Origin of the sequence: Pseudomonas sp. 1 R 17, from assembly GCF_900067035.1 — a bacterium.
Lineage (GTDB): Bacteria > Pseudomonadota > Gammaproteobacteria > Pseudomonadales > Pseudomonadaceae > Aquipseudomonas > Aquipseudomonas marginalis.
Map to the genome: position 1 here is coordinate 56,848 of NZ_FKLB01000019.1, position 57,671 is coordinate 114,518.

Below are 57,671 nucleotides of genomic sequence, written 5' to 3' on the forward strand. Positions count from 1 at the left end.
CAACAGCCAACACGCCGCGCCGGGCTACAGCGTGTTCAACTGGCGCGCACGGTTCGAGCAGAAGGTCGAACACTGGACCTTCCATCAGACCCTGCGCCTGGATAACCTGCTGGACCGCCAGTACGTCGGTTCGGTGATCGTCGGCGACGGCAATGGCCGCTACTACGAAGCGGCGCCTGGGCGCTCCTGGTATGCCGGGGCGGGTGCCGAGTATCAATTCTGAACGCACCACACCTTCAATGTGGGAGGCCCCGCGCTGTCGCGCAGCAAACCGGAACCCCTGTGGCAAGCCCGCTCACCACCGGAATGCGGTCGCCTGAAATTGTTTATGCCCTAAGGGGAGTTTGCTCATGCCCCCAAGCGTCGGATGGAGTCCAGCTTTGGGGTGCAACACTAGACGCGCTCCAGCATCCGCCGACTGGCGAAACTGAAGCTCAGCACGATAAAGATCAGCACCCCGGTCGCCACCTGCTGCCAGTAGAAATTCCAGCCGATCAGCAGCAGCCCGTTGGCGATCACGTTGATAAACAACACGCCCAGCAGGGTCCCCGGAACATTCGCCCGTCCCTGTCGACTCAAGGTGGTGCCGATAAACACCGCGCCAATCGCATTGAGCAAAAACGCGTTACCGGACAGCGGCACATAGGCGCTGACTGTCGAGCTGAGCAACACGCCGGCCACCCCACAGGCCAGGGCGGTTGCCAGGGCCACGATGGTGACGATGCGCCGCACCGATAACCCCGAGTAATACGCCAGCAGCGGCTGGGTGCCCTGGGCCAGCAACTCACGGCCCAGGCGTCCGCGCGCCAGGGCCTGGCCGTAGAACAGCGCCAGCCCCACTACCACCAGCAGCGGTGTCAGCCCCATGAGTTCAGGCTTCAAGCCTTGGCTGATATAGATCGGCTGGCCGCCGTCCGAGAGCAGTTGCTGGGCGCTGGTGCCGATAAACAACGTGCCAAGGGTGGCCAGGAACGGACTGATGCGCAGCCCGGCAATCAGGCCGGCATTGACCAGCCCCACCAGCAGCGCCGCCGCCAGCGCGCCCGTGGCCGCCACCGCCCAGCCATGGCCGCCATTGAGCAGCACCACAAAGCTGAAACTGGCAAAGTCCAGCGCCGTGCCCACCGACAGGTCGATGCCACCGGCCGCCACCGCGTAGGTCATGCCGATGGCGACAATCGCCAGCAGCACGAAGTTGTTCAGCACCAGGCTTTGCAGGTTGCCAGCACTGAGGAAGCCCGGCGCTTGCAGCGCAAACACCACGACAATCAGGGTGAACACCAATGGCAATGTCAGCGGCAATACTGCGCGTGCGTTCATGCCGTCGCCCCTTGGTTCACTGCACTGGAGGCTGCGACGACCAGCAGGATCAACACGCCCTGCACACCATTGACCCAGAAGCTGGAGAGGTTAAGCAGTTGAAAGCCATTGATCAGAAAACCGATCACCAGCGCTGCCAGCAAAGTCCCCGGAATGCTCGCCACCAACCGGCGGGAAAACACCACACCGAGAAAGGCGATCGCCACCACCGACAGCAGCATGTCGCCGGAGCCGGTGGTGCTGCCGCTGAAGAATGCCGCCGAACACAGCGCAGCCACCGCGGCACATAGACCGGACAGCAGATAGCTCGACAACACGTAGACGGGCACTCCAATGCCCGCCGCTTCGGCCGCCTGGGGGTATTCGCCCACCGCATGCAGGCGCAGCCCATAGGCCGAGTGCTGAATCAGCAGCGTCAGCACGCCCGCCGTCACCAGCAGCACCCAGGCCAGGGCCGGTACGCCCAACCAGGCGCCGCCACTGAGCAGGTCCAACAGCGGCGAGTCCGTGGAGACCACCGTGTTCTCCGTCAGCACCAACTCCAGCCCGGCCAGTACATTCATGCTCGCCAGGGTCGCCAGCAACGGCGGCAAACGCAGCACCACCACGGCCAGCCCATTCAGCAAGCCGACCGCCAAACCGCAGCCCAGGGTCAGCAGCAACGTCAACCCGAGATCCAGGCCGGCATTATTGAGGCGGCTGAATACCGCCGCGCACAAGCCCAGGTTGGCCGCCAGCGACAGGTCCAGCCCTCCAGCCACCACGTTCGAACCGCCGCCGATAATCACGCAGGTGAGCCCGAAGGCCAGCACGCCGAGGATCGCCGACTGGCTGAACACATTGGCCAGATTACCCACCGACAGAAAATTCGGCGCAGCCACGGCAAACCCCATCAGGATCGCCACAAAAACCCCCACCGACCCACGGCGCAGCACCAGCACCCACAATCGCTGCGATAACCCAGGCGTCGCCGCTTCAAGCATGTTCCACCTCTCGAGCGCTTAAAGCCGCAGCAGCCACGGCTCCCGTCGCACAGGCCAGCAACTGATCGCTGTCCGCCTCCCCGGCACGGAATTCACCGGCGATCTCACCCCGATGCAGCACCAGGATTCGGTCACTGATCCCCAACAACTCCAGCAAATCCGACGACAACACCAGCACCGCCGCGCCCTCTTCCACCAAGCGTCCGATCAAGCGATATATCTCCACCTTGGCACCCACATCCACGCCCACACAGGGCTCATCCAACAGGTACACCGCCGAGCGGCGGCTCAGCCATTTCCCCAGGGCGACCTTCTGCTGGTTGCCACCACTGAGCTGGCTGACCGCCACTTGGGGCCCAGGCGCCTTGATCGCCAATTCGTCGATCAGCCGCAGGCTTTCCGCCTGCTCCTTGCGGCGGCTCAACAAGCCCCAGCGGCTGAACCGCCCGAGCCCCGCCAGCGTCAGGTTTTCCAGCACCGAAAGCACTGGCGAAATCCCCTGGCTGCGCCGCTCTTCCGGCACCAGCGCAATGCCCTCGGCAATCGCCTGGGCCGGCGAACGCAGGCGCAGCAAACGCCCGTCCAGATGCACACTGCCGCTGTCGGCGCGCTCGACACCGAAGAGTGTCTTGAACAACTCCTTGGCTCCCGAGCCGACCAGCCCGGTCAGGCCGACGATTTCTCCGCGCCGCACGTCCAGATCGATCTGCCGATAGCGCCGCGCCAGGCTCAACCCGCGTACCTGCAACAGCGGCGCCCCCAGTGCGACCTTGGCCTTGGGGTACATTTCCTGCACCTCGCGATTGACCATCAGCCGCGCAATCTCGGCGCTGGACGTATGCCGGGGCTGCACCACCGCCACGTCCCGACCATTGCGCAGCACCGTGACTTCATCGCACAGACTGTCGATTTCCTGCAGGTAATGGGAGATGTACAGGATGGATAAACCCTGGTCGCGCAGGCGCTTGACGATGCGCAGCAACTGGTCGACCTCGCGCTTGACCAACGCCACGCTGGGCTCGTCGAACACCAGGATCTTCGGCTGGCGAATCAACGCCCGGGTGATTTGCAGCACCTGGCGTTCGGCGCTGTTCAGCTCGCTCACCAGTGCACCGGCGGGCAATTGCAGATCAAAATATTCCGCCAGCAAGCGCTCGGCTTCACGTTGCTGCCGACGTCGATCCACAAAGGGCCCGCGCCGCAATTCATGCCCGAAAAACAGCGCCTCGCCCACGGTAAAACTGGCGGGCAACAGACGCTCCTGATGGATGAACTGCACGCCCAGCGCATCCACCTGACGCGGTGACAAGGCGGCGTACGACTGGCCATCGATACTCACCTGCCCCGCGTCCGCCTTGTGGATGCCGGCCAGGATCTTGATCAAGGTCGACTTGCCCGCACCGTTCTCCCCCACCAGGCCGTGGATGCTGCCGCGTTCGACTTTAAGGCTTGCGTCATCCAGCGCCAGGGTGGCGCCAAAGCGTTTATGCAAGTGTTGCAGGACCAATGCCGGCATCAGTCACCCCGCAGTTGCTGAACCTGGTCCAGGTTGGCCGCGGTGGTCAGCAGCGTGGCCACATGGGTTTCCTTGGGCAGGTCTCGTTGCCCGGCAAGGTAGCGCGCCACGTTCTGCACAGCGGTCTTGCCGATCAACGCCGGTTGCTGCGCCACCACCGCCCCCACCGGCGAATTTGCCTGGCCGAGCAGCGCCAGCACTTCCGGCGTACCGTCGACGCCGTAAGTCTTGATCTCGGTGCGCCTGGCATCGATCAGCGCCTTGCTCGCGCCCAACTGCGGAATGTCCCACGCCGACCAGATCGCCGAGACGCTGCCCGCCGGGTACTTGTTGAGCAGCGCCGAGACTTGGGAATAAGCATCCTGCACGGTGTTGGGGATCACGTCGCGAAGCTCCGGCTGGATGATTTCCAGCTGGGGGTAATCCTTGAGCGCCAGCTTCAACTGGTCATAACGGATCGCACACACCGGCACGCCGTAGAAACCGTTGAACACCAGGATCTTGCCTTTGCCGCCGGCGTCCTTGATCAATTGTTCGGCCAACGCCTTGCCGGTGGCGACGTTGTCGGAGGTGGTGTTGTTGAGGCTGTACTGGGACGGTGCATCGATGGTGAAGAGCGGGATGCCAGCCTTGCTGATGCGCTTGAGCCAGGGATCGATCACGCTGAGGGTGCCGAGGGTCTGGATCACGGCGTCGGGCTTCTGGGTGACCACGGTTTGCAGCTGGGTCACCAGGTTCTTGTCGTTACGCCCGGCATCGAGGGTGATCGGCGTGCCGCCCAGGCGCTTGATCTCATCGACCTGGGCCTGGAACGCCTTGATATCGAAATAGTGACTGGTGCCGGTCATGCTCACGGCAATGCGCTTGCCGGCCAGGGACGGCACAGCCTCATCGCCCTCGGCGGCCTGGACACTGACGACATGGCCCAGCAACAGCACGGCGCCAAGGCAGATCAAACGGGAAAGCGAGGAAAGGCTGGAAGGCATACAGGGCTCCGCTGCGACCGGTGAAAGGGTTCACCAGGAGGCATTGCAGAGCCCGTGCCAGGTTTTTTATTACATCAAATCAAGGGGATAACGTTTGCGGGTTAAGGCGGGCTGTCGTTCTGGGCCAACAACTGTCTGATAACTGTTGCTCAGGCAACAGCTCTTGATCGGTCACCCTGCGCGGGAACGGTCAGGTCGGTTGCTTCGGCAAACGCTGATCAATCAGCTGATACAACGCACTACTCTCAGGCCAGTTCCGCATAAACCGCGCACGGTCCCTGGCATACGCCGGGGCGAAGCTGGCGGCAGAGCTGTGTTGGCACATCGCGTCGAGGTCGATCAGCGACCAGCGATCCTTATCCCAGAACAGGTTATGGCCCTTGAAGTCGCCATGGCTGATGCGCTCGCGAATCAGCTCGGCGAACAACTGGTCCAGCGCCAACAGTTCGTTTTCCGGCGCGTCACCGTGTTCGATATAGGGCGCGAACCGCTCGATGATGTCCGGGCCCGGCAGGTATTCGGTGACCAGGTAAGCGCGGCTGCGCAGCCAGAAAAAACGCTTTTCCAGGACGGCCAGCGGCTTGGGCGTGGCGATGCCGAGGAAGGCCAGGCGATTGCCTTCGCGCCAGGAATGCCAGGCGCGGCTCGGGCGCCAGAAGCGCTTGAGCCAATGGGCAACGCCCTTGATGTTGTAGCGCTTGATCACCAAGGGCCGGCCGGCTACGTCGACCTTGGCCACGCTGGCCGCACCACCGGTCTTGTACAGGTGGCCCTGGTCGAGCAACGCATCCGCCTGCTCCAGCACCGGCAGCATCGCCGGTTCTTCCTCGCGACGGATCGCACGCAAGGCAAAGGCGCCACGCACCACACTGAACAGCGTGCAGTCGCGGCCCACCTTGTTCAACAAGTCCTTCAGGCGCCAGGCGCTGACCTTGCGCACCTGTTTTTCCAAGGCTTGCAGGGGCAAGGCGTGCTCGCCGTTGCCCAGCAGGTAGTACACCAGCAGTTCTTCGGTAAACGGCTCGAGGTTTTTCGGCAACTGGGCGAAAAACACCCCGAGGTTTTCCAGCACGCGGTTGCGCGACAGTGGCTTGCCCGCCTCCTCCACACGAATGCCGGCGCCATCGATCAAGTACAGCTTGCCGTCCTGGCGCAGCAGGTTGTCCAGGTGCAGGTCTTCCTGCCACAGGCCCTTGGCATGCATCTGGCCGATCGCACCCAGGGCCTCGGCCAGCACGGCGGTTTGCTCCTCGGCCAGTGGCGGTAGCGCTTCAACGGCGTGCCAGGCATCGGCCAGGCTCTCGGCACCTTCGATAAACTCGAACAGCAGCCAGCCGCCCTCGCCGTCCTGCAAGCCATCGGCGAGCAACAGCGGGGTGGTCAGGCCTTGCTCGGCCAGCAGGCGTACGCCGCTGAGTTCACGCTGGAAATGCCGCGCGGCCTTGCTGCCCACCAATAACTTGGCCAGCACCGGACGCCCGCGCCATACCGCCGCGCCCACGTAACGCTCACCCGGCAATACCCGCAACAGGCTCAGCAGTTGCAGTTGCCCCGGGCCGGCGGCATCCGCCAGGTCGACAGTGAGGGGCAGGCTCGGCCTGCGGCCGGCGTTCTTCAACTCGGACAAACGCATCAGCGGTTCTCCTTGTGGCTACGCCGCTTCGTCAGGCGTTGCAGCCAGGTGGTGACGAGCGCGCTGCCCTCGGGCTGATCGAGGTAAGCCGCCAGCAATTGACGCACCTGAGCGTCCGACCACTGCGGTGCCCGGCGCAACAACGGCTCCAGGTCCTTGACCCGGTCACGCCAGCCGAACAGCAGCGGGCGGGTTTTCTCCAGGTCGATCAACTGCGCGGCGTAGCCGTCACCGGTGGCCTGCAGGAAAATATGCTTGGGGTAGAAACAGCCATGCACCTGGCCGACGCTGTGCAGGCGGCGCGCCAGTTGACCGCAGGCCAGCAGGATCGCGCAGTGCTGGGCATCGCTGAGTTGCGCCCATTGCTCCAGCAATGAATCCAGGTCATTCCAGCCGTCCAGGGCACGGGTCAGCAGCATCGCGCGGTGCTCACCGGCGACTTTGCGCTCGCCGTAGAACGCCGCCTGCAGCGCCGGGATCCCGAGCTTGCGGTAACGGCTGATATTGCGGAACTCGCGGGAGAAACTGGGCTCGCCCAACGGCCGGTGCAAGCTGCGCGTGAGGTAGTTGCTCTGGCGCTTGAGGTAATAGCCGTGGCCGTCGAGCTCCAGGCGAAACACGCTGCTCCAGCCGCCACGGCTGGTGTTCGGCTCGTCCACCGCGTCCAGTTGCCGGGCCCACAGGGCGTCGAATGTCGCGAGGCCGTGGCGCTCCAGCAGGGCGCGATCTTCAGCCGCCAGGAAATCACTCATTCACGTCCCTCGAAAAACTTCACTACGTGGCGAATCCGCCGTTTGTCCGACTCACTCAGGTGCCGACACCCACGGTACTGCATGTAGAAGCGCAGGCGCTGAGTGGCCGACAAGTGATACTTGGCCACCTTGTCCAGGCAGGCCAGGTCCTTGGTGATGCGGTACTTGAGCCAGAAACCGCGCCAGAAATCACCGTTGGGGCAATCGATCAGGTACAGGGTGGCCTGGTCGTCGATCAGCAGGTTGCGCCACTTCAAGTCGTTATGGGTAAAGCGATGATCGTGCATGGTGCGCGTGTATTCGGCGAGCTGGCGACTGACCGCGCTGACCCACTTGGGGTCGCGCAGGCGCGCATCCTTACGTTCGGCCAGGACCGAGAGGTCTTCGGTCCTCGGCAACTCGCGGGTGATCATTGCGCCACGATCATAGGCCAGGCCGCTGCGCTCCAGGCCCCAGGCGACCACATCGGCGGTGGGAATGCCCCACTTGGCGAAGCGCTTGAGGTTCTGCCATTCGGACTTGACCCGCGGCTTGCCCAGGTAGCGCCGCAGGCCCTTGCCGGCACCGGTATAGCGCTTGACGTAGTAATTGACCCCGCCACGCTCCACCCGGATCACTTCCGACAGCGGGTCGCGGGTCAGCCGCTCGCCTTGCAGGGCAAATACCGCTTCGAGGCTTCCAAAATCATCCGCCAGGGCGGCGTAGGCAGGCTCCAGGTTCCAACCCGCCATCAGATCGCATCCCCATAACGTTGCTTGCGCGCGTAGAGCTTGTCGGCCTTGCGCTGCATCAGGCCCAGGGACGCCGACTGCTCGGCCAGGACCTGGCGCAACGGCTGGCGGAAGTAGCCCTTGAGGAAGCGCAGTTTATCGCGCCGGGTCAGGCCGATGTCCAACGCCGAGTAATACAGCGCGGAGAGGTCCTTGTCGCGCCAGCGCAGCGGCAGATGGGCGCGCATTTGCGCCCGGTGCAGGTCGATCACCGAGAGCTTGATGTTGCGTGGATCGATCGGCTTGGACGTGTCCAGCAGGAAGTGGCACAGGTAGCAGTCGCGGTGATTCACGCCGCCCCGGTGCATGTCGCCGACCATGCGCGCCAGTTCGGCCGTGAGCGCATGGCGCAGTGCAGGTGTGGGCGGTTCGGCGACCCAGTTGACGGTCAGGTCTTCAAGGCTGATGGTCGGCGCCAGCTCTTCGGTGATGATGAACGAGTGCTGGTCCGCCGGGTTGCTGCCCTTTTCGCCGAAGGCCACGCCGGTCATGGTCGGTACGCCGATCGCCTGCAAGCGGTGAATGGCATCCCATTCCAGGCCTGCGCCGAGCACCGGCAGCTTGGCGGTGATCAGGTTCTTGAAGATTTCCGCCCAGCCGATGCCGCGGTGGATTTTGACGAAATACGGGCGGCCATCCACCTCGGTGCGCAGCGTGCGACGCGCCGCCAGTTCACGGAATACCTGGCCTTGCAGTTTCTCGACTTCGGCGAAGGCATCACGCCCGGCCCATAACGTCTTGAACGGTTCGGCAAGAATCAACTTCATCGTTTTGGCTCCGCCAGAATCACATCCGCAGCGTGCTGCGGCATGCTGTAGAGGTCGGCCGTCTCGGCGAAGGCCAACCCATTGCGGCCCCAGGCCGCGCGCTGTGCAGAATCGGTCAACATCTGCGCCAGGTACTGGTTCAACTGAGCCTGTTCAAACGGCTCGTCCAGCACCAGGCCGCTGTCGGCTTCGGCGATGTAATGGGCATAACCACACACGGCCGAGACCAGCACCGGCAACCCGGCCACCAGGGCTTCGAGCAACACGGTGCCGGTGTTTTCGTTGTACGCCGGGTGGATCAACAGGTCGGCGCCCAGCAGGAAGCGCGGAATATCGCTGCGCCCCTTGAGGAACTGCACGTTATCGCCCAGCCCGAGGGTGGCGCTTTGCAGTTGGAATACCTTGGGGTCGTCCTGGCCAATTACAAACAGGCGCGTGCGTTTTTTCAGCTCGGCCGGCAACGCGGCGACGGCCTTGAGGCTGCGGTCGACGCCCTTGGTCTTGAAGCCGGAACCGATTTGCACCAGCAGCAGGTCGTCATCGCCCAGGCTGAACTCCTTGCGGAAGCCTTCACGAATCTCGGCCGCATTCGGCGGCGCGCGGCGGTCCTGGGCAATGCCCGGTGGCAGCAGGTGGAAGCGCTCCAGCGGCGTGTCGTAATGCTTGATGAACAGCGGCTGCTGCACTTCGGAAATCATCAAGACTTCGGTCTTGGCGTCCTTGGCAAACACCGCGCGCTCGTACTCGGCAAAGTGGCGATAGCGGCCAAAACTGCGGTACAGCGAATGACGCAGGTTTTGTGCCTTGTCTTCGAAGCAGCCGTCGGCGGCGTAGTACACGTCCAGGCCGGGCATCTTGTTGAAGCCGATCAGGCGGTCCACCGGGCGCTTGGCCAGGTCGGCCTCCATCCAGGCGCTGAGCTTCTCGTTGCGCCGATGGTTGAAGAACGCCTTGACCGGCGCCACCAGCACTTCGAAGCCGGGCGGAATGTCGCCCTCCCAGATCAGCGTGTAGACACGAATCTGATGGCCGCGCCGCTGGCACTCCAGGGCGATGCGCATGAAGTCGCGCTGCAGGCCGCCGAAGGGGAAATATTTGTACAGAACAAAAGCCAGTTGCATCAGTGCAGCTCCTCAGCCAGTAACAACGTGCTCAGCCGGGTTGCCACACGCTCAGGGTTCAAGCGCGTGAAACACAGGGGCGACTCGCGCTTGATGTCGAACCGACGCAGGTCGTCGGCCGTCGGTTGATAGGTACATTGTTTTTGCAGGCACGGCGCACAGGCAAAGTCGCTGGCCAGGTGAATCTGGCCCTTGCCGTAGGCGCCGGTCAGGCCGGGGTTGGTGGGGCCGAACAGGGAAATGGTCGGCACATCCAGCGCCGCCGCCAAATGCCCCAGCCCGGTGTCCACCGCCACACAGGCGCGGGCGCCGGCCAATACCCGGGCCACGCCGGCCAGGTTCAGCTTGGGCAGCACTTCGGCGTTGTTCAGGCCTTGGGCCAGGCGCTCCGCACGGGCCTTTTCGGCGGCGTTGCCCCAGGGCAACTTCACGTCCACGCCCAGGCGGCCCATACGTTCAGCCAACTCGCGCCAGTAGGCCTCGGGCCAATGCTTGGTGTCCCAGGTAGTACCGTGCAGCAGCAGGACGAAGGGCTTTTTCGGCGGCAGGCCGAGCAGTTTTTCGGTGCTGAGGCCGTAGTCGCCCAGGCCTTTGGGCAAGTCATAGCCGAGGGCCACGGCGAACAGTTGGCGCAAACGCTCCACCGCATGCTGCCCACGGGCCACGGCCAGGCGCCGCGAGTAGAAGCGCGCCGCAATCGGCTCACGGGCCGAGTGTTTGTCGAATCCGGCCACCGGAGCCCGCACGTAGCGGGTCAGCCAGGCGCTTTTGAACAGGCCCTGGGCATCGATCACCAGATCGTACTTGGTCGACTGGACTTGCTGCTTGAAGCGCCGCCACTCGCCGCTCTTGAAGGTTTGCCAGAGGTTCTTGCGCCAGCGGCGGATCGCCACCGGGATGACCTTGTCCACCGCCGGGTGCCAGGTGGGGATTTCAGCAAAGCCTTCTTCCACCACCCAGTCGAAGCGAATGCCGGGGATCGCCCGTGCCGCGTCAGTCAGTGCCGGCAAGGCATGGATCACGTCGCCCAGGGATGAGGTCTTGATTACCAGTACCCGCAACTCAGTGAACCTCGACCACGTCGCCCTGCAATCGCTGCAAGGCATCGGTTACCGGCTGCGGCAGCAATTGGCGCAGGCAGTTGTAATGGCCGAAGCGGCAGGTGCGATCAAAGCACGGGCTGCACTCCAGCCCCAGGCGCACCACTTCGACCTGGTCGGCCAGCGGCGGGGTAAAGCCCGGCGAGGTGGAGCCGTACACCGCCACCAACGGGCGGTTCAGCGCAGCGGCCACATGCATCAGGCCGGAGTCGTTGGACACCACGGCGTCAGCACAGGAGAGCAAGTCGATGGCCTCGGCCAGGGACGTGTCGCCACTGAGGTTGACGGCCTCTTCGCGCAGGCCCGGGATCAGGCGCTGGCGAATGTCTTCACCCACCGAGTGATCGTTTTTCGAACCGAACAACCACACCTGCCAGCCTTCGCGAATCTTCATCTCGGCGACTTTGGCGTAGTGGTCCGACGGCCAGCGCTTGGACTCGCCAAACTCCGCACCGGGGCACAGGGCCAACACCGGACGATCCAGGACCAGGCCGAACTTGGCGAGTGCCGCATCGCGGGTGACCGGGTCGATCTGCAGGCTGGGCCGCGGGTACGGCTTGGGCAACTCGACGCCCGGCGCATAGGCCAGGGCCATGAAGCGTTCGATCATCAGCGGGTAACGCGCCTTGTCCAGCGTGCGTACATCATTAAGCAGCACATAACGAAACTCGCCGCGCCAGCCGGTGCGCTTGGGGATACCGGCAAAATACGGCACCAGCGCCGACTTCAGCGAGTTGGGCAGCAGGATCGCCTGGTCGTACTGGCCCGCCAGGGATTTGCCGATGCGGCGGCGGGTCGCCAGTTCCAGGGCACCGTGGCCGAGCGGAAAGCTCAAGGCCTTGCGCACTTCGGGCATGCGCTCAAGGATCGGCCGGCTCCACTCGGGGGCAAGCACGTCGATCTGGCAGTCCGGGTAGCGCATACGCAGGCTCTGGAACAGAGTCTGCGCCATCACCATGTCACCGACCCAACTGGGCCCAACGATCAGAATATTCATGTAGTTTCCACAAACGATGCGGGGAGGCTTATGCCTCCCCGCCCTAATAGTGTTTCAACCCAACCCCAGCGCCTGCCAGATTCGCATCACCTGGCGCCGTTCGTCAGCGAACTGATCACCGGGTACCGTACCGGCCTCGTTCTGCAAGGCCTGGCGATGCGCGGCGGAACGGTAGGCCTTATACACCTCGCGCAGCAGATGGGCATCGGCGGCGGGCATCAAACCCACCTGCTCCAGGCCTTCCAGAATGCGGATATTGTCGGTATAGCGCAGCAACGATGGATGTTGCGCAGACCACGCCAAAGCCGCGTATTGCACCATAAATTCAATATCGACGATACCTCCGGCGTCCTGCTTGAGGTCGAACAGCACCGTGGCGTCGAAGGCATTGGCGCCGGTGCCGGCCGCCGTGGCCTTGGTACCCAGGTTGTCACGCATCTTGGCGCGCATCTCGCTGACCTCCTGGCGCAACTTCGCCAAGTCGCGCTCACGCCCCAGCACCTTAGCCCGTACCCGCTCGAATGCCTGGCCCACATCCTGGCTGCCCACCAGCACCCGCGCGCGGATCAGGGCCTGATGTTCCCAGGTCCATGCTTCATTTTGTTGATAGCGGTCAAACGCCCCGAGGGAACTGACCAGCAACCCGGATGCGCCGGATGGGCGCAGACGCATGTCCACTTCATACAACTGGCCGGAGTTGGTCTGGGTGGTCAGTAGATGAATGATCCGCTGGCCCAGGCGCGTGAAGAACTGCGCGCCGTCGATCGGCTTGGCGCCGTCGGTCTCGGCCTGCGGGTCGCCATCGTGGATAAACACCAGGTCCAGGTCCGAACCATGCCCCAGTTCGATGCCGCCGACTTTCCCATAACCGACAATGATGAACCCAGGATCGCACAAGGTACCATCCAAGCGCTGCGGCGAGCCGTGGCGGGCCACCGTCTGGCGCCAGGCCAGGGCCAGCACTTGTTCGAGGATGGCTTCGGCGAGCCAGGTCAGGTAGTCGCTGACTTTCATCAACGGCAGGCTGCCGGCGATTTCCGAAGCGGCCACGCGCAGGCGGTGGGCCAGCTTGAAGTGCCGCAGGGCTTCCATCTGCTGCTCCAAGTCATCCTCGGGGATGCGCGTAAGGCGCTCGCGCAACTCGGCGGCAAGTTCCGGCGCCAGCGGTGGCTTGAACAGACGGCCTTCGTTGAGCAACTCATCCAGCAGCAGCGGGAAGCGCGTGATCTGCTCGGCGATCCACGGGCTGGCGGCGCACAGGGTCAGCAGGCGGCGCAGGGCGTCGGGATTTTCCGTCAGCAGCACCAGATAGGCGGAACGCCGGGCGACGGCCTCCACCAGCGGCAGTACACGCTCCAGCACCAGGTCCGGGTTGGCGTGCTCGACGGCCTGGGCCAGCAAGCGCGGGATAAAGGCATCCAGGCGTTCACGTCCCAGGCGCTGCATGGCCCGCAGTTGCGGGCTGTTGCGCAGGCTGGCCAAGGCTTTAAGGGCCTTGGTGGCGTCGGTGAAGCCGCCTTCAGCCAATTGACGGCAGGCGGCCTCTTCATCCTGGGACTCTTCCCACAGCGGCAGCCATTCTCCGCCCACGACCAACTCGCTTTCCGCCCCTTCTTCTTCATCAGGATCCGCAATCACCTGGCGGAAGTGCCAGTCCACACGGCCACGCCAATGCATCAGGCGCTCATGAAAGGCCGCCCAGTCGGCAAACCCGAGCATAAAGGCAATGCGCGCCTGGTCTTCAGGGCTGTCCGGAAGCATTTGGGTCTGGCGGTCGGCAATCGCCTGGATCGCATGTTCGGTGTAACGCAGGAATTCATAGCCATTACGCAACTCGGCGATCACCGCCGGCGGCAGGTAGCCCTGGCCTTCCAGGGTGCCGAGCACCTTGAGCAGCGGCCGCTGCTGCAGGCTGAGGTCGCGGCCGCCATGGATCAGCTGGAACGCCTGGGCGATAAATTCCACTTCGCGGATGCCGCCCGAGCCCAGCTTGATATTGTCGGCCATGCCTTTACGTCGGACTTCCTGCTGGATCAGCTGCTTCATGGTGCGCAGCGCCTCGATGGCGGAAAAGTCCAGGTAACGGCGGTACACGAACGGCCGCAGCATATCGAGCAGCTGCGCACCGGCCATTTGGTCACCGGCGACCACGCGCGCCTTGATCATGGCATAGCGTTCCCAGTCGCGACCCTGGTCCTGGTAGTACTGCTCCAGCGCGTTGAAGCTGAGCACCAGGGCGCCGGCCGAACCGTAGGGACGCAGGCGCATGTCGACACGGAACACAAAGCCGTCGACGGTCATCGGGTCGAGGGCCTTGATCAATTTTTGACCAAGACGAATAAAGAACTCCTGGTTATCCAGGGAGCGCTTCACGCCCACGGTTTCGCCGCCCTCGGGGTAGGCGAAGATCAGGTCTATATCCGACGACAGGTTCAGCTCCACCGCACCGAGCTTGCCCATGCCGAGGATGACCATATGCTGCGGCTCGCCGCTGCGCCGCCCGGTCGGTGTGCCGAACTGCACGCAGTGGCGCTGGTACAGCCATTGGTAGGCCTGGTCGATGCTGGCGTCGGCCATGTCGGAGAGGTCACGACAGGTTTGCACCAGGTCGGCCTGACGGGTCAGGTCGCGCCAGATGATGCGCACTTGCTGGCGCGTACGCTGACGACGCAGTACGCGGCCCAGCTCATCTTCTGTTTCGGCCTGTTGCACGGCACCGGCAATCTGCCCGCACAGCTCGCCCGGCGCAAAGCCGCGGTCCAGCTCGCCCCAGGCCGCCAGCTCGAGCAACATCAAAGGGTCACGAACACTCTGTTCAATGACGAAATCACTGGCGGCGCACACCCGGGCGAAGTCGGCCCACCGTTGCGGCGTCCACGAAGAAAGGCCATGATCGTCGTCCAGCGCGGCCACGGCGTCACGAAATGACTGCTCGGCCCGCTGGGCCTTTGGCAACAGAATGGCCGGCAGTTCGGCCAGCGTTGGAAGGCTCATGGTCTATCCTTGGTCGGCGTGTAAATGGCTTGCTGCTGTGAAGGCAAGCACCGCGCTCGATGAAGGACTGTCGAACAAAGGTGATAAATAGCTGAAAATATGTAATTTTTGGCAGGCAACATTAAACTTCCACCTTTTCTTGTTCGCAAAAGATCAACAATAACGATTATGCTCACCAGCCAGACCGAGCAATCCGCTCGGTCTTGTGTAGTTTTACTACTCGTATATACATTCGAAAGGCTGAAATGGCCGACGATTTGTAGTAAAACTACAGGACGCCGAAGCAACCTTCGGCCATCCAAGAATTTATGTCGTCTGCCCACAAGGCCAGTCGCAAACTTCAGGCAACCGATTCTGGTAGCCTTTCCGCCCTGGAGCAAGCCATGCAAGACCTCGATCCCGTCGAAACCCAGGAATGGCTGGACGCCCTGGAATCGGTTCTCGACAAAGAAGGCGAAGACCGTGCTCACTACCTGATGACCCGTATGGGCGAACTCGCGACCCGCAGCGGCTCGCAACTGCCCTACGCCATCACCACGCCATACCGCAACACCATCCCCGTCACCCACGAAGCACGCATGCCTGGCGACCTGTTCATGGAACGCCGCATTCGCTCGCTGGTACGTTGGAACGCCATGGCGATGGTAATGCGCACGAACTTGAAAGATTCTGACCTGGGCGGTCACATCTCCAGCTTCGCTTCCAGCGCAACCCTGTATGACATCGGCTTCAACTACTTCTTCCAGGCCCCGACCGAAGAACACGGCGGCGACCTGATCTACTTCCAGGGCCACACCTCGCCAGGCGTCTACGCCCGTGCGTTCATGGAAGGTCGCATCAGCGAAGAGCAAATGAACAACTTCCGCCAGGAAGTCGACGGCCAGGGCCTGTCGTCCTACCCGCACCCTTGGCTGATGCCTGATTTCTGGCAGTTCCCGACGGTATCCATGGGTTTGGGCCCGATCCAGGCGATCTACCAGGCACGCTTCATGAAGTACCTGGAAGCCCGTGGCTTCATCCCGGAAGGCAAGCAGAAAGTCTGGTGCTTCCTGGGCGACGGCGAGTGCGACGAGCCGGAATCCCTGGGTGCCATCTCCCTGGCCGGCCGCGAGAAGCTGGACAACCTGATCTTCGTCATCAACTGCAACCTGCAGCGCCTCGACGGCCCGGTTCGCGGCAACGGCAAGATCATCCAGGAACTCGAAGGCGTGTTCCGCGGTGCCCAGTGGAACGTGACCAAGGTCATCTGGGGCCGTTTCTGGGACCCACTGCTGGCCAAGGACGTCGACGGTATCCTGCAACGTCGCATGGACGAAGTCATCGACGGCGAGTACCAGAACTACAAGGCCAAAGACGGCGCGTTCGTACGTGAACATTTCTTCAACACGCCTGAACTCAAGGCGATGGTTGCCGACCTGTCCGACGACGAGATCTGGAAACTCAACCGTGGCGGCCACGACCCGTACAAGGTCTATGCGGCGTACCACGAAGCGGTCAACCACAAAGAACAACCGACCGTCATCCTGGCCAAGACCATCAAGGGTTATGGCACCGGTGCCGGCGAAGCGAAAAACACTGCGCACAACACCAAGAAGGTTGATGTTGAAAGCCTGAAGCTGTTCCGCGACCGCTTCGACATCCCGGTCAAGGACGAAGAGCTGGAGAACCTGCCGTTCTTCAAGCCGGAGCCGAACAGCGCCGAAGCCCGCTACCTGAGCGAGCGTCGTACCGCACTGGGCGGTTTCGTGCCACAGCGCCGCGCCAAGAGCTTCAACATCCCTACACCTCCGCTGGATACCCTCAAGGCAATCCTGGACGGCTCGGGCGACCGTGAAATCTCCACCACCATGGCCTTCGTGCGGATCCTCGCGCAGCTGGTCAAGGACAAGGAAATCGGCTCGCGTATCGTCCCGATCATCCCGGACGAAGCCCGTACCTTCGGTATGGAAGGCATGTTCCGCCAGTTGGGCATCTACTCCTCCGTCGGCCAGCTCTACGAGCCAGTCGATAAAGACCAGGTGATGTTCTACAAGGAAGACAAGAAGGGCCAGATCCTCGAAGAAGGCATCAACGAAGCGGGCGCCATGAGCTCCTTCATCGCTGCCGGCACTTCGTACTCCAGCCACAACCAGCCGATGCTGCCGTTCTACATCTTCTACTCGATGTTCGGCTTCCAGCGTATCGGCGACCTGGCTTGGGCAGCGGGCGACAGCCGTACCCGTGGTTTCCTGATCGGCGGTACCGCCGGCCGTACCACACTGAACGGCGAAGGCCTGCAACACGAAGACGGTCACAGCCACATCCTGGCTGCCACCATCCCGAACTGCCGCACCTTTGATCCAACCTACGGCTATGAGCTGGCGGTGATCATCCAGGACGGCATGAAGAAGATGACCGAAGAGCAGCAGGACGTTTTCTACTACATCACCGTGATGAACGAGTCCTACCAGCAGCCAGCCATGCCGGCCGGCGTGGAAGAAGGCATCATCAAGGGCATGTACCTGCTCGAAGAAGACACCAAGGAAGCGGCGCACCACGTGCAGCTGATGGGCTCCGGCACCATCCTGCGTGAAGTCCGTGAAGCGGCGAAGATCCTGCGTGAAGAGTTCAACGTCGGCGCCGACGTCTGGAGCGTTACCAGCTTCAACGAACTGCGTCGCGACGGCCTGGCCGTAGAGCGCAACAACCGCCTGCACCCGGGCCAGAAGCCTGCGCAGAGCTATGTCGAAGAGTGCCTGGCCGGCCGTAAAGGTCCAGTCATTGCCTCTACCGACTACATGAAACTGTTTGCTGAACAAATTCGCCAGTGGGTCCCGTCCAAGGAATTCAAAGTCCTGGGCACCGACGGTTTCGGTCGCAGTGACAGCCGCAAGAAGCTGCGTCACTTCTTCGAAGTCGACCGTCACTTCGTGGTGTTGGCAGCCCTGGAAGCCTTGGCTGACCGCGGTGAGATCGAACCCAAGGTGGTAGCTGACGCTATCGTCAAGTTCGGGATCAACCCGGAAAAACGCAACCCACTGGACTGCTGAGGAGATTTTTTGTGAGCGAACTCATTCGCGTACCTGACATCGGCAGCGGTGAAGGTGAAGTAATCGAGCTGTTTGTGAAGGTCGGCGACACCGTCGAAGCCGACCAGAGCATCCTGACCCTGGAATCGGACAAGGCGAGCATGGAAATCCCTGCTCCCAAGGCCGGCGTGGTCAAGAGCCTGAAAGTGAAGCTGGGCGACCGCCTGAAAGAAGGCGACGAACTGCTGGAACTGGAAATCGAAGGTGCCGCTGATGCGGCCCCTGCGGCGGCACCTGCTGCCGCTGCTGCACCGGCGCCTGCCGCGGAAAAACCTGCCGCTGCTGCCGAGGCTCCTGCAGCCCCGGCTGCTGCTCCAGCCGCAGCGACTGTCCAGGACATTCATGTTCCGGACATCGGTTCGTCGGGCAAGGCCAAGATCATCGAGCTGCTGGTCAAGGTCGGCGACACCGTCGAAGCCGACCAGTCGCTGATCACCCTGGAGTCCGACAAGGCCTCCATGGAAATCCCATCGCCGGCTGCCGGCATTGTGGAAAGCATCGCGGTCAAGCTGGAAGACGAAGTCGGCACTGGCGACTTCATCCTCAAGCTGAAAGTACAAGGCGCTGCACCTGCTGCTGCTCCAGCACCGGCTGCTGCTCCGGCGGCCAAGGCTGAAGCCGCTTCGGCCGCTGCCGCCCCTGCGCCTGCTGCAAAAGCCGAAGCCGCTCCGGCCCCTGCGGCTGCCGCACCAGCGCCAAGCGGTGCCAAGGTTCACGCAGGTCCGGCGGTTCGCCAACTGGCCCGTGAGTTCGGCGTCGAGCTGAACGCTGTGTCGGCCACTGGCCCACACGGTCGCGTGCTGAAGGAAGACGTGCAGGTCTACGTCAAAGCCATGATGCACAAAGCCAAGGAAGCTCCGGCTGCCGGCACTGCTACTGGCGGCGCGGGCATTCCACCGATCCCGGTGGTGGACTTCAGCCGCTTCGGCGAGACCGAAGAAGTGCCGATGACCCGCCTGATGCAAATCGGCGCGTCGAGCCTGCATCGCAGCTGGCTGAACATTCCGCACGTGACCCAGTTCGACCAGGCCGACATCACCGACCTGGAAGCTTTCCGCGTTGCGCAGAAAGCCGTGGCCGAGAAGGCCGGCGTGAAACTGACCGTGCTGCCGCTGCTGCTCAAGGCCTGTGCGCACCTGCTCAAGGAGCTGCCGGACTTCAACAGTTCGCTGGCGCCAAGCGGCAAGGCGATCATTCGCAAGAAGTACGTGCACATTGGTTTTGCCGTCGACACGCCGGATGGCCTGCTGGTACCGGTCATCAAGAACGTCGACCAGAAGAGCCTGCTGCAACTCGCTGCCGAAGCGGCTGCACTGGCTGCCAAGGCCCGTGACAAGAAGCTCACCGCAGACGACATGCAAGGCGCGTGCTTCACCATCTCCAGCCTCGGTCACATTGGCGGTACGGGCTTCACGCCAATCGTCAACGCGCCGGAAGTGGCGATCCTGGGTGTTTCCAAGGCCACCATCCAGCCAGTCTGGGACGGTAAAGCGTTCCAGCCGAAGCTGATGCTGCCACTGTCGTTGTCCTACGATCACCGTGTGATCAACGGCGCGGCTGCTGCACGCTTCACCCAGCGCCTGAGCCAGTTGCTGAACGACATCCGCACCATCCTGCTGTAAGCCACAGCGGCCTCCCTTTCATCGGGGAGGCCTGGTTGCAACGATTTCCGAGCGCCACGCTCGTACCTCAACCCCGTCAATTTGGCGGGGCTTTTTTTGCTTTTCTCTACAGACAGAACAGGGTTGTACACCTTCTGTCATCCTGACTGAAGAATTCCTCCGCCTGGCCGATAACCCCCTTATAGCACTTAGCCTTCATCCTCTCTTGTCAGCCCGCGCCGCATGATGCAACCTTGCCGCAGGCAACAGTAAAGAGGGCGTGAGCCCGGCGCCGTGCGCGTTATTTGAAGTGAGTTCCCCCCCATGAAAAGCCAACCCGATGTCGCCCGTATGGCGGCCGAGGTAGTGACGCAGTTACCGGTGCCTTCGCGCCTCGGTATGCTGCGTTTCGAGCGGCTTAATGAGGCAAGCTGGGCCCTTCTGTACCTCGACCCTAACTGCGAGCGCCAATTCGGTCTGTCGGCGGTCGAGCTGTGTGCGCTGCTCGGCACCCCCTTCGCCAGCCTTATGGAGCCTCAGGCGCGCTATCAACTGCACGACACCATCCAACAGCAACTGAGCGACAGCCCTCACTATCTGGTGCGCTACACCCTGCACACCAACGATGGCCCCCTGAGCCTGCTGGAAATGGGCGAAGCCTACAAACAACACAATCGCCATCTGCTGCGCGGCTACCTGATGGTGGTCGACGGCCTGTTCAACGAAGTCTCCCTGCCCGCCCCGACGGAGGACCTGGAAAGCCAGAACAGCCGCCTGCAGATCGCCCTGGAGCTCAACCAGCGCGCCCAGCAGGAACAACTGCAGCACCTGGAGCGGGTGCGCGCCCAGCAGGAGCTGATCCTGTTGCTGGCCCGCCAGCGCTACACCGCCAACAATTCGCTGCAGGAAGCCGCAGAGCTGATCACCCGCAGCGCCTGTGACATCTACCAGATCGACTGCGCAAGCATCTGGAACCTCGAAGGCCAGCGCCTGGTACCGATCTCGGCCTACCACCGCGATGACCAGCAGCACCACCTGCCTGAGCCCATCGACGCCAGTTGCTTTCCGGATTACCTGGAAGCCCTGCACACCAGCCGGGCAATCGACGCAACCAACGCGATGCGCGACCCGCGCACCCGGGAAATGGTCGAAAACCTGCGCGCCAGGGACGTCCACGCCATGCTCGATGCGAGTATCCGCGTCGACGGACAGGTGGTGGGCGTATTGTGCCTGGAGCAGGGAGGCAGCCCGCGTGCCTGGCAGGCCGATGAGATTGCCTTTGCCGGCGAACTGGCCGACCAGTTCGCGCAAGTGATCAACAACCACAACCGCCGTACCGCCACCAGCGCCCTGCACCTGTTCCAGCGTGCCGTGGAGCAAAGTGCCAATGCCTTTTTGCTGGTCAACTGCGACGGCGTGGTGGAGTACGTCAACCCAAGCTTTACCGCGATTACCCAATACAGCGCCGAAGAAGTCCACGGCCACCGCCTGGCCCAGCTGCCGGCCCTGGAAAACCTCAGCGAACTGCTGTTCGACGCACCGTCGAGCCTGGCCAAGAGCAACAGCTGGCAGGGCGAGTTCAAGAGCCGACGTAAAAACCTCGAGCCCTACTGGGGCCAGCTGTCGATTTCCAAGGTATATGGCGACAACCGTGAGCTGACCCACTACATCGGCATCTACGAAGACATCACCCAGAACAAGCTGGCCCAGCAGCGCATCGAACGCCTGGCCTACACCGATAACCTGACCAACCTGGGCAATCGTCCGGCATTTATCCGCAACCTTGATGAGCGCTTTGCCCGCGACAGCGACAGCCCGATCAGCCTGTTGCTGGTGGACATCGACAACTTCAAGCGCATCAACGACAGCCTCGGCCACCAGACCGGCGACAAGCTGCTGATCAGCCTGGCCCGCCGCCTGCGCAACAGCCTGAGTGCCGGAGGCAGCCTGGCGCGTTTTGCCAGTAACGAATTCGCGGTGCTGCTGGACGACACTGACCTGGAAAGCGGCCAACAGGTGGCCAGCCAACTGCTGGCGACCCTCGACAAACCGATGTTCGTCGACAACCAACTGATCAGCGTCACCGGCTCCGTGGGCCTGGCCTGTGCACCGCTGCATGGCCGTGACCCGCAGACCCTGATGCGCAACGCCGGCTTGGCCCTGCACAAGGCCAAGGCCAACGGCAAACACCAGGTACAGGTGTTCACCGAAGCCTTGAACGCCGAGGCCAGCTACAAGCTGTTCGTGGAGAACAACCTGCGTCGTGCCCTGACCCAGAACGAACTGGACGTGTTCTACCAGCCCAAGCTGTGCCTGCGCAGCGGCCGCTTGCTGGGCATGGAAGCGCTGCTGCGCTGGAACCATCCGGAAAAGGGCATGATCCGCCCCGATCAGTTCATCAGCGTCGCCGAAGAGACCGGTTTGATCATCCCGATCGGCAAATGGATCGCGCGCCAGGCCTGCCGCATGAGCAGGCAACTGAGCGCCGCTGGCATGGGCAATTTGCAGGTAGCAATCAACCTGTCGCCCAAACAGTTTTCCGACCCGGACCTGGTCGCCTCGATCGCCACGATCCTCAAGGAAGAACAGCTGCCGGCCAACCTGCTGGAACTGGAGCTGACCGAAGGCCTGCTGCTGGAAGCGACCGAAGACACGCGCCTGCAACTGGACCAGCTCAAGAGCTTCGGCCTGACCCTGGCCATGGACGACTTCGGCACCGGTTACTCGTCGCTGAGCTACCTGAAAAAATTTCCCATCGACATCATCAAGATCGACCGCAGCTTTATCCACGAAATCCCGGACAACCAGGACGACATGGAAATCACCTCGGCCGTGATCGCCATGGCCCACAACCTCAAGCTCAAGGTAGTGGCCGAAGGCATCGAGACCCCCGAGCAACTGGCGTTCCTGCGTCGGCACCGTTGCGACGTTGGCCAGGGCTACCTGTTCGACCGGCCGATCCCCGGTGCAGAGCTGCTCGAGAAGCTTAGACGCTATCCGCGCGGGCCAATCGCCTGACAGCGCTGTAACACTCGGGCACACTGGCTGTCTGAAATTTACCGCTAACTCAACCTGACGAGAGGACTGCTCATGGTCTTGCGCTCGGAAATTCTGGTGAACAAAAACGTGCTGCCTACTCAAGAACAAGCGTTGCCTGGTCGTGAAACCCCGATGAACCTGCCGCAGACGCACTTCGTCAACGGCAACCCGCTGCTGGGCCCATTCGTCGACGACGTCGGCTTCGCGATCTTCGGCCTGGGTTGTTTCTGGGGCGCCGAGCGCAAGTTCTGGCAGCGCGATGGCGTGGTCAGCACCGTGGTCGGCTATGCCGGTGGTTTCACGCCGAACCCGACGTATGAAGAAGTCTGCTCGGGCCTGACCGGCCACAGCGAAGTGGTGCTGGTGGTGTATGACCAAGCCAAGGTGAACTACGAAGACCTGCTGAAGATGTTCTGGGAACTGCACAACCCGACCCAGGGCATGCGCCAGGGCAACGACATCGGCACCCAGTACCGCTCGGTGATCTATGCGACCACGCCTGAGCAACTGGCGGCGGCAAAGGCCAGTGCCGATGCCTATCAAGCAGAATTGACCAAGGCCGGCCTGGGCACCATCACCACCGAAATCGAAGAGGCGCCGACGGTGTACTTCGCCGAGGCGTATCACCAGCAGTACCTGGCGAAGAACCCGCAGGGCTACTGTGGGATCGGCGGTACCGGCGTGACTTGCCCGATCTGAAGATCGGAGCTGCAAGTTTCAAGCTGCAAGCTGCAAGTGGTGTTTTCTGCTCTCACTTGCAGCTTGCAGCTTGAAGCTTGAAGCTTGCAACTTACAACTACTCAGCTATGAGCCAATCCATCTGCCACCCACCCTGGGTCTGGCCAAGCTTCCTGGACAGCCACGGCAGCAGCTCACGCAACTCCTCTTCCAGGCCCCACGGCGGGTTGGCAATCGCCAGGCCCGAGCCGGTCAGGGTGTTGGGCGTGTCCAGCGGATGCACCAGCAATTCCACGCGCAGCAACTTCGGCGCACCGGTGCCGGCCAGGTCCTGGTAGAAGCGACGCAGCATGCGCTGGTCCTTCACCGGGTACCAGATCGCCGCGACGGTCTGGCGCATACGGCTGACGGCTTCCTTGAGGGCGGCGGCGCAGCGCTGCATTTCGTCGAGCTGTTCAAACGGCGGATCAATCAGCATCAGCGCACGTTTTTCCGGCACCGGTAACAGCGCGCGCGGCACATGCCAGCCTTCACCCAAATGAACCTTGACCCGACGATCGCCCTTCATGTTGTCCTTGAGCAACACGCCGTCTTCCGGGTGTTTTTCATTGAGCAGCACGCGGTCCTGGGGGCGCGTAAGGCGGCGCGCCAGCTCCGGCGAGCCCGGGTAGTAGCGCAACTGGCCATCCGGGTTCATCTCATGCAGCACACGCATGTAATCGGCGCTCAGCGGCGGTAGATCGTCGGCGCCCCACAAGCGCGCGATACCTTCCAGGTACTCACCCGTGCGATTGGCCTGATCACCTTGCAGGTCGTACAGACCAATCCCGGCATGGGTGTCGAGGTAGGCGAACGGCTGCTCCTTGCGCGACATCAGGGCGATGAGGCGGGTCAAGGTCAGGTGTTTGAAGACATCGGCGTGGTTGCCGGCGTGAAAGGCGTGACGATAATTCATGGTTGCTCCTGCGCAGGGGGCGAAGTTTACCTTCTAAGGGCGCAAAGGTGCAGGGCCGCATGCCGGGCGGTGCTTATGCCGCAAAGGCAGGCAGCCCGTTGAAAAAAATCTAAATGCCGACGGCAAGGCGGATTTATTGTGGCCTTCCACCACTCCAGGGAGGTCAATAACAACCATGAAAGACGCCACCATCGCGCTGCACCACGGTTTCAAGTCGGACCCGACCACCAAGGCCGTCGCCGTGCCGATCTACCAGAACGTCGCCTTCGAATTCGATAACGCCCAACACGGCGCCGACCTGTTCAACCTGGACGTACCCGGCAATATCTACACGCGCATCATGAACCCCACCAACGATGTGCTGGAGCAGCGCATCGCCGCCCTTGAAGGCGGTATCGCAGCGCTGGCTGTCTCGGCCGGCAGCGCGGCGATCCACTACGCAATCCAGACCTTGACCCGTGCGGGTGACAATATCGTCACCACTCCGCAGCTTTATGGTGGCACCTACACCCTCTTCGCCCACCTGCTGCCGAGCTTTGGCGTGGAGGTGCGTTTCGCCCGGGACGATTGCGCTGCAGCCATCGCCGAACTGATCGATGACAACACCAAGCTGGTGTACTGCGAAAGTATCGGCAACCCCGCGGGCAATATCATCGACATCGAAGCCCTGGCCGACGTTGCCCATGCCCGTGGCGTGCCGCTGGTGGTGGACAACACCGTGGCCACGCCGATCCTGTGCAAGCCGATCCAGTTCGGCGCCGACATCGTGGTGCACTCGGTGACCAAATACGTCGGCGGCCATGGCAACTCCCTGGGCGGTGTAATTGTCGACAGTGGCACGTTCCCGTGGACGAAATACGCGGATAAATTCCCCGGCCTCAACCAGCCCGAGCCGGCCTATCACGGCGTGGTCTATACCGAAAAATTCGGCCCCGCCGCCTTCATCGCCCGTGCTCGTACCGTACCGCTGCGCAACACCGGCGCAGCGTTGGCGCCGATGAATGCCTTCCTGTTGCTTCAAGGTCTGGAAACACTGGCATTGCGCATGGAGCGCCACACCGAAAACGCCCTGAAAATCGCGCAATTCCTGCAAGGCCATGCCCAGGTGGAATGGGTCAGCTACGCCGGCCTGCCGGACCACCCGCACCACGCATTGGCGCAGAAATACATGCAGGGCAAACCGTCGGCGATCCTGTCCTTTGGCTTGAAGGGCGGCTTTGATGCCGGTGTGCGCTTCTACGACGCCCTGCAAATCTTCAAGCGCCTGGTCAACATCGGCGACGCCAAGTCCCTGGCCTGCCACCCGGCTTCCACCACTCACCGACAGATGAACGAGCAGGAACAGGCCAAGGCCGGCGTAAAACCGGAAATGATTCGCCTGTCGGTGGGTATCGAAGCGGTCGAAGACCTGATCGACGACCTGCAACAGGCGCTGGCCTCAACTCAACTCTGAGTCCAGGTAGCCCGCCAGCGCTTCAGCGCTGATGTCCGTACTGCGCGCGAAGTAGGCGACCTTGTGCTGCAAGGTCGCCGGTGTGAACGCGGCATACAGGTCGGGGCGCTGCTCTTCAAGCCACTGCAGCAGGTTGTCGATCAGGGTCTGTGGCGACTGCGCGGCCAGGTGTTCCAATAACGATTCAGGCACTCGCCACCAGGGACTGGCTTTGGCCGCCGTTACCGACGCCGTCGCAACGCCCAGCGACTGGCCATTGATCAGGTACCGCTGGAACACCGGCAACACCGCGCCGATTTCATCGCCCAGCTTCTGCACGATCGGCAGGAACTGAGCGCCATCCCAGAAGCGCAGGAACACACTCCGCTCATCGGGAAGCAGTATCTTGGTCAGGCTTTGCAGGTGGGCGACTACGGCTTCCAACGGACTGGACGAAACCGCGAGCCACCCCCAATCCGTAGCTTCAGTGGTTGCAATCCAATCGAGGAAGGCACTGTCGGATTCGACAATCCCTACGCAGGGCATCACCTCACCCCACTCGGCATAAGCCGTGCCTGCCCAGATCGCTTGAGGCGGCATCCCGGCTGCCGAGACTTTCCAGGCAGCCAGCGGTTTCGCATCACTGGCACTGCTCAGCACCACATAGAGCCGCTCGTTGGGGAGTAGAGGGCATTGTGCAAGCCAGTCATCGGGGGTCAAGGGTTGAGACATCAGGATAAATTCCTTTTAAGGTTGAATGGGCGGGGAGACACCGCACTGCCCGGCACTGCAGCGTTGGCACTCTTCGCAAAACGGCGCGTTTCGTTTCAGGCTGGCGACCTGTATCCGGCTTAGGGGTGCGGGAATAACCGCCAGCAATGCCGCCTTCACCCCAGGCATCAATGGCGAAGCCGCCGGAGCAGGCGCGCCTCCCAGCTGAATCGGCGCGCTGCTGAAGATCCCGTCTGCCGACAGCGTAATCGACTGCCCACCGGCCTGAATTGTCACGCTTGCGCCCGCCTCTATAACGACGCTCTGCCCGGCGCCCATCCGGATGGCCCGCCCGGCCCGCATCTGCTGCGAACCACCGACCACCAGATGATCGTCCTGCTTGAGTTCGGTCAAACGATTGCCATGGGTGATGCGCTGCTCTTCGCCATGCAGTTCATGGTGCGACTCACCGCCCACCCTGATGCGGCATTGATTGTCGATCTGCACCTGCTGGTCGTGCAGCACATGTTGGGTCCAGTCCCGCTGGGCGCGCAGGTAGATCTCCTCGGCGCCCTTGCGGTCTTCGATGCGCAGTTCGTTGTAGCCACCGCCACCGGGGCTGCTTTGGCTACGGAAGATGCTGCGGGTCTTGTCTGCCGGCAGGTCGAGAGGGACCGGCGTCGCCGCGTTGGGCAGGCAGCCCATCACCAGCGGCATGTCCATATCTCCATTGACGAACCCCACCAGCACTTCCATGCCCACGCGCGGGATAAGCACCGAACCATAGCGGTCATGGGCCCAACCGCTGGCCACCCGCAGCCAGCAACTGGAATGATCGTTATGCTCGCCAACGCGATCCCAGGCCAGTTGCACCTTGACCCGGCCGTATTCGTCGCAATGGATTTCACTGTCGACGGGGCCGGTGACCACGGCGTTCTGGTAACCCGACAAAGTCGGCCTCGAGTGCTCAGGTGAGGGCGGGCGGAAGATCACGTCCCACGGAGTCGCCACACATTCATTGCGATACCCCTGAAGAAAATCTCCACCGCCAACCTCGGTGACAGCCTCCTCCAGAACCTGGGGCTGCCTGCCTTCGTGGGTAACTTGCGTCACCAGCCACACGTCATTCCATTCGTCCCGCGGATGCCCAGTCAACTTGAGGAACCGGCCGCTGCTCAATGCAGGGTCATCGCCGCTGGCACGAGCTATTCGATAGTCGCTACGGTGCCGCTCCAGGCCACGTTGCGCGAGGTATTTGCCGTGGGGGCGATCGGAAAAATGACCGGGGTAGGCCTGCGCCTCAAACCGTGGAAGCTGTTCGCCGACCACGCCACTCTCCAGCACCAGGCTCGGCTTGAGAAAGTCGTAGTCACGCAGGTTGACCGCGGTGGTGCGGGTTTCCAACCGCAGCGCAAAGCGCTTGATGGCCGGCGTATCCGCCACCATCCCGGAGCCCGGCATGTAGGGCGTAGGCTGATCGGGCGGGGCGAAAACGGTCTGGTCATCGCCAAACACCAGCAGGTGTCCTTCGGGCGAATGCTGGAAGTGATAGTGAATCCCCTGTTCGGCACACAGGCGCTGAATGAAGGCCAGGTCGCTCTCGCCAAACTGCACGCAATACTCGCGCTCGGGATAGGCGCCACTGAGGTGAAATTCGAATTGGTCGGCATGGAGCTGCTGCTCCGCCAGCACCTGCGCAATGATCTGCGGCACCGTCTTGTGCTGGAAGATCCGCTGGTGACTGCTGTGCGCGAGATAGGCCAACTGCGGCACAAGGCTGATCTGGTAACGCGTCAGCCGCCGCCCGGAATCGCCCTGCGCCACCCGATAAACCAGGCCGTGGACGCCATGACCGTGAGCGTCGAAGCCCAGGTATGCCGGACGATGCAGCAGGCTTTCCAGGTCCAGGTCGGGCTGTTCGCTGATCAGTTCAAGATCAAAACGATACGGCAGGCTGATGGCTTCGCGGCCCTGGAACTCAAACACCTTGAGTTCAGTCGACACACCGTCGAGGGTCAGGGTAAAGGCACTCTGATTGGCAGGAGCGAACATCCAGTGTTTCTCTGCGAGGGGTAGGCGGGAGATTCTGCACCACTGCCTCACCCTGCCGGGCACAGCCCAAATAAATCAGTAAAACCCTACATGTGTACGTAGGAGTCCTACTCAGTCCAGCTCGAATCGCACGCAAAAAAAGACCCGCCATCCGTAGGACGCGGGCCTTCTTTTAATTCATCGAGCGCTCAGCGCCCGGCGAATCACTTATTGAGGTTGTAGTCTTTTTCCGCCGCATCAAAGCGCTCGACCATACCGGCTGTCGGTGCGCCCAGCTTGCTTACGAAATAGATGGCCAGACTGGCGAAGATGAAGCCAGGGATGATTTCGTAAAGGCCCAGCAGTTCGAAGTGCTTCCACACGATCACGGTGATCGCGCCGACCAGGATGCCGGCCAGTGCGCCGTTGCGGGTCATGTTTTTCCAGATCACCGAGATCAGCACCACAGGGCCGAACGCAGCGCCGAAACCGGCCCAGGCGTAGCTCACCAGCCCCAGGACGCGGTTGTTCGGGTTGGCGGCCATGGCGATGGCGATCAGGGCAACCACCAGCACCATCACGCGACCGATCCACACCAGCTCAAGCTGGGAGGCGTTCTTGCGCAGGAACGCTTTGTAGAAATCTTCGGTCAGGGCGCTGGAGCACACCAGTAGTTGGCAGCTCAAGGTGCTCATCACGGCGGCGAGGATGGCCGACAGCAGGACACCGGCAACCCATGGGTTGAACAGGATTTTTGCCAGTTCGATGAACACACGCTCAGGGTTTTCGGTGACGGGACCGGCGACCTCAGGGTGCGCCGAGAAGTAAGCGATACCGAAGAAGCCCACCGCCACGGTACCGGCCAGGCACAGGATCATCCAGGTCATGGAGATGCGACGCGCCTTGGCGATCGACTTCACCGAATCCGCCGCCATGAAGCGCGCGAGGATGTGCGGTTGACCGAAGTAACCCAGGCCCCAGCCCATCAACGAGATAACACCGATGAAAGTGGTGTTTTTCAGCATGTCGAAACTGGTCGGGTCCTTGGCTTCAATCGCCAGGAACGTAGTGTCCACACCGCCGGTGGCCAGCAGCACAATGATCGGCGTCAGGATCAGCGCGAAGATCATCAGCGTGGCTTGCACGGTATCGGTCCAGCTCACGGCCAGGAAACCACCGATAAAGGTGTAGGCAATAGTCGCTGCAGCACCGGCCCACAGCGCGGTCTCGTAGGACATGCCGAAGGTGCTTTCGAACAGACGGGCACCGGCCACGATGCCGGAAGCGCAGTAGATGGTGAAGAACACCAGGATCACCACCGCAGAGATGATCCGCAGCAGGCCGCTTTTATCTTCGAAACGGCTGGAGAAGTAATCCGGCAGCGTCAGGGCGTCACCGTTGTGCTCGGTCTGTACCCGCAGGCGACCGGCCACGAACAGCCAGTTGAGGTAGGCACCGACGATCAGGCCGATGGCGATCCAGCTTTCCGACAGGCCGGACATGTAGATCGCGCCCGGCAAACCCATCAACAACCAGCCGCTCATGTCGGAAGCACCGGCGGACAAGGCTGTCACCACGCTACCGAGGCTGCGACCGCCCAGGATGTAATCGGAAAGGTTGTTGGTGGAGCGATAGGCCATCAGGCCGATCAGCACCATTGCTGCGATGTAGATCACGAATGTGATCAGGGTTGGATTACTTACGCTCATATGAGTGACGCCCTGGCTTTGTTTTTATGTAGCGGCGGTCTGTCAGACGGCCACCCACTGGTCAGTGAGTAAACGTACCTGCGTGCCGCGCATTTATGACTGACGTTTCCCCAGGAAAGCCGCCAGCCGATGAACCAAACCCTAAAGTCGGTTGCACCTTGGGCGCGAATGCTATTCAACAAAGTAAATAAGGTGCAACCAGTTTCTTGGGAATAAGTTGCACCCAGGTGTAAAACACAAAAAACACTGGTTTTTTGCTCCTTTTCGGAGCAAGAACAGCCGATCTCAGAAGCAAATGCACCAAGCCGAAGCAGATTCCGTCGACGGCCGATTTTTTCCGATCATGCGTCGAAAAATTCATCAACAAAATGGGTTGCACCCGGTTGCACCTCTCCCTGAGCAAAGCTAATCTTGCCGCCAGCTGATGCCACTCGGTAGTGGCACCCATGAGGATAAGAAAATGGCTACGACCACCCTTGGGGTCAAACTCGACGACCCGACCCGCGAACGCCTCAAGGCGGCCGCGACCTCCATTGATCGCACGCCGCACTGGCTGATCAAGCAGGCGATTTTCAATTACCTGGAGAAACTCGAGGGTGGTGCAACCCTGACCGAGCTCAACGGCTTGAGCAGCAAGGACGCTGACGACGCAGGCGAAGTCCAGAGCGACCACGCCCACCAGTGCTTCCTTGAGTTCGCCGAGAGCATCCTGCCGCAATCCGTACTGCGCGCTTCGATCACCGCCGCTTACCGTCGCCCCGAGCCGGAAGTGGTGCCGATGCTGATCGAACAGGCCCGCCTGCCGGTGCAAATGGCCGAAGCCACCAACAAGCTCGCCGCTTCGATTGCGGAAAAACTGCGCAATCAGAAGAGTGCCGGCGGCCGTGCCGGGATTGTTCAGGGCCTGCTGCAGGAATTCTCGCTGTCGTCCCAAGAAGGCGTAGCCCTGATGTGCCTGGCCGAAGCACTGCTGCGGATCCCGGACAAAGGCACCCGCGACGCGCTGATCCGCGACAAGATCAGCACCGGCAACTGGCATCCGCACCTGGGCAACAGCCCGTCGCTGTTCGTCAACGCCGCCACCTGGGGCCTGCTGCTGACCGGCAAACTGGTCGCCACCCATAACGAAGCCGGCCTCACCTCATCCCTGAGCCGCATCATCGGCAAGAGCGGCGAGCCGATGATCCGCAAGGGCGTCGACATGGCCATGCGCCTGATGGGCGAGCAGTTCGTGACCGGCGAAACCATCGCCGAAGCCCTGGCCAACGCGAGCAAATTCGAAGCCAAGGGTTTCCGCTATTCCTACGACATGCTTGGTGAAGCCGCCCTCACCGAACACGACGCGCAGAAATACCTGGCCTCGTACGAACAAGCCATTCACTCCATCGGCAAAGCCTCCCACGGCCGTGGGATTTATGAAGGCCCGGGTATCTCCATCAAGCTGTCGGCCCTGCACCCGCGTTACAGCCGTGCGCAGTACGAGCGCGTGATGGATGAGCTGTACCCGCGCCTGCTGTCCCTGACCCTGCTGGCCAAGCAATACGACATCGGCCTGAACATCGACGCCGAAGAAGCCGACCGCCTGGAGCTGTCGCTGGATCTGCTCGAGCGCCTGTGCTTCGAACCGCAGCTGACCGGCTGGAACGGCATTGGCTTCGTGATCCAGGCCTACCAGAAGCGTTGCCCGTATGTGATCGACTACGTCATCGACCTGGCACGCCGCAGCCGCCATCGCCTGATGATCCGCCTGGTAAAAGGCGCGTACTGGGACAGCGAGATCAAACGCGCCCAGGTCGAAGGCCTGGAAGGCTATCCGGTGTATACCCGCAAGGTGTACACCGATGTTTCCTACATTGCCTGTGCACGCAAGCTGCTGTCGGTACCGGAAGTCATCTACCCGCAGTTCGCTACGCACAACGCCCATACCTTGTCGGCGATTTACCATATCGCCGGTCAGAACTATTACCCCGGCCAATACGAGTTCCAATGCCTGCACGGCATGGGTGAACCGTTGTACGAGCAGGTAGTAGGCAAGGTTTCCGAAGGCAAGCTGAACCGTCCGTGCCGCGTGTACGCACCGGTCGGCACTCACGAAACACTGCTGGCCTACCTGGTGCGTCGGCTGCTGGAAAACGGCGCCAACACCTCGTTCGTCAACCGCATCGCCGACCAGTCCATCTCGATCCAGGAGCTGGTGGCCGACCCAGTGGCCAGCATCGAGCAGATGGCGACGCTGGAAGGCGGCTTCGGCCTGCCGCACCCGCGTATCCCGCTGCCCCGTGACCTGTACGGCAGCGACCGTGCCAACTCGGCCGGTATCGACCTGGCCAACGAACACCGCCTGGCATCGCTGTCCTGCGCCCTGCTGGCCACTGCCCACAACAACTGGAAGGCCGCGCCGATGCTCGGTTGCGCCGCCAGCGATCAAGCGGCGGCACCGGTATTGAATCCGTCCGACCTGCGTGACGTGGTCGGTCACGTGCAAGAAGCCACCGTCGAAGACGTCGACAACGCGATCCAGTGCGCCATCAGCGCCGGCCCGATCTGGCAGGCCACCCCGCCCGCCGAACGCGCCGCGATCCTGGAACGTGCCGCCGACCTGATGGAAGGCGAGATCCAGCCGCTGATGGGCCTGCTGGCCCGCGAAGCCGGCAAGACCTTCGCCAACGCCATCGCCGAAGTGCGTGAGGCCGTGGACTTCCTGCGCTACTACGCGGTACAGGCTCGCAACGACTTCACCAATGACGCCCACCGCCCATTGGGCCCAGTGGTGTGCATCAGCCCGTGGAACTTCCCGCTGGCGATTTTCAGTGGGCAAGTGGCTGCCGCACTGGCCGCCGGTAACCCGGTCTTGGCCAAGCCAGCCGAACAAACCCCGCTGGTGGCTGCACAAGCCGTGCGCATCCTGCTCGAAGCCGGTATTCCCCAAGGCGTACTGCAATTGCTGCCGGGCCAGGGTGAAAGCGTCGGTGCGCGCCTGGTGGGTGATGATCGCGTCAAGGGCGTGATGTTCACCGGTTCCACCGAAGTCGCGCGCCTGCTGCAACGCAATGTCGCCGGGCGCCTGGATGCCCAGGGCCGTCCGATCCCGCTGATCGCCGAGACCGGCGGCCAGAACGCGATGATCGTCGATTCCTCGGCGCTCACCGAGCAGGTGGTCATCGACGTGGTGTCCTCGGCCTTCGACAGCGCCGGTCAACGTTGCTCGGCCCTGCGCGTGTTGTGCCTGCAGGAAGATTCGGCAGACCGCGTGATCGAAATGCTCAAGGGCGCCATGGCTGAATGCCGCCTGGGCAACCCGGAACGCCTGTCGGTGGACATCGGCCCGGTGATCGACGCCGAAGCCAAGGCCGGCATCGAGAAACACATCCAGGCCATGCGCGACAAAGGCCGCAATGTGTACCAGGTGGCGATTGCCGACGGTGAAGAAATCAAGCGCGGCACCTTCGTGATGCCCACCCTGATCGAGCTGGAAAGCTTCGACGAACTGCAACGGGAGATCTTCGGCCCGGTGCTGCACGTGGTGCGCTACAAGCGCAAGGAGATCGACCAGCTTATCGGCCAGATCAACGCGTCCGGCTATGGCCTGACCCTGGGCGTACACACCCGTATCGACGAGACCATCGCCAAGGTGATCGACAACGTCAATGCCGGTAACGTCTATGTAAACCGCAACATCGTCGGTGCCGTGGTCGGCGTGCAGCCGTTCGGCGGCGAAGGCCTGTCGGGCACAGGCCCGAAAGCCGGTGGTCCGCTGTACCTGTACCGCTTGCTGTCAACCCGTCCTACCGATGCGATCGAGCAATCCTTCGTACGTGGCGACAAGCTGGCGGCACCGGATGTACGCCTGCGCGACGCCTTGAGCCAACCGCTGACCGCCCTGAAAACCTGGGCCGACAGCAATAAGTTCAGCGAGCTGAGTGCGCTGTGCAGCCAGTTCGCCGCGCAGTCCCAAAGCGGTATCACCCGTCAATTGGCCGGCCCGACCGGCGAGCGCAACAGCTACGCCATCCTGCCTCGCGAGCACGTACTGTGCCTGGCGGACGTGGAAGGCGATCTGTTGACTCAACTGGCGGCGGTATTGGCGGTCGGCGGTTCGGCGGTATGGCCGGAAACCGACTTGACCAAGGCCGTGTTCCCACGGTTGCCGAAGGAGATTCAGGCGAAAATCAAGCGCGTGGCCGACTGGAGCAAGGACGAGGTGGTGTTTGACGCCGTCCTGCACCACGGCGATTCCGACCAACTGCGTGGGGTGTGCCAGCAAGTGGCGCAGCGTGGCGGGGCGATTGTCGGGGTACATGGTTTGTCTCAGGGCGAGACCACGATTGCCTTGGAGCGCCTGGTGATCGAACGTGCGTTGAGCGTTAACACCGCTGCTGCCGGCGGTAATGCCAGCCTGATGACCATCGGCTAACTGAATGTGGGAGGGGGCTTGCCCTCTCCCACATTTGATCGCATTTCAATTCCCCTCCCCGCGTTCTGCCTCTTCATCACCCAGATCAATCTTGCTATCCAGTCTTTATTCGCGCACTTAGACTCAGGCCAATTCCCCAAAGGTAATCCGCCATGTCCGAGACGCTGCTCAGTTCCCGCAATCTGGCTTTCGAGCTGTACGAAGTCCTCGATGCCGAGGGCCTGACCCAGCGCGAGCGGTTTGCCGAGCACAACCGCGAAACCTTCGATGCGGCCATCAGCACGGCCCGCAACATTGCCGAGAAGTACTTCGCGCCACACAACCGCAAGAACGACGAGAACGAACCGCGTTTTGAGGACGGCAAGGCGATTCTGATTCCGGAAGTGAAACCGGCGGTGGATGCGTTCCTTGAAGCCGGTTTCCTCAATGCGGCCCGCAGCTTCGAAGCCGGTGGCATGCAGTTGCCGACCCTGCTGTCCCAGGCCTGCTTCGCTCACTTCCAATCCGCCAACGCGGCCTCGACGTCCTACCCGTTCCTGACCATGGGCGCCGCCAACCTGATCGAAAGCTTCGGCACCGAGGAGCAAAAACAGCGCTTGCTGCAACCAATGATCGAAGGCCGTTTCTTCGGCACCATGGCCCTGACCGAGCCCCACGCCGGCTCATCGCTGTCGGATATTCGTACCCGCGCCGAGCCCGCGGCTGACGGCAGCTATCGCCTCAAAGGCAACAAGATCTTCATCTCCGGCGGCGACCACCCGCTGTCGGAAAACATCGTGCACATGGTGCTGGCCAAGCTGCCGGACGCGCCCGCCGGGGTGAAGGGCATTTCGCTGTTTATCGTGCCCAAATTCCTGGTCAACGACGACGGCAGCCTCGGCGCGCGCAACGACGTGCTGCTGGCCGGGCTGTTTCATAAGATGGGCTGGCGTGGCACCACGTCCACGGCACTGAATTTCGGCGATAACGGCAACTGCGTCGGCTATCTGGTGGGTAAACCGCACCAAGGCCTGAGCTGCATGTTCCAGATGATGAACGAGGCGCGCATCGGTGTCGGCATGGGCGCGGTGATGCTCGGTTACGCCGGTTATCTCTATTCGCTGGAATACGCCCGCGAACGCCCGCAAGGCCGCTTGCCCGACAGCAAGGACCCAGGCACCGCGCCGGTCTCGATCATCCAGCACGCCGATATCAAGCGCATGCTGCTGACGCAAAAAGCCTACGTCGAAGGTGCCTTTGACCTGGGCCTGTACGCCGCGCGGCTGTTCGATGACACCACCACACTGGAGACCGAGGCCGAACGCAAACAGGCCCATGAACTGCTGGACCTGCTCACCCCCATCGTCAAATCCTGGCCATCGGAGTTCTGCCTCAAGGCCAACGAACTGGCGATCCAGATCCTCGGCGGCCATGGTTATACCCGCGAATACCCGGTGGAGCAGTACTACCGCGACAACCGCCTGAACCCGATCCACGAGGGCACCCATGGCATCCAGTCCCTGGACCTGCTGGGGCGCAAGCTGGCGCAGAACGGCGGCGCGGGCCTGAAGCAACTGATCCGGCTGATCGCCGACACGGGCGCGCGGGCACAGGAATATCCAGGCCTGACGGCATTGAGAGAGCCGCTGGAGCACCTGGTCAGCCGCCTGCAAAGCGTGACCATCGGCCTGCTGACGGATCTCGCCCAGGGCAAGGTCAACAGCAGCCTGGCGAACTCGGCGCTGTACCTGAAGGTATTCGGGCATACGGTGATTGGCTGGCGCTGGCTGGAACAGGCGATTCGCGCCGAAGAAGGGCTGGCCAAGGGCAATGTGGCCGATGTCGCCTTCTATCAAGGCAAGCTCCAGGCCGCCCGGTACTTCCTGACTTGGGAGATTCCGGGCTGCCATCATGAACTGGTGATTCTGGAGGCACGGGATGATACGTGCCTGGGGATGCAGGATGAGTGGTTCTAGGGCTGGATCGCCTTGGAAATCACCTCGACCGTGGCGCTGACTTGCTCTTGGTAACGGTCGAGTTCCTGCTGGTGAGCCTGCTGCATTTCGATCTGCTCGGCGCACAGGTTCAGCGCCGCCAGCACCAGTAGCTTGTCACCGATCAGGGTCGGGTACTTTTTCTTGGTGGTGGCCAGGGAGGCCTTGAGCATGGTCACGGCGTGCATCAGGGTTTTATCTTCCCCCGCCGGGGCCTTGATCGAGTAATCCTCTCCGAGAATCGAAACGACCTTTATCCCTTCATTCATGCGCTGACAGGGCCTGCGCTCACGCGCTCAACCAGCGCCTGGATACGTGCTGCGGTGGCGCCGTGCTTTTCTTCCTGCTCCATCAGGTTCAGTTGCAGGCTGTCGTTCTCATCCTTGGCGCGAGCCAGTTCGGCCTTGAGGGATTCGTTGCTGCCCAGTAGCTCCTGATTCTGCTGTACCAGGTCGCTGACCAGTTGTTCCAGTTGGCTGAGGGATGCTTCTAACATTTTGATTTCTCGGGCTTTTTCAAAGGGCGGTGACGATAAAGAAAATTCACCTCGGATGCCAGGGTTATCCCTGGCGCGCAGCCCGTTTTTTAAGGGCCGGGCCACGCTTTCGAGCCTTAGTGACTGCATTTCCCCCATCTGGTTCCTGAATCCGCGCAACCCCTCGTCAGATGCGACAAAAACGCACAGCCCCCTTTAGACTTTAGTCGTATGCCCGATAGAGAGGCACACCCCGTCTCATGACCGCACGGATTGCGCCTCTCCCAGGATTTCCGCATGTCGCTTCGTAATATGAATATCGCTCCGAGGGCCTTCCTCGGCTTCGCGTTTATTGGCGCGTTGATGTTGTTTCTAGGCGTGTTCGCCCTGAACCAGATGAGCAAGATCCGTGGCGCCACTGAAGACATTACCTTGTCCAGCGTGCCAAGCATCCGCGCCCTGGACGAGTTCACCCAACTGACCCTGCGCCTGCGCGTGCTGTCTTACCGCTTGCTGACCAACCGCGAGCCGGATGTGCAGCAAAAGACCCTGGAAGCCTTCGAACTGCGCAACCAGCAGATCCGCACCGCCCAGGGCGTCTACGAGAAACTGATTGAAAGCAGCGAAGAACGTAGCACCTACAACGAATATGTAAGCCTGCTGGGCCAGTACCATCAGATTGAAGAGCGCATGAAGAGCCTGTCACGGGCCAACCAGATGGATGAGCTGCGCAGCCTGCTTAACACCGAATTGCTGAGCAACTCCGAGCAGGTCAACGCCGTGCTGACGCGCCTGCTGGACCTCAATAACAAGATGGCCCTGGCCACCAATCAGGAGGCCGAAGACCAATACAACACGGCCTTCAACCTGGTCGTGGGCCTGCTGGTGATCGCCACGCTGCTGACCCTGCTGTTTGCCTGGCTGCTGACCCGCAGCATCACCCTGCCGATTTCACAGGCACTGGAAGCGGCGGAAGAAGTCGCCGAAGGCAACCTGACACGGCCGATCAAAGTCGACGGCAACGATGAGGCCGGGCGCCTGCTCGCCGCCATGGCCAAGATGCAGGACAAACTGCGCGACACCCTGCAACGCATCGCCGGCTCCGCCACCCAACTGGCTTCCGCCGCCGAGGAACTGAACGCCGTCACCGACGAAAGTGCCCGTGGCCTGACCCGACAAAACAACGAAATCGAGCAAGCCGCCACCGCCGTCAACGAGATGACCAGCGCCGTTGAAGAAGTCGCACGCAATGCGGTGAGCACCTCGGAAGCCTCGCGCAACGCCACCACGTCTGCTGGCGACGGCCGCGACCTGGTGCAGGAAACCGTCAGCGCCATCGAGCGCATGAGCGGCGATGTGCAAGCAACCGCCACCTTGATCGGCGAACTGGCCAATGAGTCGCGCGATATCGGCAAAGTGCTGGACGTGATTCGCGGCCTGGCCGACCAGACCAATTTGCTGGCCCTGAACGCGGCGATTGAAGCCGCGCGCGCCGGTGAAGCCGGTCGCGGGTTCGCGGTGGTCGCCGATGAAGTGCGGGCCCTGGCCCATCGTACCCAGCAGTCCACCAGCGAGATCGAGCGGATGATCGGCAGTATCCAGGCCGGTACCGAGCACGCGGTGGACTCGATGCGCAACAGCACCGAGCGGGCGGAGTCGACGCTGAACATCGCCAAAGGCGCAGGGATGTCGCTGGACACCATCAACACGGCGATTGTCGAGATCAACGAGCGCAACCTGGTGATCGCCAGCGCTGCGGAAGAACAGGCGCAGGTGGCGCGGGAAGTGGACCGCAACCTGGTGAACATTCGTGATCTGTCGGTGCAATCCGCTACGGGCGCCAGCCAGACCAGCGCCGCGAGCAGCGAATTGTCACGCCTGGCGGTAGACCTGAACGGGATGGTAGGCCGCTTCCGCCTCTAACGCCCTGCACTGGCTGAAATGTGGGAGGGGGCTTGCCCTAATGCCGGTCAGTTAAGGCTTTTTGTAGGAGCGAGCTTGCTCGCGAAAAACGCCCAGGCAACGCGTTCATTCTCGATAAGCGCGGTGGCCCTGAGTTCTTCGCGAGCAAGCTCGCTCCTACAGTGAATCACTTTCGCTTAACTGAACGGCATTAGGGCTTGCCCCTCCCAAATTTAGTTATGCGTGAATCAGAAAAAGCTTTTTGACAGCACCGCAATTCAACAGGTTAGAATCCCTGGCACGCAGACTGCATGGTCAGTTTGCGTCCCGTCTTATTTGCCCATGGAGTACTGCCTTTGAATGCGACGACCATCAACAGCCTGTTCTTGATCGGCGCGTTGCTGGTGAGTGCGAGCATTCTGGTGAGTTCTCTTTCCTCGCGCCTGGGTATCCCGATCCTGGTGATCATCCTGGCCGTGGGCATGGTGGCCGGCGTCGATGGCGGCGGCATCATTTTCGACAATTACCCGACTGCCTACCTGGTGGGCAACCTCGCGCTGGCAGTGATCCTGCTCGACGGCGGCTTGCGTACGCGGGTAGCGAGTTTCCGCGTGGCACTCTGGCCGGCATTGTCCCTGGCCACGGTGGGGGTGTTGATTACCACCGGCCTCACCGGCATGGCGGCGGCCTGGCTGTTTGACCTGAATATTATCCAGGGCCTGCTGATCGGTGCGATTGTCGGCTCGACCGACGCCGCAGCGGTGTTCTCGCTGCTGGGCGGCAAGGGCCTGAACGAACGGGTGACCGCCAGCCTCGAGATCGAATCCGGCAGTAACGACCCCATGGCGGTGTTCCTCACCGTCACCCTGATCGACATGCTCGCCAGCGGCCAGACCGGCCTGCACTGGAGCCTGCTGACCCACCTGGTGCGCGAGTTCGGCATCGGTGGCATCGTCGGCCTCGGCGGCGGCTGGCTGATGCTGCAAATGGTCAACCGCATCAACCTGGCCACCGGCCTGTACCCGATCCTGGTGATCGCCGGCGGCCTGTTCGTGTTCGCCCTGACCAACGCCTTCCATGGCAGCGGCTTCCTCGCCGTGTACCTGTGCGGCCTGGTGATCGGCAATCGCCCGGTGCGTAGCCGCCATGGCATTTTGCATATGCTCGACGGCATGGCCTGGCTCGCGCAGATCGGTATGTTCCTGGTGCTGGGCCTGCTGGTCACGCCCCATGATTTGCTGCCGATTGCCCTGCCGGCCCTGGGCCTGGCGCTGTGGATGATCCTGTTTGCGCGGCCGCTGTCGGTGATGGTCGGCCTGCTGCCATTCAAAGCCTTCCATGGCCGTGAAAAGGCTTTTATCGCCTGGGTCGGCCTGCGCGGCGCGGTGCCGATCATCCTGGCGGTGTTCCCGTTGATGGCCGGCCTGCCCCATGCGCAGCTGTACTTCAACCTGGCGTTCTTTATCGTGCTGGTGTCGCTGCTGGTACAGGGCACCAGCCTGCCGTGGGTGGCCAAGCTGCTCAAAGTGACCGTTCCGCCGGACCCGGCGCCGATCTCCCGCGCCGCCCTGGAAGTGCACGTCACCAGCGAGTGGGAGCTGTTCGTCTACCGCCTGGGCGCAGAAAAATGGTGCATCGGCGCGGCCCTGCGCGAGCTGAAAATGCCCGAAGGCACGCGCATCGCGGCCCTGTTCCGTGGCCAGCAACTGCTCCATCCGTCGGGTAGTACGGTGCTGGAAGTCGGCGATCTGCTCTGTGTGATCGGCCATGAACACAACCTGCCGGCCCTGGGCAAACTGTTCAGCCAGGCACCGCAACGCGGCCTCGATTTGCGCTTCTTCGGCGACTTCGTCCTCGAAGGCGACGCCCAGCTGGGCGCGGTTTCAGCGCTGTATGGCCTCAAGCTCGAAGGGATCGACCCGGACATGCCGCTGAGCCGCTTCATCACCCAGAAAGTCGGCGGCGCGCCGGTAGTGGGCGACCAGGTGGAGTGGAACAACACCATCTGGACCGTCGCGGTCATGGACGGGAACAAGATTGGCAAAGTCGGCGTCAGATTCCCCGAAGGAAGTCGCCCGGGCCCCGGACTCTTCCTCTAAACTGCGGGGCGACAGCACGCCCCCGATTCTTCACCTTGCTCGATCGGTCTCTATGCCAACCCTGCGCACTTTTCTCGCCACTGCCCTGCTGGGCCTGACCCTTTGTGTCGGCAGCGTCTACGCCGCCGACCCGCCCAGCGCCGACGCCATCCAGCAAACCCTGGACAAGCTGCCTGATCGCAAACTGCCCGACGCCGACATGAAGGCGCTGCAGTCGATCCTGCAACAGACCCTGACCTACCTGGACAACAAGCAGGATTACGAGCAGCGCCTGGTCGACCTCAAGCGCCAGCTGGAAGACGCGCCGCGCCAGACCAGCGAGAACCAGCGCGAACTGACCCGGCTCAAGGCCACCAAGGTCATTCCGGTAGCCCAACGCTACGCCACCCTGCCGGTGCCGCAGCTTGAGCAATTGCTGGTGCAGCGCAGCACCCAGCAAGGCGACCTGCAAAAGGAACTGGCCGATGCCAACAGCCTGACCATCGCCGCCCAGACCCGTCCCGAGCGCGCCCAGACCGAAATCAGCAGCAGCCAGACGCGCATCCAGCAGATCAATGCCACCCTCAAGGCCGGCAAGGACAATGGCAAAGCCCTCAGCAGCGACCAGCGCAACCAACTGAATGCCGAACTGGCCTCCTTGAATGCCCTGATCCCCCTGCGTCGCCAGGAACTGGCCGGCAATAGCCAGCTGCAGGACCTGGGCAACAGCCAGCACGACTTGATCCAGGAAAAAACCGCGCGCCTGGAACAAGAGATCCAGGACCTGCAAACCCTGATCAACCAGAAACGCCTGGCCCAGTCCCAGCAGACCGTCACCCAACAGTCCATCGAAGCGCAAAAGGCCGGCGGCAGCAGCCTGCTGGCCACGGAAAGCGCGGCCAACCTGAAGCTGTCCGACTACCTGCTCAAGAGTACCGACCGCCTCAACGACCTGACCCAGAAGAACCTGCAGACCAAGCAACAGCTGGACACCGTGACCCAGAGCGATTCGGCCCTGGACGAGCAGATCAATGTGCTCAAGGGCAGCCTGCTCCTCTCGAAGATTCTGTATAAGCAGAAACAAGCGTTGCCCCGCCTGACGGTGGACCGCGACCTGGCGGACGATATCGCCAACATTCGCCTGTACCAGTTCGAGGTCAACCAACAGCGCGAGCTGATCAGCTCCCCCAGCACCTATGTGGATAACCTGCTGGCCAACCAGCCGCCGGCCGACGTCACCCCGCAACTGCGGCGCACCCTGCTGGAACTGGCGATCACCCGCAGCGACTTGCTGGAGCGCCTGAGCCGCGAGCTGAGCGCGCTGCTCAACGAATCCATCACCCTGCAACTGAACCAGAAACAACTGCTCAGCACCGCCACCACCCTGCGCGCGACGCTCGATGAACAGATGTTCTGGATCCCCAGCAACAAGCCGCTGGACACCGAGTGGCTGGAAACCGTGCCGGCGCACCTGAGCAAGCAGGTCACCACCCTGCCCTGGGCCTCCAGCGTCAGCGAGCTGTACGACGGCCTGACCCAGCGTCCGCTGCTGTTTTTGCCGTTGCTGCTGTTGATCGGTGCCCTGTTGTGGCGCCGCAACGCGTTGTACGCGCGCCTGAAAAGAGTCCACCTGGACATCGGCCACTTCAAACGCGACAGCCAATGGCACACGCCCCAGGCGATCCTGGTAAATATCCTGTTGGCGATGCCGGTAGCACTGGGCCTGGCGCTGTGCGGCTACGCGCTGCAGATCGACGCACGTGGGCAGAACGCCAACCTGGGTGCAGCGCTGTTGCAGATCGCCCAGGCATGGCTGGTGTTCTACACCGCCTACCGCATCCTGGCGCCGGGCGGCGTGGCCGAGTTGCACTTCCGCTGGGAAAAGCCCCAGGTCGAATTCCTCCAGGGCTGGGTACGCAAGCTCGGGCTGGTGGTGCTGGCCCTGGTGGCCGTGGTGGCGATTGCCGAGCATCAACCGGCGGCGCTGGCCGACGACGTGCTGGGCATTGGTGTGGTCCTGACCTGCTACGCCCTGATGGCCTGGCTGCTGGGACGCCTGCTGCTGCACAGCCCGACCCACGAAAAAGCCTCGCTGTTCCGCAAAGCCGTGGGCCTGCTGTTTACCGCCCTGCCTGTCGCGCTGTTCATTGCCGTGTGCTTTGGCTACTACTACACCGCACTCAAGCTCAGCGACCGGCTGATCAACACCCTGTACCTGCTGATGTTCTGGCTGGTCATCGAAGCCACCTTCGTCCGCGGCCTGGGCGTTGCCGCCCGACGCCTGGCCTATTCCCGCGCCCTGGCCAAACGCCAGGCCGCCAAGGAAGCCGGCGAAGGCGAAGCGGTGATCGAAGAGCCGACCCTGGATATCGAACAGGTCAACGAACAATCGATGCGCCTGATCCGCCTGGCGCTGCTCGGCGGCTTTATCGCGGCGCTGTACTGGGTATGGTCGGACCTGATCTCGGTATTTTCCTACCTGGACAACGTCACCCTGTACGAATACACCAGCGGCACCGGTGCCAATATCAGCATGGTGCCGATCAGCATCGGCGACCTGCTCGGCGCGCTGATCATCATCGGCATCACCTTCGCCCTGGCGCGCAACCTGCCCGGCCTGCTGGAAGTGCTGGTGCTGTCCAAGCTGGACCTGGCCCAGGGCAGTGCCTACGCCACGACCACCTTGCTGTCCTACATCATTGCCGGCGTGGGCTTTGTCTCGACCCTGTCCACCCTCGGCGTGAGCTGGGACAAGTTGCAATGGCTGGTGGCCGCGCTGTCGGTGGGGTTGGGCTTCGGCATGCAGGAGATCTTCGCCAACTTTATCTCCGGCATCATGATCCTGTTCGAGCGCCCGGTGCGCATCGGCGACACCATCACCATCGGCAACCTGTCGGGCACGGTGAGCAAGATCCGCATCCGCGCCACCACCATCACCGACTTCGACCGCAAGGACATCATTGTCCCGAACAAGACGTTCATTACCGGGCAACTGATCAACTGGTCGCTGACCGACACCATCACCCGTGTGACCCTCAAGCTGGGCGTTGACTACGGCTCCGACCTGGACCTGGTGAAGGAATTGTTGCTCAAGGCTGCGCGAGAAAACCCAAGGGTGTTGAAGGAACCGGAACCCCATGTGTACTTCCTCAACTTCGGCGAAAGCACCCTCGACCACGAACTGCGCATGCACGTGCGCGACCTCGGCGACCGCAACCCGGTGATCGACGAAGTGAACCGCTTTATCAACCGCGAGTTCAAGAACCACCACATCAACATCTCGTTCCGGCAGATGGAGGTGTACCTGAAAAACCTCCACGGCCAGGAGTACAAGCTGGTGCCGGTGGAAGACGAGAAGAGAACCATCGTCGGACCGGCCGACGCGCAAGATGTGCCGGAGCCGCCGGACGGCAAAGTGGCGGATGCACCCGAGCCACCGCCCAGCAAACTCGACTAAACGCCCTATCCCCAGCAGAATGCTCGGACATTCTGCTGGAGATGGCCGGTGAAAGCCCTCGACGAACTGACCTTCGACAACCGCTTCGCACGCCTGGGCGACGCGTTCTCAACCCACGTATTGCCCGAGCCCCTCGACGAACCGCGCCTGGTGGTGGCAAGCAATGCCGCCATGGCCCTGCTCGACCTCGACCCGACAGTGGCCGAAACACCGGTGTTTGCCGAGCTGTTCAGCGGCCACAAGTTGTGGGCCGAGGCCGAGCCGCGGGCGATGGTCTACTCCGGGCACCAGTTCGGCGGCTACACCCCGCAGTTGGGCGATGGCCGCGGGTTGCTGCTCGGCGAGGTGTACAACGAGGCCGGCGAACATTGGGACCTGCACCTCAAGGGTGCCGGGATGACGCCCTACTCGCGCATGGGCGATGGCCGCGCGGTGCTGCGCTCGTCGATTCGGGAGTTCCTGGCCTCCGAAGCGCTGCATGCACTGGGCATCCCCAGCAGCCGCGCGTTATGCGTGATCGGCTCCAGCACCCCGGTCTGGCGTGAGAAGCAGGAACGTGGGGCGATGGTGCTGCGCCTGGCGCCGAGCCATATCCGCTTCGGGCATTTCGAATATTTCTACTACACCAAGAAACCAGAGCAGCAGGCGGAACTGGCCGAGCACGTGCTTTCACTGCACTACCCCGAGTGCAAGGAACAGCCTGAACCTTACCTCGCTATGTTCCGCGAAATCGTCGAACGCAATGCCGAGATGATCGCCAAATGGCAGGCCTATGGTTTCTGCCACGGGGTGATGAACACCGACAACATGTCGATCCTCGGCATTACCTTCGACTTCGGGCCGTTTGCGTTTCTGGATGACTTTGATGCGCACTTCATCTGCAACCATTCGGACCATGAAGGACGTTACTCCTTCAGCAACCAGGTGCCCATCGGCCAGTGGAATCTCAGCGCGCTGGCCCAGGCGCTCACGCCGTTTATCAGCGTCGATGCCTTGAAGGAAGCCCTTGGCCTGTACCTGCCGCTTTACCAGGCGCACTATCTGGATTTGATGCGTCGCCGTTTGGGGCTGACCACGGCCGAAGACGACGACCAGAAGCTGGTGGAGCGCTTGTTGAAGCTGATGCAGAACAGCGGCGTGGATTACACGCTGTTCTTCCGGCGCCTGGGGGATGAATCGGCGGCGCTGGCGGTGGCGAAGCTACGCGATGATTTTGTCGACCTGGCCGGGTTTGATGCCTGGGCCGAGCTGTACACCGCCCGTGTTGCGCGGGATGGAGATGACACCGAAGAACAGCGCCGTGGGCGGATGCACGCAGTGAACCCGCTGTACATCCTGCGTAACTACCTCGCACAGAACGCTATCGCTGCCGCCGAATCAGGCGATTACAGCGAAGTGCGGCGGTTGCATGAGGTACTGAGCAAGCCGTTCGAGGAGCAGGCGGGGATGGAACAGTACGCGCAACGACCGCCGGATTGGGGCAAGCATTTGGAGATCAGTTGTTCGTCGTGATACACGCCATGCTCGCGATTAGATGAACAGGTCGACCGGCACCTTGAAAAAATCCGCCAGCCAACGAATCTGTCGCACGTTCAGCTGGCGTTTTCCACTGAGGATCTCCGAGACCACCGATTGAGCACCCACACCCGGCAAATCACTCTGAGTCAGGCCATGCTCCTGCATCATTGATCTCAATACGTCGACACCGCTCGCTTCAGGAATTGGCCAATGCTCCAGGTCATAAGCCTCGACCCAGTCACCGATGATATCGACCACGCCCATCAACGGATGGGCTTCGTCGTCCCCTACGATATCCAGTAATTCGTCGAGCGCCTCCACCAGCACATCGTAGTCAGCCTCGGTTTTGGGCTTGCGCAGCAGCGGTGATACGAATTGCCAATGCTCGGCCACCTGCTCAATCAGCACACTCATTTTCAGTCACTCCTTCCATTTACCCTTGTCGTATTCCCGATGGTCCAGCACATGTCGAATATAGAGCCGCTGCATTCGGTAGCGCACAATCGCAATGAGTCGTAGCTTGTTACCACCGATGTTGAAGACGTGTAACGCTCCCACTTTATCCACGGTAGGAAAAATCGATTTCAACGCCGCGAAGTCCTCAGGATTGAGAACTTTGACTTTCCGATACCACTCATCCAAAGCGCTGGCTGAATGAGGCCACTTCAACTTGGCATTTCGGATTTGTTTCGCACTGATTACACGCATGCAACATCCCTATCGCATATTGCTATGAAGGTTAAACCCGAACGCCGGCTATCGCAATTTGCTATGGCGTCGAACGGACCGATGGTGCTATTTCGAACAAGTACTTCCAGCCTAGATAGGCATGCGCCAATCGACATTTGCGAATCTGTTAGCCCATGCGTCGTCGCCCCCGAGCTTGATAAAGCTGATACCTGACTCCAGATAGGGTGCATTGGCCACATCCACGGAGCCCACCATGTCCGACCCTCTCGTTATCCCCTGCCCCCATTGCAACGGCCTCAACCGCATCCCCGGCGAACGCTTGGGTGATACGCCCAAGTGCGGGCGCTGCAAACAACCGGTTCTACTGAGCAAGCCTTTCGAGCTGAAACAAGGCGACTACGCCAGCCAGATCAAGGGCGATTTGCCGTTATTGGTCGACGTGTGGGCCGATTGGTGTGGGCCGTGCAAGTCGTTTGCGCCGGTGTTTGAACAGGCGGCCGGCCAGTTGGAGGGCAAGTGCAGGCTGGCCAAGCTGGACAGCGAGGCCAATCAGCAGCTGTCGGCGCAACTGGGGATTCGTTCGATCCCCAGTTTGATTCTGTTCAAGAACGGCCGCGAAGTGGCGCGCCAGAGTGGGGCGTTTCCGTTGCCGCAACTGATGAGCTGGTTGCGTAGCCAGGGGGTGTAACCGGACCTGGAGAACAATGCTGGACAGTGTGGGAGGGGGTTTGTCCCCTCCCACAGAGGTTTTGTGTCGCCAGCAAAATCAGGCATTTTCCAGCAGGTTATGCAGCTCCACAAATTGCAGAGTGAGCTTGTGCCGTGGGTCCAGGTGGATCAGCGGCTTGTTCTCCTGGTGCGATTCGCGCATGCGCACCGAGCTGGCCAGGTACACCGGCAGCACCGGTAAGCCCTCGGCAATCAACTCATCGAGCATCTGCTGCGGCAGGCTCGCCCGCGCTTGGAACTGGTTGACCACGATGCCTTCCACTTCCAGGCCTTCGTTGTGGTCTTCCTTCAATTCTTCGATTTCAGCCAGTAGCCCGTACAGAGCCTGGCGCGAGAAGCTGTCGCAATCGAAGGGGATCAGCACACGATCAGCGGCAATCAGCGCCGAAACCGCATAAAAGTTCAGGGCTGGCGGGGTATCCAGGTAGATACGGTCGTAATCTTCGCTCAACTCATCGAGTAGCTTTCGCAGCTTATTGATCTTGTGCTTGGCCTCCAGCTTGGGCTGCAGATCGGCCAACTCGGCGGTTGCGGTGATGACGTGCAGGTTGTCGAAGGGTGTTTCGTAGATATCGACTTTGGTTTTCTTCGAAAACGGCCCGGAAGACAGAGTTTGCTTGAAAAAGTCCGCGATCCCCATGGGGATGTCGTCGCCAGTCAGCCCGGTCAGGTATTGGGTTGAATTGGCCTGTGCATCGAGGTCCACCAACAGGGTTCGATAGCCTTCGCTGGCGCTAACCGCCGCCAGGTTGCAGGCGATGCTCGACTTGCCAACACCGCCTTTTTGATTGAACACCACGCGCCGCATGGAAAAACCTCCGTGTATCAATGAATGTCCGAGTGTAGAGGGCAAAAGCGCCTGTTAGCTACCTCGTTCATCGATGCATTGCTGCATTGCATCGGGTCTGTCATAGGTCACGTACAAATGAAAAGGAAGTGTCCGACGATCCAAGTTACCCCTCGTTGAAGGACAATCTGTAAACCTTCCCGTCTTATTTGTAATCGGCCTTGCACAATTCTTTACCAAAGTTTGCTAGAACCCCGCAGCACCGGGATAATGCGCGCCACTCGGCGATTGCTCCTTGTCCCGGTATTCGGGGCCAAAAGCCGCACATGGAAGCCCGCAGGGGCGGGATAACTTCTCAGTGATCAACTTCAACATCGCCCAATGGCGCGCCTGGGCCCCCGGCTTGGAAAGCGCGGACGACTGGCACGCCTGGTGCCAGGCCCCGGTGTTGCTGCCTGCCAGCGCTGCCTCGCCCGACGTGTCGTTCCTGCCGGCCATGCAGCGCCGCCGCCTGAGCCGCCTGGCGCGCATGGCGTTCAGCGTAGGCTGGCCCCTGGCCGACGGCCTGCAAGACTTGCCGCTGGTGTTTATTTCCCGGCATGGCGAAACCCCGCGCACCCTCGACATCCTCAGCGACCTGGCCAACGACCAGCCGCTGTCGCCGACCCAATTCAGCCTGTCGGTGCACAACGCGGTGATTGGCCTGTGGTCGATCCTGCGCAATGAAACCAGCGAAATGACAGCCCTCGCCGCCGCCGGCGATGGCCTGGAGCACGGCATGCTCGAAGCCGCGGCCCTGCTCAACGAAGGCGCTCCGGCGGTATTGCTGGTCATCACCGAAGAACAGCCGCCCGAGGCCTACGCCAGTTGGATCGTTGACGTGCCGTTTCCCTACGCCCTCGGCCTGCTGCTGACACCAGGCGACGAGTGGCAACTGGAACTCAGCGCCGGCACTGTCCAACCCACTCAAACCCAGTGGCCCCACGCCCTGAACCTGCTGCGCACCCTGCTTACCGAACAGGGCGCCTGCCAACATGCCTGGAAGAACCGTGTATGGAACTGGCAACGCAAGTCGTGAACGATAAGCCACGGGATGCCTACTACTGGCGCCTGTTCGCCACTGCCGCGAGCTTCTTCGTGTTCGGCGTCGGCGGGTTGTGCCTGCGCTTGCTGGTCTTTCCCCTGCTCAGCTGCCTGCCGGGCAACGTAGAAAGGCACCAGCGCCGCGCCCGCCATACCATCAGCAAGCTGTTCTGGTTCTTTATCCGCCTGATGCAGCGCGCCGGCGTGCTGACCTACAGCGTCGAAGGCGCCGAACGGCTCGGCCAGCCAGGCCAGATGATCATCGCCAACCATCCGTCGTTGATCGACGTGGTGTTCCTGATCGGCCTGATGCGCCAGACCAATTGCGTGATCAAGCAGAGCCTGTTTCAAAACCCGTTCACCCGTGGCCCGGTGCGCGACGCGGGTTATATAAGCAACGACGGCAGTGCAGACATGCTCGACGCCGCCGCTGACGCCCTGCGCAACGGCCAGACGCTGATCATCTTTCCCGAAGGCACCCGCACCACACCCGGCGTGGCGCCCGCCTTTCATCGCGGGGCCGCCGCCATTGCCCTGCGCGGTGCGACAATCATCACCCCGGTAGTGATCAAGGTCAGCCCCACCACCCTGACCAAGGCCGAACCCTGGTATCGCATCCCTAAATGCCGTTTTCACTTCAGTTTGCGCGTGGGGGCCGATATAGAACCACAGGCGTTCGCAACACTGGGGCCCGCGCCCCAGGCCTCACGCAAGCTCAACGATTACCTGCACCACTATTTCATTAAGGAGCTCGCCGAAGATGAGCGACCAACACCGCCTTGAGCACGACATAAAGCTGTTGATCATCGAGGCCCTGGGCCTGGAAGACATCAGCGCCGACGACATCGGCAGCGACCAAACCCTGTTCGGCGAAGGCCTGGGCCTGGATTCGGTAGACGCCCTGGAATTGGGCCTGGCGATCCAGAAAACGTACGGCATCAAGATCGATGCCGACGCCAAGGACACCCGCAATCACTTCACCAACGTGGCCAGCCTTGCGGCGTTCGTCACGGCCAGACAGGCAGCTTGAGACCGGACCATGCAAACTCGTGACGATATTTTCAACACCCTGCGCGATGCCTTGGTGGAACTGTTTGAACTGCCCCCGGAGCGCGTCACCCTCGACGCCAACCTGTATCAGGACCTGGAGATCGACAGCATCGATGCCGTGGACCTGATCGACCATATCAAGCGCCAGACCGGCAAGAAGATCGCCGCCGAAGAGTTCAAGGCCGTGCGCACCGTCAACGACGTGGTTGAGGCGGTGTACCGTCTGGTCCAGCCTGCCGCATGAGCCGGCTGATCGGCCTTGGCCTGTTATTGGCGGGGCTGCTGTACCCGTTTGCGGTGTATTACGGCACCGAGCACTTTGCGCCCTGGCAATTCGGCCTGCTGCTGGGCAGCCTGTGGCTGCTGCGCGCGGTCACGGGTGCGGCGCGCCCCGGCAGCCGCTGGATGGCGTTGGCGGTGATCGTGTTTTGCCTGGCCCTGGCCTGGTTCGACAACCCGCACCTGTTGCGCTGGTACCCGAGCCTGGTCAGTGCGTTCATGTTGGCGCTGTTCGGCCTGAGCCTGAAATACGGCCCGCCGATGGTGGAGCGTCTGGCGCGCATGACCGACCCGGTGCTGCCGCCTCACGCGATTGTGTATACGCGCCAGGTCACCGTGGTGTGGTGCGTATTTTTTCTGTGTAATGGCCTGCTCGCCGCCGCCCTCACCCTATGGGCGCCGTTGAGCTGGTGGACGTTGTACAACGGCTTGATCGCCTACGGGCTGATGGGGCTGTTGTTTGCCGTGGAATGGCTGGTACGACAAAGGGTTCGAGGCCGCGTATGAATGGGTTGAATCTTGAGCATCTGTTGCTCGAGCCGCTGGAACAGCGTTTGGTGACTACCGAACCTGCGATGAATCACGCCCAGCTGTGGGAACACTCCCTGAGCCTGGCCGCCGGGTTGCAAGCCCGTGGCATACAGCGCCTGGCCCTGCACCTGGAAGACGCCGGCCTGCTGGCGATTGCACTGCTGGGCGCCTGGCGCGCCGGGGCCAGCGTGCTGCTGCCCGCCGATCTGCAACCCCAGACCCGCCAACGCTGGGACGCGGTTGTCGACGCCTGGCTGACTGAAGCGGCAGACCTGGACGCGCTGTATCAAGCACCGTTGAGCCCGGCCGCCCTCGACCTGGACACCTGCCAACTGAGCCTGTGCACCTCCGGCTCCAGCGGCGAACCCAAGCGTATCGACAAGACCCTGCGCCAGCTCGCCAATGAAGTCCAGGCCCTGGAAGCCCTGTGGGGTGCCGACCTGAAAGACGCCTGCATCATCGGCAGTGTCGCCACCCAGCACATCTACGGTTTGCTGTTCCGTGTGCTGTGGCCACTGTGCGCCGGTCGCAGCTTTGTGCGCCGCCAGCTGGCGTTTCCGGAAGACATGCAACGCGCCAGCCGCGAACACCCGCAATTCGCCTGGGTCGCCAGCCCGGCGCTGCTCAAGCGCATGGGCGACAACCTCGATTGGCCGGCGCTGAGCCAGGTATCGCGGGTATTTTCGTCGGGTGGCGCCCTGCCCATCGAGGCGGCCAGCAGTCTTTACGAGCGCTTGCAGCAATGGCCGACCGAGATCCTCGGCAGCTCGGAAACCGGCGGCATCGCCTGGCGCCAGGGTGCGCAACCCTGGCAGCCGTTCGCCGATATACACCTGAGCCAGGACGCCGACGGTGCACTGCGCATCGCTTCGCCGTACTTGCCCGTCGGGCATATAGAGCAAACCGCTGACGCGGCGCGCATCCACGCCGATGGTCGCTTCGAGCTGCTCGGGCGCCTGGACCGTATCGTCAAGCTGGAAGAAAAACGCATCTCGCTGCCCATGCTCGAGCAGGCGCTGATGGCCCACCCGTGGGTCGCCGAAACGCGCCTGGGGGTGGTGCAGGAAAACCGCGCATCACTCGGCGCGCTGGTGGTGCTCAGTGCCGACGGCCTGCACGCCTTGCGCAACCAGGGCCGACGGACTGTCACCCAGACCCTGCGCCACCATTTGAGCCAGCATTGCGAAGCCCTGGCGCTGCCACGTCGCTGGCGGCTGCTGCGCCAGCTGCCGCTGAATGCCCAGGGCAAACTGCCCCAGGCCGATGTGGCCGCATTGCTGCTGGCGCCCCGGCCAAAAGCACCGGAAGTGCTGGAGCAAGTCGAAGTCGATGGCGAATGGACCGTGCAACTGAGCGTGCCGCCGGACCTGGCCTATTTCAGCGGCCACTTCCCGGTCACTCCGGTATTGCCCGGGGTGGTCCAGGTGGAGTGGGCGTTCAACCTCGGCCAACAACTGCTCGATCTGCCGTCGACCTTTGCCGGCATGGAAGTGCTCAAGTTCCAGCAACTGGTGCGCCCCGGCGACCGTATCGAACTGCACCTGCGCTTCGACCAGGAACGCGGCAAGTTGTATTTCGCCTACCGCAACGGCGTCGCGGCCTGTTCCAGCGGCCGCATCCAATTGGAAGCCGCCCATGCATAAGCTTCTGTGGCGAGCGGGCTTGGTATGGTTAACGGGCATCCTGTGGCGAGCGGGCTTGCCCCGCGTTGGGCCGCGTAGCGGCCCCAAAACCTGCGCCGGAGGTCTGTCTGACACGCTTCGGTTACCTTACTGGGGCCGCTCCGCGGCCCAACGCGGGGCAAGCCCGCTCACCACAACAAGCCCGCTCACTACAACAAGCCGGCTCACTACAACAAGCCGGCTCGCCACAGGTTATTTACCAGACGGTGAGGGACACCATGCATAACCCCTGTGCCCTGATCCCGGTCTACAACCACGAAGCCGCCGTGCCCGCCGTGGTCCACAGCCTGTTGAACAGTGGCCTGCCGTGCCTGTTGGTGGACGATGGCAGCAGCCCGGCCTGCGCAGCGGTGCTGGCGCAACTGGCGCGGCTGGACAATGTCACCCTGCTCACCCTGCCGACCAATCAGGGCAAGGGCGGCGCAGTGATGGCGGGCTTTCGCGAAGCGGCGCGCCTGGGCTTCAGCCACGCCTTGCAGGTCGACGCCGACGGCCAGCACGACCTGCGCGAAGTCGAGACGTTTATCGACGCGTCCCGCAGGCAGCCCAACGCAATCATCTGCGGCTATCCCGAATACGACGAAAGCGTGCCCAAGGGCCGTTTGTATGCGCGTTACCTGACCCACGTGTGGGTGTGGATCAACACCCTGTCGCTGCAGATCCGCGACTCGATGTGCGGCTTTCGCGTGTACCCGCTGGCACCGGTGCTGGCGCTGATGGACTCGGCCTATATCGGCACGCACATGGACTTCGACTCCGACATCCTGGTGCGCCTGGCCTGGCGCAACCAGCCGATGCGCTGGCTGCCGACCCAGGTGCATTACCCTGCCGACGGCCTGTCGCACTTCCGCCTGTTCCGCGACAACGTACGCATCAGCGCCATGCACACCCGACTGTTCTTCGGCATGTTGGTGCGTGCACCGCTGATCCTGTGGCGACGGTGGCAGGCATGAGCGACAGCACCAAGCATTGGGCTGACCGCGAAGAGCGCGGCAGCTACTGGCTGATGAAATTCACCGCCCTCGCCGCCAAGGTCCTCGGCCGCCGCCTGCTGAGCCCGGTGCTGTACGGCATCGTGTTGTACTTCTTCCTGTTCGGCCGCACCGCGCGCCAGAGCGCCTGGCAATACCAGCAGCGCCTGGCCGACTGGAGCGGGCGCGATGAACTGCGCCCCAGCCAGCGCAGAGTCTTCGCCCAGTTCATGGCCTTTGCCGATGCCCTGCTCGACAAACTCGACGTGTGGAACGGCAAGCTGCGCCTGGAACAGATCGAGATCAACGACCCGGCGAAACTGCGCGGGCAACTGCGTGGTGGGCGCGGGCAGATGCTGGTGGGCGCCCACCTGGGCAACCTCGAAGTGTGCCGCGCGCTGGCGGAAATCGGCGAACAGGTCACCATGAACGTGCTGGTGCACACCAAGCACGCCGAACGTTTCAACCGTCTGCTGGGCGAAGCCGGTGCCACCCACTTGCGCCTGATCCAGGTCAGCGAGCTGGACCCGGCCACCATGCTGCTGCTCAGCCAGCGCCTGGACGACGGCGAGTGGCTGGCGATTGCCGGCGACCGCGTGCCCTTGCATGGCGGGCGCACGGTGCGCGTGGACTTCCTCGGCCATGACGCTGCCTTCCCCCAAGGCCCATGGTTATTGGCCGGGCTGCTGAAATGCCCGGTCAACCTGCTGATGTGCCTGAAACACCAGGGCCGCTATCGCCTGAGCATCGAGCCCTTCGCAGAACTGATCGAATGGAAACGCAGCACCCGCGAGCAGGTCATCGCCCTGTGGACCGCGCGCTACGCCGCACGCCTGGGCCAGTTCTGCCTGGAAGCGCCCCAACAATGGTTCAACTTTTACCCTTTCTGGAAGACCGATGACGACGCATCTTGAGCCGGTAACCTTTGGCGAATGCCCCCTGCGCATCGAAGACGTGCTGGCCCTGGCCAACCGTCAGGTGCCGACCCAGCTGCAAGGCGATGCCGCCTATCGCCAACGCATTGCCAAGGGCGCGCAGTTCCTCGACTCGCTGCTGGACAAGGAAGGCGTGATCTACGGCGTAACCACCGGCTACGGTGACTCCTGCGTGGTCGCGGTGCCGTTGCAACACGTCGAGGCCCTGCCCCGTCACCTGTACACCTTCCACGGTTGCGGCCTGGGCAAGTTGCTCGACGCCCAAGCCACCCGTGCGGTGCTGGCGGCGCGCTTGCAGTCGCTGTGCCACGGTGTCTCCGGGGTGCGCGTGGAACTGCTGGAGCGCCTGCATGGGTTCCTCGAACACGACGTGCTGCCACTGATCCCGGAAGAAGGCTCGGTGGGCGCCAGCGGTGACCTGACGCCGCTGTCCTACGTGGCCGCGACCCTGTCCGGCGAGCGCGAAGTGCTGTTCCGTGGCGAGCGTCGCCAGGCAGCCGACGTGCACCGCGAACTCGGCTGGGAGCCGCTGGTCCTGCGCCCCAAAGAGGCCCTGGCGCTGATGAACGGCACCGCGGTGATGACCGGCATCGCTTGCCTGGCCTTCGCCCGTGCCGACTACCTGCTGCAACTGGCCACGCGCATTACGGCGCTGAACGTGGTGGCGCTGCAAGGCAACCCGGAACACTTCGACGAGCGTCTGTTCGCCGCCAAGCCACATCCGGGGCAGATGCAAGTCGCCGCCTGGCTGCGCGAGGACCTGGCGATCGACGCGCCGACCGCGCCACTGCATCGCCTGCAGGATCGCTACTCGCTGCGCTGCGCGCCCCATGTCCTCGGCGTGCTCGCGGACAGCCTGAACTGGCTGCGTTCGTTTATCGAGATCGAGCTGAACAGCGCCAACGACAACCCGATCATCGACGCCGAAGAAGAACGCGTGCTGCACGGCGGACATTTCTACGGTGGGCATATCGCCTTTGCCATGGACAGCCTCAAGACCCTGGTGGCCAACGTCGCCGACCTGCTCGACCGCCAGCTCGCCCTGCTGGTGGACGTGCGCTACAACCACGGCCTGCCGAGCAACCTGTCCGGTGCACCGGCGGACCGCGCGATGATCAACCACGGCTTCAAGGCGGTGCAGATCGGCACCAGCGCCTGGACCGCCGAAGCACTGAAAAACACCATGCCGGCCAGCGTGTTCTCGCGCTCCACCGAGTGCCACAACCAGGACAAGGTGAGCATGGGCACCATCGCCGCCCGCGATGCGATCCGCGTGCTGGAGCTGACCGAACAGGTCGCCGCCGCCACCCTGCTCGCCGCCAACCAGGGCGTGTGGCTGCGCGCCCAGGCCGACGACGCACGCCCGTTGCCCCCGGCGCTGGCGGCCATGCATGCAGAGCTGGCCCAGGACTTCCCGCCGGTCATCGAAGACCGTGCCCTCGAAGGCGAACTGCGCCTGTGCCTGCAACGCATCGCCGAGCAACACTGGAGGCTGCATGCGTAGCCCTGGCGTACTGCACAGCGACACCGAAATCCTGGTGCCGTTTTTTGACGTCGACACGATGAACGTCGTCTGGCACGGGCATTACGTGAAGTACCTGGAAATCGCACGCTGCGCGCTGCTGGACAAGATCGGCCACAACTACACGGCCATGCTCGAAGCCGGCTACGCCTGGCCGGTGATCGACATGCAACTGCGCTATGTGCGCGGTGCGGTGTTCGGCCAGACGATCAACGTGCGCGCCAGCCTGGTGGAATGGGAGAACCGCTTGAAGGTCAATTACCTGATCACCGACCTGGCCAGCGGCGAACGTTTGACCCGCGCCAGCACCGTGCAGGTGGCGGTGGAAATCGCCAGCCGCGAGATGCAGCTGGCCTCGCCCAAAGTATTCACCGACGCCGTCGAAAGGGCCCTGAAATGCTGACCCCGTTCTCTGTAGGAGCGAGCTTGCTCGCGAAGATCGTCAACGATAACGCGGGTTTCCTGATACCCCGCGGCGCTCTCGGGTTTTTCGCGAGCAAGCTCGCTCCTACAGTGTTGGTGTTGTTTGGTTTTTCTGGGGCGGCACACGCCTTCGACCTGCAACAACTCAGCGACCAGTTGGCCAAACCCTCAGTGATCCACGGCAGCTTCACCCAGGAAAAACACCTGCGTGCGCTGCCGCAGCCATTGGTCAGCAAGGGCACCTTCGTCCTGGCCAAGGACCACGGCCTGCTGTGGCTGCTGAAAACCCCGCTGCAACAGGACTACCGCATCAGCGCCCAGGGTATCGCCCGGCGTGACGCCAACGGCTGGCAACTGCTGCCGAACAAGAGCGCCGGTGCCGAACAGAACCGTCTGTTCCTCGCCGTGCTCCAGGGCGACAGCAGCGGCTTGCAGCGCGACTTCGAGCTGCAACTGCAAGGCGAAGCCCGGCAATGGAAGCTCACGCTGCTCCCGCGTTCACTGCTGCTCAAGCAGGTATTCACCCAGATCAATATCGATGGTGGTGAGTTGGTGCAGAAGATCGAACTGCTGGAAACCCAGGGCGACAGCACCGTGCTGCGCATGCAGGACAGCAGCGCCGGCCAGCCATTGAGCGACGCGGAGCAACACGACTTTGCCCAGTGAGCGCCTGCTGCCCCGCCTGTTCCTGATCCTGCTGGTGGCCGTGCTGGCCCTGGCCGGCTGGCAGTGGCGCGATGGTGCACCGCTGTCGGCCAACCTGATGGAGCTGGTGCCGGGCAGTACGCCGGACGCCCTGGAACTGCAAGCCGAACAGCGCATGCAGGAGCCGCTCAACCGCGAAATGCTGGTGTTGGTGGGACACGCCGATCGCCAGCAAGCGGTGGCCGTGGCCCAGCAATTGGGCGAGCGCTGGCAGGCCAGCGGCTTGTTCGAGAAGGTGCAATGGAACCTGCAAGCCGACCTGCCGGCACTGCGTGAACAGTTGCTGCGCGGACGCCTGGCGATG

46 protein-coding genes and 1 pseudogene (2 of these 47 only partly in view) are annotated in these 57,671 nt (G+C 62.3%); 26 read left to right on the top strand and 21 right to left on the bottom strand.

The annotated features are described in order from the left end of the window. Positions 1–223, top strand: the final stretch of a protein-coding gene (locus tag BFP99_RS03405) for a TonB-dependent receptor family protein (protein WP_065946623.1). Its footprint begins 1,877 nt before the window's first position; the window shows 223 of its 2,100 coding nt (coding positions 1,878–2,100); its start codon lies beyond the left edge, outside the window; it ends in the stop codon at positions 221–223. Between the two features lie 170 nt (positions 224–393). Here BFP99_RS03405 and BFP99_RS03410 read toward each other — a convergent pair whose 3' ends face one another. The 12 genes from BFP99_RS03410 to glnE all read right to left on the bottom strand — a co-directional run bounded on the left by BFP99_RS03410 (position 394) and on the right by glnE (position 14,939). Beyond that, positions 394–1,320 carry an ABC transporter permease gene (locus BFP99_RS03410; RefSeq protein ID WP_065946624.1) on the bottom strand — a complete coding sequence of 309 codons (927 nt, stop codon included), beginning with the start codon at positions 1,318–1,320 and terminating at the stop codon, positions 394–396. Continuing rightward, the gene (locus tag BFP99_RS03415; protein ID WP_065946625.1) at positions 1,317–2,303 is read right to left on the bottom strand and encodes an ABC transporter permease; all 987 of its coding nucleotides are present in this window, start codon (positions 2,301–2,303) and stop codon (positions 1,317–1,319) included. Before BFP99_RS03415 ends, BFP99_RS03410 begins: the two co-directional genes overlap by 4 nt. Further along, entirely contained in the window at positions 2,296–3,819 is a 1,524-nt protein-coding gene (locus tag BFP99_RS03420) for a sugar ABC transporter ATP-binding protein (protein ID WP_065946626.1), read from the bottom strand. The genes BFP99_RS03415 and BFP99_RS03420 overlap by 8 nt, the downstream gene beginning before the upstream one ends. Beyond that, positions 3,819–4,805, bottom strand: coding sequence for a sugar ABC transporter substrate-binding protein (locus BFP99_RS03425; RefSeq protein ID WP_065946627.1), 987 nt, complete (start codon positions 4,803–4,805; stop codon positions 3,819–3,821). The genes BFP99_RS03420 and BFP99_RS03425 overlap by 1 nt, the downstream gene beginning before the upstream one ends. A 190-nt stretch (positions 4,806–4,995) precedes the next feature. Next, the gene (locus BFP99_RS03430) at positions 4,996–6,438 is read right to left on the bottom strand and encodes a lipopolysaccharide kinase InaA family protein (protein ID WP_065946628.1); all 1,443 of its coding nucleotides are present in this window, start codon (positions 6,436–6,438) and stop codon (positions 4,996–4,998) included. Continuing rightward, complete coding sequence (locus tag BFP99_RS03435; protein ID WP_065925666.1) at positions 6,438–7,190, bottom strand: lipopolysaccharide kinase InaA family protein; 753 nt, start codon at positions 7,188–7,190, stop codon at positions 6,438–6,440. The genes BFP99_RS03430 and BFP99_RS03435 overlap by 1 nt, the downstream gene beginning before the upstream one ends. Then, positions 7,187–7,921 (bottom strand): lipopolysaccharide kinase InaA family protein, encoded by a 735-nt coding sequence (locus BFP99_RS03440; RefSeq protein WP_065925667.1) that lies wholly within the window; start codon positions 7,919–7,921, stop codon positions 7,187–7,189. The genes BFP99_RS03435 and BFP99_RS03440 overlap by 4 nt, the downstream gene beginning before the upstream one ends. Next, positions 7,921–8,727, bottom strand: a complete 807-nt coding sequence (gene rfaP / locus BFP99_RS03445) for a lipopolysaccharide core heptose(I) kinase RfaP (protein WP_065925668.1) — start codon at positions 8,725–8,727, stop codon at positions 7,921–7,923. The genes BFP99_RS03440 and rfaP overlap by 1 nt, the downstream gene beginning before the upstream one ends. Further along, on the bottom strand, positions 8,724–9,848 hold the full coding sequence (locus BFP99_RS03450; RefSeq protein ID WP_065946629.1) for a glycosyltransferase family 4 protein: 1,125 nt from the start codon (positions 9,846–9,848) through the stop codon (positions 8,724–8,726). The genes rfaP and BFP99_RS03450 overlap by 4 nt, the downstream gene beginning before the upstream one ends. Next, positions 9,848–10,909 carry a lipopolysaccharide heptosyltransferase I gene (gene waaC, locus BFP99_RS03455; RefSeq protein WP_027604955.1) on the bottom strand — a complete coding sequence of 354 codons (1,062 nt, stop codon included), beginning with the start codon at positions 10,907–10,909 and terminating at the stop codon, positions 9,848–9,850. The genes BFP99_RS03450 and waaC overlap by 1 nt, the downstream gene beginning before the upstream one ends. Position 10,910: 1 nt before the next feature. Next, positions 10,911–11,945, bottom strand: coding sequence for a lipopolysaccharide heptosyltransferase II (gene waaF / locus BFP99_RS03460; protein ID WP_065946630.1), 1,035 nt, complete (start codon positions 11,943–11,945; stop codon positions 10,911–10,913). Positions 11,946–11,999: 54 nt separating this feature from the next. Further along, positions 12,000–14,939, bottom strand: a complete 2,940-nt coding sequence (gene glnE, locus BFP99_RS03465) for a bifunctional [glutamate--ammonia ligase]-adenylyl-L-tyrosine phosphorylase/[glutamate--ammonia-ligase] adenylyltransferase (protein ID WP_065925671.1) — start codon at positions 14,937–14,939, stop codon at positions 12,000–12,002. A gap of 383 nt (positions 14,940–15,322) precedes the next feature. On the opposite strand from glnE, the gene aceE reads away from it, so the two are divergent. From aceE to msrA, 4 genes are all read left to right on the top strand, one after another. Next, positions 15,323–17,968, top strand: coding sequence for a pyruvate dehydrogenase (acetyl-transferring), homodimeric type (aceE, locus tag BFP99_RS03470; protein WP_065925672.1), 2,646 nt, complete (start codon positions 15,323–15,325; stop codon positions 17,966–17,968). 11 nt (positions 17,969–17,979) lie between these two features. After that, positions 17,980–19,629, top strand: coding sequence for a dihydrolipoyllysine-residue acetyltransferase (gene aceF, locus BFP99_RS03475; RefSeq protein WP_065946631.1), 1,650 nt, complete (start codon positions 17,980–17,982; stop codon positions 19,627–19,629). A gap of 303 nt (positions 19,630–19,932) precedes the next feature. Continuing rightward, complete coding sequence (locus BFP99_RS03480; RefSeq protein WP_065925674.1) at positions 19,933–22,626, top strand: putative bifunctional diguanylate cyclase/phosphodiesterase; 2,694 nt, start codon at positions 19,933–19,935, stop codon at positions 22,624–22,626. A 72-nt stretch (positions 22,627–22,698) separates the two neighbouring features. Next, positions 22,699–23,346, top strand: coding sequence for a peptide-methionine (S)-S-oxide reductase MsrA (gene msrA, locus BFP99_RS03485; protein ID WP_065925675.1), 648 nt, complete (start codon positions 22,699–22,701; stop codon positions 23,344–23,346). Between the two features lie 97 nt (positions 23,347–23,443). Here the strand turns inward: msrA and BFP99_RS03490 are convergent, their stop codons facing one another. After that, complete coding sequence (locus tag BFP99_RS03490) at positions 23,444–24,280, bottom strand: 23S rRNA (adenine(2030)-N(6))-methyltransferase RlmJ (RefSeq protein ID WP_065946632.1); 837 nt, start codon at positions 24,278–24,280, stop codon at positions 23,444–23,446. A 175-nt stretch (positions 24,281–24,455) separates the two neighbouring features. On the opposite strand from BFP99_RS03490, the gene BFP99_RS03495 reads away from it, so the two are divergent. Beyond that, the gene (locus BFP99_RS03495; RefSeq protein WP_065946633.1) at positions 24,456–25,733 is read left to right on the top strand and encodes an O-acetylhomoserine aminocarboxypropyltransferase/cysteine synthase family protein; all 1,278 of its coding nucleotides are present in this window, start codon (positions 24,456–24,458) and stop codon (positions 25,731–25,733) included. Here BFP99_RS03495 and BFP99_RS03500 read toward each other — a convergent pair. From BFP99_RS03500 to putP, 3 genes are all read right to left on the bottom strand, one after another. Beyond that, the gene (locus BFP99_RS03500) at positions 25,719–26,444 is read right to left on the bottom strand and encodes a DUF4123 domain-containing protein (protein ID WP_065946634.1); all 726 of its coding nucleotides are present in this window, start codon (positions 26,442–26,444) and stop codon (positions 25,719–25,721) included. The genes BFP99_RS03495 and BFP99_RS03500 overlap by 15 nt on opposite strands. 15 nt (positions 26,445–26,459) lie before the next feature. After that, entirely contained in the window at positions 26,460–28,475 is a 2,016-nt protein-coding gene (locus BFP99_RS03505; RefSeq protein WP_065946635.1) for a type VI secretion system Vgr family protein, read from the bottom strand. 203 nt (positions 28,476–28,678) lie between these two features. Then, positions 28,679–30,163, bottom strand: a complete 1,485-nt coding sequence (gene putP / locus BFP99_RS03510; RefSeq protein WP_065925680.1) for a sodium/proline symporter PutP — start codon at positions 30,161–30,163, stop codon at positions 28,679–28,681. Between the two features lie 460 nt (positions 30,164–30,623). Here putP and putA point away from each other — a divergent pair, with 460 nt between their 5' ends. Continuing rightward, positions 30,624–34,577: a trifunctional transcriptional regulator/proline dehydrogenase/L-glutamate gamma-semialdehyde dehydrogenase gene (gene putA, locus BFP99_RS03515; RefSeq protein WP_065925681.1), complete on the top strand. Its 3,954-nt coding sequence runs from the start codon at positions 30,624–30,626 to the stop codon at positions 34,575–34,577. A gap of 152 nt (positions 34,578–34,729) precedes the next feature. Beyond that, the gene (locus BFP99_RS03520; RefSeq protein WP_065946636.1) at positions 34,730–36,532 is read left to right on the top strand and encodes an acyl-CoA dehydrogenase; all 1,803 of its coding nucleotides are present in this window, start codon (positions 34,730–34,732) and stop codon (positions 36,530–36,532) included. Here BFP99_RS03520 and BFP99_RS03525 read toward each other — a convergent pair. Together BFP99_RS03525 and BFP99_RS03530 are read right to left on the bottom strand one after the other, a co-directional pair. Continuing rightward, positions 36,529–36,819 (bottom strand): cell division protein ZapA, encoded by a 291-nt coding sequence (locus tag BFP99_RS03525; protein ID WP_017526490.1) that lies wholly within the window; start codon positions 36,817–36,819, stop codon positions 36,529–36,531. The two genes, BFP99_RS03520 and BFP99_RS03525, sit on opposite strands and share 4 nt — an antisense overlap. Further along, positions 36,816–37,046, bottom strand: a complete 231-nt coding sequence (locus BFP99_RS03530; RefSeq protein WP_003187970.1) for a hypothetical protein — start codon at positions 37,044–37,046, stop codon at positions 36,816–36,818. Before BFP99_RS03530 ends, BFP99_RS03525 begins: the two co-directional genes overlap by 4 nt. A gap of 291 nt (positions 37,047–37,337) precedes the next feature. Here BFP99_RS03530 and BFP99_RS33940 point away from each other — a divergent pair. From BFP99_RS33940 to selO, 5 genes and pseudogenes are all read left to right on the top strand, one after another. After that, a pseudogene (locus tag BFP99_RS33940) lies at positions 37,338–38,093 on the top strand (MCP four helix bundle domain-containing protein); the annotation flags it as partial. Next, a complete protein-coding gene (locus BFP99_RS33945; protein WP_370671258.1) occupies positions 38,085–38,948 on the top strand; it encodes a methyl-accepting chemotaxis protein in 864 nt (287 codons plus the stop codon). The pseudogene BFP99_RS33940 and the gene BFP99_RS33945, both read left to right, overlap by 9 nt. A 335-nt stretch (positions 38,949–39,283) precedes the next feature. Next, complete coding sequence (locus tag BFP99_RS03540; protein ID WP_027604969.1) at positions 39,284–41,026, top strand: potassium/proton antiporter; 1,743 nt, start codon at positions 39,284–39,286, stop codon at positions 41,024–41,026. Positions 41,027–41,078: 52 nt separating this feature from the next. Beyond that, complete coding sequence (gene mscK / locus BFP99_RS03545; protein ID WP_065925684.1) at positions 41,079–44,462, top strand: mechanosensitive channel MscK; 3,384 nt, start codon at positions 41,079–41,081, stop codon at positions 44,460–44,462. Positions 44,463–44,510: 48 nt separating this feature from the next. Next, positions 44,511–45,974, top strand: a complete 1,464-nt coding sequence (selO, locus tag BFP99_RS03550; protein WP_065946638.1) for a protein adenylyltransferase SelO — start codon at positions 44,511–44,513, stop codon at positions 45,972–45,974. Between the two features lie 18 nt (positions 45,975–45,992). On the opposite strand, the gene BFP99_RS03555 is transcribed toward selO, so the two are convergent. Both BFP99_RS03555 and BFP99_RS03560 read right to left on the bottom strand, forming a co-directional pair. After that, a complete protein-coding gene (locus tag BFP99_RS03555; protein WP_065946639.1) occupies positions 45,993–46,394 on the bottom strand; it encodes a helix-turn-helix domain-containing protein in 402 nt (133 codons plus the stop codon). Positions 46,395–46,400: 6 nt separating this feature from the next. Further along, on the bottom strand, positions 46,401–46,688 hold the full coding sequence (locus BFP99_RS03560) for a type II toxin-antitoxin system HigB family toxin (protein WP_065946640.1): 288 nt from the start codon (positions 46,686–46,688) through the stop codon (positions 46,401–46,403). Positions 46,689–46,923: 235 nt separating this feature from the next. Here BFP99_RS03560 and trxC point away from each other — a divergent pair, with 235 nt between their 5' ends. After that, positions 46,924–47,358: a thioredoxin TrxC gene (gene trxC / locus BFP99_RS03565; protein WP_065925687.1), complete on the top strand. Its 435-nt coding sequence runs from the start codon at positions 46,924–46,926 to the stop codon at positions 47,356–47,358. Between the two features lie 78 nt (positions 47,359–47,436). Here trxC and BFP99_RS03570 read toward each other — a convergent pair whose 3' ends face one another. Next, positions 47,437–48,207, bottom strand: a complete 771-nt coding sequence (locus BFP99_RS03570; protein ID WP_065946641.1) for a ParA family protein — start codon at positions 48,205–48,207, stop codon at positions 47,437–47,439. Positions 48,208–48,544: 337 nt separating this feature from the next. Between BFP99_RS03570 and BFP99_RS03575 the strand changes: the two genes are divergently transcribed. The 12 genes from BFP99_RS03575 to BFP99_RS03630 all read left to right on the top strand — a co-directional run. Next, entirely contained in the window at positions 48,545–49,264 is a 720-nt protein-coding gene (locus BFP99_RS03575) for a beta-ketoacyl synthase chain length factor (RefSeq protein WP_065925688.1), read from the top strand. After that, a complete protein-coding gene (locus BFP99_RS03580) occupies positions 49,240–50,052 on the top strand; it encodes a lysophospholipid acyltransferase family protein (RefSeq protein ID WP_027604977.1) in 813 nt (270 codons plus the stop codon). The genes BFP99_RS03575 and BFP99_RS03580 overlap by 25 nt, the downstream gene beginning before the upstream one ends. Beyond that, positions 50,030–50,299, top strand: coding sequence for a phosphopantetheine-binding protein (locus BFP99_RS03585; protein WP_027604978.1), 270 nt, complete (start codon positions 50,030–50,032; stop codon positions 50,297–50,299). The genes BFP99_RS03580 and BFP99_RS03585 overlap by 23 nt, the downstream gene beginning before the upstream one ends. 9 nt (positions 50,300–50,308) lie before the next feature. Beyond that, positions 50,309–50,563: an acyl carrier protein gene (locus tag BFP99_RS03590; protein WP_003187949.1), complete on the top strand. Its 255-nt coding sequence runs from the start codon at positions 50,309–50,311 to the stop codon at positions 50,561–50,563. Then, on the top strand, positions 50,560–51,105 hold the full coding sequence (locus BFP99_RS03595) for a COG4648 family protein (RefSeq protein ID WP_065925689.1): 546 nt from the start codon (positions 50,560–50,562) through the stop codon (positions 51,103–51,105). Before BFP99_RS03590 ends, BFP99_RS03595 begins: the two co-directional genes overlap by 4 nt. Further along, positions 51,102–52,772: an acyl-CoA synthetase family protein gene (locus BFP99_RS03600; protein ID WP_065946642.1), complete on the top strand. Its 1,671-nt coding sequence runs from the start codon at positions 51,102–51,104 to the stop codon at positions 52,770–52,772. The genes BFP99_RS03595 and BFP99_RS03600 overlap by 4 nt, the downstream gene beginning before the upstream one ends. Before the next feature lie 257 nt (positions 52,773–53,029). Further along, positions 53,030–53,764: a glycosyltransferase family 2 protein gene (locus BFP99_RS03605; RefSeq protein WP_065925691.1), complete on the top strand. Its 735-nt coding sequence runs from the start codon at positions 53,030–53,032 to the stop codon at positions 53,762–53,764. Next, positions 53,761–54,696 (top strand): LpxL/LpxP family acyltransferase, encoded by a 936-nt coding sequence (locus BFP99_RS03610; protein WP_065946643.1) that lies wholly within the window; start codon positions 53,761–53,763, stop codon positions 54,694–54,696. The genes BFP99_RS03605 and BFP99_RS03610 overlap by 4 nt, the downstream gene beginning before the upstream one ends. Continuing rightward, positions 54,680–56,221 (top strand): HAL/PAL/TAL family ammonia-lyase, encoded by a 1,542-nt coding sequence (hutH, locus tag BFP99_RS03615; RefSeq protein ID WP_065946644.1) that lies wholly within the window; start codon positions 54,680–54,682, stop codon positions 56,219–56,221. Before BFP99_RS03610 ends, hutH begins: the two co-directional genes overlap by 17 nt. Continuing rightward, the gene (locus BFP99_RS03620) at positions 56,214–56,642 is read left to right on the top strand and encodes an acyl-CoA thioesterase (protein ID WP_065925694.1); all 429 of its coding nucleotides are present in this window, start codon (positions 56,214–56,216) and stop codon (positions 56,640–56,642) included. Before hutH ends, BFP99_RS03620 begins: the two co-directional genes overlap by 8 nt. Then, complete coding sequence (locus BFP99_RS03625) at positions 56,636–57,328, top strand: outer membrane lipoprotein carrier protein LolA (protein ID WP_065946645.1); 693 nt, start codon at positions 56,636–56,638, stop codon at positions 57,326–57,328. Before BFP99_RS03620 ends, BFP99_RS03625 begins: the two co-directional genes overlap by 7 nt. After that, positions 57,318–57,671, top strand: the 5' end (the start) of a protein-coding gene (locus BFP99_RS03630) for an MMPL family transporter (RefSeq protein ID WP_065946646.1). The gene runs 1,959 nt beyond the window's last position; only the first 354 of its 2,313 coding nucleotides appear in the window; the start codon lies at positions 57,318–57,320; its stop codon lies beyond the right edge, outside the window. Before BFP99_RS03625 ends, BFP99_RS03630 begins: the two co-directional genes overlap by 11 nt.

Coding starts and splice junctions, on each gene's coding strand:
- BFP99_RS03410 (WP_065946624.1), bottom strand. CDS start 1,320: ATGAACGCACGCGCAGTATTGCCGCTGACATTGCCATTGGTGTTCACC.
- BFP99_RS03415 (WP_065946625.1), bottom strand. CDS start 2,303: ATGCTTGAAGCGGCGACGCCTGGGTTATCGCAGCGATTGTGGGTGCTG.
- BFP99_RS03420 (WP_065946626.1), bottom strand. CDS start 3,819: ATGCCGGCATTGGTCCTGCAACACTTGCATAAACGCTTTGGCGCCACC.
- BFP99_RS03425 (WP_065946627.1), bottom strand. CDS start 4,805: ATGCCTTCCAGCCTTTCCTCGCTTTCCCGTTTGATCTGCCTTGGCGCC.
- BFP99_RS03430 (WP_065946628.1), bottom strand. CDS start 6,438: ATGCGTTTGTCCGAGTTGAAGAACGCCGGCCGCAGGCCGAGCCTGCCC.
- BFP99_RS03435 (WP_065925666.1), bottom strand. CDS start 7,190: ATGAGTGATTTCCTGGCGGCTGAAGATCGCGCCCTGCTGGAGCGCCAC.
- BFP99_RS03440 (WP_065925667.1), bottom strand. CDS start 7,921: ATGGCGGGTTGGAACCTGGAGCCTGCCTACGCCGCCCTGGCGGATGAT.
- rfaP (WP_065925668.1), bottom strand. CDS start 8,727: ATGAAGTTGATTCTTGCCGAACCGTTCAAGACGTTATGGGCCGGGCGT.
- BFP99_RS03450 (WP_065946629.1), bottom strand. CDS start 9,848: ATGCAACTGGCTTTTGTTCTGTACAAATATTTCCCCTTCGGCGGCCTG.
- waaF (WP_065946630.1), bottom strand. CDS start 11,945: ATGAATATTCTGATCGTTGGGCCCAGTTGGGTCGGTGACATGGTGATG.
- glnE (WP_065925671.1), bottom strand. CDS start 14,939: ATGAGCCTTCCAACGCTGGCCGAACTGCCGGCCATTCTGTTGCCAAAG.
- aceE (WP_065925672.1), top strand. CDS start 15,323: ATGCAAGACCTCGATCCCGTCGAAACCCAGGAATGGCTGGACGCCCTG.
- BFP99_RS03480 (WP_065925674.1), top strand. CDS start 19,933: ATGAAAAGCCAACCCGATGTCGCCCGTATGGCGGCCGAGGTAGTGACG.
- msrA (WP_065925675.1), top strand. CDS start 22,699: ATGGTCTTGCGCTCGGAAATTCTGGTGAACAAAAACGTGCTGCCTACT.
- BFP99_RS03490 (WP_065946632.1), bottom strand. CDS start 24,280: ATGAATTATCGTCACGCCTTTCACGCCGGCAACCACGCCGATGTCTTC.
- BFP99_RS03495 (WP_065946633.1), top strand. CDS start 24,456: ATGAAAGACGCCACCATCGCGCTGCACCACGGTTTCAAGTCGGACCCG.
- BFP99_RS03500 (WP_065946634.1), bottom strand. CDS start 26,444: ATGTCTCAACCCTTGACCCCCGATGACTGGCTTGCACAATGCCCTCTA.
- BFP99_RS03505 (WP_065946635.1), bottom strand. CDS start 28,475: ATGTTCGCTCCTGCCAATCAGAGTGCCTTTACCCTGACCCTCGACGGT.
- putP (WP_065925680.1), bottom strand. CDS start 30,163: ATGAGCGTAAGTAATCCAACCCTGATCACATTCGTGATCTACATCGCA.
- putA (WP_065925681.1), top strand. CDS start 30,624: ATGGCTACGACCACCCTTGGGGTCAAACTCGACGACCCGACCCGCGAA.
- BFP99_RS03520 (WP_065946636.1), top strand. CDS start 34,730: ATGTCCGAGACGCTGCTCAGTTCCCGCAATCTGGCTTTCGAGCTGTAC.
- BFP99_RS03525 (WP_017526490.1), bottom strand. CDS start 36,819: ATGAATGAAGGGATAAAGGTCGTTTCGATTCTCGGAGAGGATTACTCG.
- BFP99_RS03530 (WP_003187970.1), bottom strand. CDS start 37,046: ATGTTAGAAGCATCCCTCAGCCAACTGGAACAACTGGTCAGCGACCTG.
- BFP99_RS33945 (WP_370671258.1), top strand. CDS start 38,085: ATGCAGGACAAACTGCGCGACACCCTGCAACGCATCGCCGGCTCCGCC.
- mscK (WP_065925684.1), top strand. CDS start 41,079: ATGCCAACCCTGCGCACTTTTCTCGCCACTGCCCTGCTGGGCCTGACC.
- BFP99_RS03555 (WP_065946639.1), bottom strand. CDS start 46,394: ATGAGTGTGCTGATTGAGCAGGTGGCCGAGCATTGGCAATTCGTATCA.
- BFP99_RS03560 (WP_065946640.1), bottom strand. CDS start 46,688: ATGCGTGTAATCAGTGCGAAACAAATCCGAAATGCCAAGTTGAAGTGG.
- trxC (WP_065925687.1), top strand. CDS start 46,924: ATGTCCGACCCTCTCGTTATCCCCTGCCCCCATTGCAACGGCCTCAAC.
- BFP99_RS03570 (WP_065946641.1), bottom strand. CDS start 48,207: ATGCGGCGCGTGGTGTTCAATCAAAAAGGCGGTGTTGGCAAGTCGAGC.
- BFP99_RS03580 (WP_027604977.1), top strand. CDS start 49,240: ATGGAACTGGCAACGCAAGTCGTGAACGATAAGCCACGGGATGCCTAC.
- BFP99_RS03585 (WP_027604978.1), top strand. CDS start 50,030: ATGAGCGACCAACACCGCCTTGAGCACGACATAAAGCTGTTGATCATC.
- BFP99_RS03590 (WP_003187949.1), top strand. CDS start 50,309: ATGCAAACTCGTGACGATATTTTCAACACCCTGCGCGATGCCTTGGTG.
- BFP99_RS03595 (WP_065925689.1), top strand. CDS start 50,560: ATGAGCCGGCTGATCGGCCTTGGCCTGTTATTGGCGGGGCTGCTGTAC.
- BFP99_RS03600 (WP_065946642.1), top strand. CDS start 51,102: ATGAATGGGTTGAATCTTGAGCATCTGTTGCTCGAGCCGCTGGAACAG.
- BFP99_RS03605 (WP_065925691.1), top strand. CDS start 53,030: ATGCATAACCCCTGTGCCCTGATCCCGGTCTACAACCACGAAGCCGCC.
- BFP99_RS03610 (WP_065946643.1), top strand. CDS start 53,761: ATGAGCGACAGCACCAAGCATTGGGCTGACCGCGAAGAGCGCGGCAGC.
- hutH (WP_065946644.1), top strand. CDS start 54,680: ATGACGACGCATCTTGAGCCGGTAACCTTTGGCGAATGCCCCCTGCGC.
- BFP99_RS03620 (WP_065925694.1), top strand. CDS start 56,214: ATGCGTAGCCCTGGCGTACTGCACAGCGACACCGAAATCCTGGTGCCG.
- BFP99_RS03625 (WP_065946645.1), top strand. CDS start 56,636: ATGCTGACCCCGTTCTCTGTAGGAGCGAGCTTGCTCGCGAAGATCGTC.